This is a genomic window from Amycolatopsis sp. NPDC049688 (assembly GCF_040674975.1).
Classification (GTDB): Bacteria; Actinomycetota; Actinomycetes; order Mycobacteriales; family Pseudonocardiaceae; genus Amycolatopsis.
Genome location: NZ_JBFANY010000001.1, coordinates 1,069,954 through 1,127,624, shown reverse-complemented (window position 1 = coordinate 1,127,624; position 57,671 = coordinate 1,069,954). Strand labels below are relative to the sequence as shown.

Here is a 57,671-nt window from a genome sequence, read left to right as displayed (position 1 = left end):
CAACCTCGGGCTGGGCATCGCGTTCGGCCCGGCCGCCGGCGTGCTCCGGCCGCACCTCGCGGCCGCGAGCCCGCCGTCGGTGGCCGGCTGGGCCGCCCTCGACCCGGCGTGGGCGGTGCTCTCGACCGTCGCTCTGGTGGCCGCGCTGGCGGTCGGCGCGCTGCGGCCGTTCGCGGTCTCCGGCCTGCTCCTCGTCGCGGCCCTGCTCGTCCCCGGCGTGCCGGACACCGCCGTGCTCGCGCTGCTGCTGCCGCTCACGCCGCTGCTGTTCGCCGCGGTGGTCCAGACCGTGGCGCGGCCACGCGTCCCGGCGCACCGGGGGAACCGCGGACGCGGGCCCGGCACCGTGCTGACCACGGGTGTCCTCGTCGCCGTGGTCGCCGCCGGCTGGCTCTACGGCTACCCCGCCCTGCGGCCGTCCACCGACCGCGGCGGGCCGCTCGTCGACGCCCAGGACTGGTTGCGCGCCAACGCTTCCGGTGCCCGCGTGCTCGTCGACGACAGTGCATGGGCCGAATTCGCCAAGGCCGGCTGGCCGACCGGGATGCTCGTGCCGCCCGCCGCGTGCGCGGCGACCTGCCCGCCCGCCGACTGGGCCGTGTTCACCGCCGGCACCGCGGATCTCCGGAACCGCTACCCGGCCCTCGGCGCCGCGCTCGCCGACGCCGGCGTGACCGCCGTGTTCGGCACCGGCGACCGGGAGGTCACCGTTTCCCGGCTCGGCCTGCCGGCCGCCGACCCGGCCGCGCCGCCGGAGGCGTCCGCGCGCACCCACGCGGGCGAGGCGCTGGCGGCGTCGGCCCGGGTCAGCTGCGCCCCGGAGGCCGTCACCGTGCTGCGCGCGGGCCGCGTCGACCCGCGGCTGATCGCGACGATCGCCGCGCTGGCGGCCCTGCAGCCGGTCCGCGTCGCGGCGTTCCCCGCCGTTCCCGGCGAAGACCCCGCCGGGCAGCCCCGCCGCCGGGTGCTGCTGACCGGCGGCGAAGACGGCGCGGCCGCGTTCTACGCCGGCCAGCGCGATCTGTTCCGGCCGTCTTCGGTCACCCGGACCGCGGACGGCGTGCTCGTCACCTACCCGCTGTTCGCACCCCCGGGACTGCTGGTCCCGTTCTCCTCCCCCTGACGGTGAAAGGCCCTCCCATGCGCACTGTCCTCCTCAGACCCGGCGGGCTGGCCGCCGCCGCCCTCCTGGTCACCGCCCTGACCCCGATGCCCGCCGAGGCGGCGACCGCCCCCGGCCCGGGTGTCGGCTGGATCCGGGTCGGCCACCTCTCGCCGAAGGTGCCGCCGGTGGACATCTCCTTCGCCCCCTTCGGCCAGGCCGAGAAGGTCGTCATCCGCAAGGCCGGCTACGGCGCCGTCACGCCGTATTCGTCGCTCGGCCCCGGCAAGTACACGCTCTCGATGCGGCCCGCCGACGCCGCGCCGGGCACCCCGCCCGCGCTGTCGGCGACGATCGAGGTCGCCGAGCGCAGCGCCTACTCGCTGCTGGTCTTCACCAACGGCCCGGGCGGCACGCTGAAGGGCGACCTGGTCACCGACGACCTCACCCCGCCCGCCGCCGGGAAGGGCCGCGTGCGGGTCGTCGAGGGGTCGGCGGCGATCGCACCGGTCACCGTGGCGGGACCGCAGGGTGTCACGCTCGCCAAGGACGCGGCCTACGGCCAGACGTCGTCCTACGTGGACGTCCCGGAAGGACGGTGGCCGCTGCAGCTCAGCGGCGGCTCGGTCAAGGCGGCCGCCGACGTCGACGTCAAGGCCGGGTCGTCGACCACGGTGCTGGTCACCGAGAACGGCGGGACGCTGAAGGCGAACCCGATCTCCGACGGCGCGTCACTGCCCGAGCCGCCGAAGCTCGGCGTCGAGACCGGGGGCGGCGGCACCGCGCCCGCGCCGCCGCTGTGGCCGGTGTTCGCGGCGGCCGCCGGGCTGCTGGCCGCGCTGCTGGCGGGACGCCGGGCGGCTCGTGCGCGCTGACCTCGGCGCGCTGCTGGTCGTGGCCGTGCTGGCCGCGGGCTGCTCGGCGGCCCCGGCCCCGGCCGCGCCGCCACCCGCCGGGGCGCCGCCGTCCGCGCCGACGGCGGCGACCGGGCCGCAGCCGCTGCCCGCGGCGGCCGACGTCCGCCCGGTGCGGCTGCGCATTCCCGCGATCGGCGTCGACGCGGCCGGGCTCGTCCCGCTCGGCCTGGGTGCCGACCACCAGCTGGCGGCGCCGGCGCGGTTCGAGGACGTCGGCTGGTACGCCGCCGGCCCGGTGCCGGGCGACCCGGGTCCGGCGGTGATCGCCGCACACGTCGACTCCCGGTCCGGGCCGGCACCGTTCTTCCGGCTGCGCGACCTGCACGACGGCGACGAGGTGTTCGTCGCGCGTTCCGACGGCCTGCAGCTGCGGTTCGTCGTGGACGCCGTCCAGCGCTACCCGAAGGACGCCTTCCCGACCGGCGCGGTGTACGGGCCCGCGCCGGGCAGCGCGCTGCGGCTGATCACCTGCGGCGGCCGCTTCGACGCGGCGAAGCGTTCGTATCGCGACAACATCGTCGTCTACGCCTCGACGCGCTGGGGTTAGTACTCCTTGAGCAACCCGCGGCGCGCCAGCTCGGGCCGCACGCCGTCCCCGAACCAGTACGCCTCCTCCAGGTGCGGGTAGCCCGACAGCACGAACTCGCTCACGCCGACGCTGTGGTACTCCTCGATCAGGTCCGCGACCTCCTCGTGGCTGCCGACCAACGCCGTCCCGGCGCCGCCGCGGACCAGGCCGACCCCGGCCCAGAGGTTCGGGTGGATCTCCAGCCCGCGGACCCCGCCGTCGGTGCGGCCGCCGTGCAGCGCGACCATCCGCTGCTGCCCCACCGACTCGCTCGCGGCCAGCTGCGCCTGGGCCTTGGCGACCTGCTCCGGGCTCAGCGCGTCCAGCAGCTTCTGCGCCTCGGCCCAGGCTTCCTCCGAGGTGTCGCGCGAGATCGTGTGCAGCCGGACGCCGAACCGGACCGGCCGGTCGCCGGCGAGCTCGCGGACCCTGCCGATCTTCTCCGCCACCTGCGCGGGCGGCTCGCCCCAGGTCAGGTAGACGTCGGCGTGCCGCGCGGCGACCGGCAGCGCGGCCGGCGACGAGCCGCCGAAGTAGATCGGCGGCACCGGGTCCGGCGCGGCCAGGGTCGTCGCGCCTTCGACCCGCAGGTGCTCGCCCTCGAAGCTGAACGGTTCCCCGGACCAGACCCCGCGCACGACGGTCAGGAACTCGTCGGTGCGGGCGTACCGGGCGTCGTGGTCGTGCCAGTCGCCGAAGCGCCGCTGCTCGACCGCGTCGCCGCCGGTGACGATGTTGAGCAGCACCCGGCCGCCCGAGAGGCGCTGGAACGTCCCGGCCATCTGGGCCGCCAGCGTGGGCGAGATGACCCCGGGGCGGAAGGCGACCAGGAACTTCAGCCGGGTCGTCTCGCGGATCAGCGCCGCCGTGGTGAGCCACGCGTCCTCGCACCAGGTGCCCGTCGGCGTCAGGACGCCTTCGAAGCCCTGTCGCTCGGCTGCGCGGGCGACCTGGGCCAGGTAGTCCAGGTCGGGCTGTCGCTGGGCCGACGGGCCCGCGGACTTGTTGGCGTGGAAGCGTTCCACGATCGTGCGGCCGTCCCCGCTGGTGGGCAGGAACCAGTGCAGCCTGATGCTCATCCGTTGCTCCTCGCCTGGTCCAGGTCGGGACCGAACCGCCGGTCGACGAAGGCGGCGAAGTCCACCTTGCCCGGCAGAGTCTTCTCGTCGGTGAAGGCGTCCGCGAGCTGCTGTTCGGACGCCACGACTGCGTCGTCCAGCACGATCGGCAGGTCACGGCCCGCCTCGACGGCCTTGCGCGCGACTTCGAGCTTCAGCCCGGTCTCCTTGGCCCACGCCTGCGCCCATTCTTCGCGGTGCGTGTCGGCCCACTTCTGCGCCTTGACCACGCGGACGGCGAAGTCGCGCAGCGCGGAGTTCTTGCCGGGATCGCCGAGCGCGGCCGTGCTCGCGGTCAGGAACCCGAGGCCGTTCGACGCGCCGCGGCCGTCGGCCAGCACCCGCGCGTGCGCTTCGATCTGCGCCTGCGCGGTGTAGGGGTCCCAGATCGCCCAGGCGTCGATCGTGTGCTGGCTGAAGGCGGCGTACGCCTCGGACGGCTGCAGGAAGCTCAGCTTGACGTCCTTCGTGGACAGTCCGTTGTGGTGCAGCGTGTTCAGCAGCTGCCCGTGGGCGGAAGTGCCCTTCGCGACGCCGATCGTCTTGCCCTTCAGCGCGGCGACGTTCTGCAGCGGCGAGTCCGGCGGGACGAGGACGGCTTCGCGCTCGACGTTGCTGCGGGACACGCTGATGACCTTGATCTTCGCCTTCGCCGCGGCCGCGAAGATCGGCGGCGTGTTGCCGACGCGCCCGGCGTCGATCGCGCCGGCCGAGGCGGCTTCCAGCAGCGGCGGGCCCGACGTGAAGGTCGCCCAGTCGATCCTGTACGGCGTCCCCTGCAGCAGGTTCGCCGCGGTGAGCAGGGACTTCACCCCGCCCTTCTGGTCGCCGACCTTGAGCGTCACCTTCGCCAGGTCGGCCCCGCTCACCGCGGCCGGCACCGCGGCGGGCCCGTCGCCGGTCGCCGCGGCGCACGCGGACACGAGGAGGGCCGTCGCGGCCACGAGTATTCCCCTACGCCACTGCATCTTCGATCACTCCCAGGTCGGCCAGCACGCGGCGGCGGAGTTCGTCGTGGTCTTCGGTTTCGCGCGGCCGGTGGGCGGTCACGATCCGGCCGCCGTCGAGCACCAGGACCCGGTCGGCCAGCCGCAGGGCCTCGTCGACGTCGTGGGTCACCAGCAGCACGCCCGGCCGGTGCCGCCGCCAGAGGTCCAGCACCAGGCCGTGCATCGCGATCCGGGTCAGCGCGTCGAGGGCGCCGAACGGCTCGTCGAGCAGCAGGAGGTCGGGTTCGCGGACCAGCGCGCGGGCCAGCGACACGCGCTGGGCTTCGCCGCCGGACAGGGTGAGCGGCCAGTCGTCGGCGTGCTCGGCCAGGTGGACTTCGGCGAGCGCTTTCTCCGCCAGGGTGCGGTTGCGGGACTTCGTGACGCCGTCCTGGCGCAGGCCGAGGACGACGTTGCGCCAGACCTTCCGCCACGGCAGCAGCCGCGGCTGCTGGAACGCGACCGAAACGGTCCCGGTGACCTGCACGGTGCCTTCGACGTCGCCGTCGAGGCCGGCCAGGATGCGCAGGAGCGTCGACTTGCCGGAGCCGCTGCGGCCCAGCAGGGCGACGAACTCGCCGCGCTCGACGGTCAGGTCGAGTCCGTTCAGGACGGTCCGGTCGCCGAACCGCCGGGTGAGGCCGCGGACCTCGGCTACCGGGTTCGCCACCGCAGCACCTTCCGTTCCAGCAGCCGGACCAGCGCGTCGGTGACCAGGCCGAGCAGGGCGTACAGGACGAGCCCGACGACCACGACGTCGGTGCGCAGGAATTCGCGGGCGTTGTTGATGAGGTAGCCGACACCGGCGTCGGCGTTGACCGTCTCGCCGACGATCAGCGCGAGCCAGGCCAGGCCGAGGGACTGCCGCAGCCCGACGAGCGCCTGCGGCAGCGCGCCGGGCAGGACGACGTGCCAGAGCCGTTCCGCGCGGCTGAACCCGAGCGCGCGCGAGGCTTCGACGAGGGCCGGGTCGGCGCCGCGGATTCCGGAGTGGACGTTGAGGTAGAGCGGGAAGGCCACCCCGAGCGCGACCAGCACGATCTTCGTCTCTTCGCCGATGCCGAACCACAGGATGAACAGCGGGATCAGGCCGAGGAACGGCAGCGTGCGCAGCATCTGCACCGGCGGATCGACCAGCGCCTCGCCCCAGCGGGACAGCCCGGAGACGATGCCGAGCAGGATCCCGGCCACCGCGCCGAGCGCGAACCCGGCGCCGACCCGGCCGAGGGACACCGCGAACGCGGACCCGAGTTCGCCGCTGCGCGCGGATTCGATCCCCGCCTGCACGACCGTCCACGGTGCACTGAGCTTGTCGGGCGGCAGGACACCGGTGGTGCTGGCGAGCTGCCAGGCGGCGAGCAGCACCACCGGGCTGATCCAGCGTTCGAGAGCGAGGCGCCGCGCCCTGCGGCGTGGCCGGGCGGCGGCCGGCCGGGCGCGCGTGAGCACGCCCGTGGTGGAAATCGACACGGATTTCTCCCGGGGACGGGGTTTTCTTCGATGGCTCGGCCCCGACCTTCCGGTCCCCGGGAGGGGAAGTCAATCCGTGCCCACTCCGTGAACTCGCCGTGTTTCAGCGGGTGGAACGGGTTGGCTCAGCCGCCGAACATGACCTTCCATTCGTCGAGCGACCGCGGCCGGTAGACGAAGTTGGTGCGCTTGACGTCGGACAGCGCGGCCGACGGCTCGGCCGAGTACTGGTGCCCGGGGTAGACGACGGGGTCCCCGGGCAGCCCGGCGAGCGCCTGCAGGCTGCGGTAGATCTCTTCGGCGTCCCCACCCGGGAAATCGGTGCGGCCACAGCCTTCGAGGAACAGCGTGTCGCCCGAGACGAGCTTGTCCTCGACGAGGAAGCACTGGCTGCCGGGCGTGTGCCCGGGCGTGTGCAGCAGCCGGATCGGGACGGCCCCGACCTCGAGGACGTCATCGTGGTCGTGGGCGCGCAGGTCGGTACCGGACACCCCGGTGACCCGCCGGACCCATTCGGTCTCGGCCCCGTTGACGTGGATCGGCACCGGCGCGACCGCGAGCAGCTCGGCGATGCCGGGCAGCGAGAAGCCGAGCATCTCCCCGCCGACGTGGTCGGGGTGGTGGTGGGTCGCCAGCACACCGGTGAGCCGCATACCGTCCTGCGCGAGGACGTCCAGGAGGTCCTGCACCGCGTACGCCGGGTCGACGATGACGGCGTCCCCGGTCTCCCGGTCCCCGATGAGGTAGGCGAAGTTCACCATCTGCGTGGCGACGGGATCCCCGACGGCGAAGTCCCGCCCGGCGAGCAGCTGCCGGAAGTAGAGCCGATCAGTCATGCGGGACACCCTACGGGCGGCCGGCCGCCTGGGTGAGGACGATCCGGCCGAAGTCGGCGGGCGGGTCGCCGGCGACCGCGCCGACGACCACCCATCGACCGTTCCCGCACGCGCTGGACTTCGCGGCGGACCGGGAGCGCGCAGCTGACCCGCCGCGCCCGGGAGCCCGGTCACTGCGCCCCGGCGTCGAGCCGTCCGACGTGATCCTGGTCCTCAAGGCCAACGGCAGCCTTCACGCCGCTTCACCGGCGCCGCGTGTCGCGGCCTCCCGGCGCTTCGCCGCTCTCGCGATCCGGGGCCTGCAGGCCTGAGCTGGCCCATTGGCGGGCTGTTCCCTGGTGCAACGCGGCGTACGTGCGATCTCTGAGGACGTTCGCCTCGTGGTCGGACAGCGTCCGGTCCAGCGGCCGGAGCACCAGCCGGACCAGGAGGTTCTTCTGGTCGCGGCGGGCGCCGAGCCGTTCCACCGCCGGTGCGGGCAGGTCCGCGCACGGCGTCTCCTGGCGGATCTCGACCGACTCGACGACGTCGGCGTCGTCGCCGAGGGCCTCCCGGACGCGGTCCCCGAGGTCTTCGGCCCGGTCGTCGGCGGCGACGGCGATCGAGAGGTCGCGGCGCACCGGCGGCAGCGCCGAAACCGGCCGGTAGGGCGCGAGGTCGGTCATCTGCGCGGCGACGGCCGGCTCGGCCGAGCGCAGCAGGCGGATGTCGGGGATGCCCTTGCGCAGCATCAGCATCCGGTCGAGCCCCAGCCCGAGCGCGAGCCCGGACCACGTCTCGTCGAGCCCGGCCCGCTTCAGCACGGCGGGGTGGGCGAGCCCGCATTCGGCGACCTCGACCCAGCGGCCGTCGTGTTCGACGTCGAGCTGCGCACCGTCCACAGTGTACGGATGCCGCCGGGGGTCGAGCCGCCACCGCCGCCCGCGGACGAGCGCGGCGACCATGTCTTCGAGGTCACCCCGCGTTGTGGGGCGCCGGGTGATCCGCCAGAGGTCGAGCTGGTGCGGGGTGCCGCTGTGCAGCCGGTCGATGCTGTCCCGGCGGTAGACGAGGCCGGGGCAGACGAGCAGGACGTCGTCGGCCGGGTTGCCGGCGAGGCGGCGCAGCGCCGCGGGGACGAGGGCGGTGGAGTGGCTGCGCAGGACGTGGTCCTGGTCGACGTACCGGGTGTAGCGGGCGTCCCGGGTGACGTCGGCGGGGTGGTAGCCGAGGTGGTCGTAGTTGTCGGCGACGGTGACGACCCGCTCGCCGCGCCACCACCGGACGGTGGTCGGCCACAGGCGGGCGAGGGCATCGACGGCCTGTTCGACGACGAGCTGGACGGCATGCGGCCCGCCGGCGGGATCGGTGAGATCCCGGACGGCGAGGGCGTGGGCGAGCTGGGCGGGGGTGAGTGGTTCGGGCATGACGGGACCTCCGGATGAGCGGGCGGATTGCGGGGACGGCTCCCCCTGGCCCGGACGCCCGGCGAGGTCGGTTTCAGCTCGGCGGCGCTGTTTCGGGCAGCGCGGACGTGGCACCGGAACCCCGCTGGCACCCACGCGGGGCCAGGGGGCCGGTAAATCGGCGGTACTCCGCAACGACGGCCACGAATCCAGGGTAACGATGCTCGCCACCCTGTTTTCCCGGTCGATGCCGTCCCTTCACTCACCCACCTCCCCATCCGCCAGCTCCCGCAGCACATCCAGGTGCCCGACATGCCGCGCGGTCTCCTGCACGACATGCGCCACCACCCACCGCACGCTGAACTCCGACCGCCGCCGCGTCCGGTCGTCCGGTGTCAACCCTCGCAGCGCCTTCTCCGCCCGTGCCCACTCCGCCTTGTACGCCGCCACCACCGAGACCGGCGTGTCCTCCTCCCCCACGTCCCAGCTCGGGTCCGGGCTCCCCGCCCACAGCGAGGGCAGGTCCGCCCCGCCCGCCTCGATGCACAGCCACCAGCGCTCGACCGCCGTCAGGTGCTTCACCACGCCCAGTGCGCTCATCCGCGGGGACGCCGGCAGCAGCGTCGCCACCGCCTGCTCCCGCGGCAGCCCGGCCAGCTTGTTCACCGCCGTCGCCCTCAGGAACTGCAGGAACTCCAGTTGCAGGCGCAGCTCGTCGCCGGCCAGGGGCGCGGGCCAGCGGCGGTGCGTCTTCGAACTCGTGTTCGACATGGCCGCAACCTACCGCACCGGTCCGACAAAATCTCCGGCGAAATAGAGTGACGCCCATGTGGTGGGGACTGCTCTGCGCTCTCGGCGCGGCATGCGCGTACGGCGTGGCTTCGGTGATGCAGTCCGTCGCCGCGCGGGCCACGGACACCGGGGCCGCCGGGGTCGACCCGAAACTGCTGGTCCACGTGCTCGGCCAGTGGAAGTTCGTGCTGGGCCTCCTCCTCGACGTCCTCGGGTTCGTCGCGCAGATCGCCGCGCTGCACGTCCTGCCGCTGTTCGTCGTCCAGGCCGCCCTCGCCGCGAGCCTCGCCGTGACCGCCGTCGCCGCGCGGTTCCTCGGGGTGCGGCTCGGCCGCCGCGAGTGGGCGGCCGTCGGGGTCGTGTGCGCCGGGCTCGCGCTGCTGGGCGCCGCCGCCGAGAGCGAAGGGTCCGATCCGGTCGGGCTCGGGTTCCGGTTCACCCTGATCGGCGCGGTCGCCGTGCTGGGCGTGGCCGGGGTGGTCGCCGGGAAGGCGAGCCGCCGGATCCGGACGCCGGCGCTCGGGCTCGTCGCCGGGCTGTGCTTCGGCGTCGTCGCGATCGCCGGCCGGATCATCCCGAGTCTCGCACCGCTCGACCTGCTCACCGACCCCGCGACCTACACCGTCGCGGTCGCCGGCGGGCTGGCCATGCTGTTCTACGCGACGGCGCTGCAACGCGGGAGCGTCACCACCTCGACCGCGATGATGGTCCTCGGCGAAACGGTGTTCCCGTCACTGGTCGGCGTGCTGGTCCTCGGCGACCGCACCCGGCCGGGGTTCGCGGTCGTCGCCGTCGCCGGGTTCGCCCTCGCCGTCCTGGCCGCGCTCGCCCTGGCCCGGTTCGGCGAACCGGCAACGGAACCGCGGACTGAGACGAAGCCGACCGTGATTCCGTAACTTCTTTACTTAGACTAGCCTTACCTATCCCAGCTCTGGACAGGGAGGCGCGGGTGAGCACGACGGGACGGCAGGTCCTCCGCCGGTCGATCGCCGGGCAACGACGATCGGTGGCCCTGGCGGCGCTGCTGACCGCGGGCCACCAAGGCGGCGAAGCACTGGTGCCGGTGGTGATCGGCGTGGTCATCGACCAGGCCGTCGCGAACGGCTCGGTCAGCACGCTGCTCCTCTGGCTGGCGGTGCTGGGCGTCCTCTTCGCCGCGCTCTCGACCAGCTACCGCCTGGGGGCCCGCTTCGGCGAGCGCGCCGCCGAACGCGCCGCCCACGACCTGCGCCTCGACCTCGCGCGCCGGGTCCTGCACCCAGGCGGTGTCGCGGACTCCGGCACCCTGGCCGGCGAGCTGGTGAGCATCGCGACGTCGGACGCGAAGCGGGTCGGCACCGTCAACGGCGTGCTGCCGTTCGGCGTCGCCGGCCTGGCCGGGCTGCTGGTCAGCGCCGTCGCCCTGCTCACCATGTCGCTGCCGCTCGGCCTGCTCGTGCTGCTCGGCACGCCGCCGATGCTGTACCTGGCGCACCTGATCGGCAAACCGCTGGAGCGCCGCAGCGAAGCCGAGCAGGAACGCTCGGCGTTCGCCTCGGGCATCGCCACCGACCTCGTCGCCGGCCTGCGCGTGCTGAAGGGCATCGGCGCCGAACGCGCCGCCGTCGACCGCTACCGCCGGACCAGCCAGGACTCGCTGCGGGCGACGCTGCGCGCGGCCCGCGCCCAGGCCTGGCACAACGGCGCGCTGCTCGCCCTCACCGGCATCTTCATCGCCGTGGTCGCGCTGGTCGGCGGCAACCTCGCCGCGGCGGGCGACATCAGCGTCGGCGACCTGGTCGCCGCGGTCGGGCTCGCGCAGTACCTGATCACGCCGTTCTCGATCTTCTCGTGGGTCAACGGCGAACTCGCGCAGGGCCGGGCGTCGGCCGCGCGCATCGCCGACGTCCTCGACGCGCCGCCCGCCGTCGCCGCCGGGGACGCCACCCTGCCGTCCCCGGCGGCCGGGCACGTCAAGCTGTCCGCGCTGAGCCGCGGCGCCCTGCGTGACGTCGCTTTCGAGGCCCGCCCGGGTGAGCTGCTGGGGGTGGTCGCCACCGACCCGGCCGCCGCGACGGACCTGCTCGACTGCCTGGGCCGCGCCGCCGATCCCGCGGGCGGCTCGGTGTCGGTCGACGCGGTCGACCTGTCCACTGTGGACCCCGGCCGGGTCCGCGAGGTGGTGCTGGTCGCCGCGCACGACGCGGACCTCTTCGCCGGCACGGTCGCGGAGAACGTGACGGCCGGGCCGCTCGCCGCCGAGGCGATGGCCGCGGCCGCCGTCGACGAGGTGGCGAGCGCGCTGCCCGACGGCGCCGCGACCGCCGTCACCGAACGCGGCCGGTCGCTCTCGGGCGGGCAGCGCCAGCGGGTCGCCCTCGCGCGGGCGCTCGCCGCCGACGCGCCGGTGCTGGTGCTGCACGACCCGACGACCGCCGTCGACACGGTCACCGAGGCCCGGATCGCCGCCGGACTGGCCGAGCTGCGGCGCGGCCGCACCACGATCCTCGTCACCACCAGCCCGGCGCTGCTGGCCGCGGCCGACCGCGTCGTCCTGCTCGACGACGGGTGCGTCGCCGGCGAAGGCAGCCACGCCGAGCTGGCCGGCCGTCCCGACTACCGAGCGGCGGTACTGGCATGACCCGCGAACTCCTCCCGGTGGCCGGCGGCCGCCGGATCCGCGCCGTCGTCGGCGAACTCGCCGGACGGCAGAAGGGCCGCGCGGCGGCGGCGTTCACGACGCTCGTCGCGGCCACCGCGATCGGCCTGCTCACCGCGCCCCTGCTCGGCCGCGTCGTCGACCTGGTCGCCACGCGCCGGCCGGCGGCCGAGCTGGTGACGCCGGTGGTGGGCCTGGTGCTCGTGGCGGTCGCGCAGGCCGTCGCGACCGCGATCGGCGTGTCGCTGGTGGCGCGGCTGGGCGAGACGATCCTGGCCGAACTGCGCGAACGCTTCGTCGAACGCGCCCTCGGCCTGCCGCTGGAACAGCTCGAGCGCGCCGGGTCCGGCGACCTCACCGCCCGCGTGACGAACGACGTCTCGGTCGTCGCCGAGGGCGTCCGGTCGGCGCTGCCCGAGCTGGGCCGGTCGGTGCTGACGGTCGTCCTGACCTTCGGCGCGCTGGCCGTGCTCGACTGGCGGTTCCTGCCGGCCGCGCTGCTGGCCGTGCCGATCCAGCTGTGGACCGTGCGGTGGTACGTGCCGCGCGCGAAGCCGTTGTACGCGGCGCAGCGCGAGGCCGTCGGGGCGCAACAGCAGCAGCTGCTGGACACCGTCGGCGGCGCGAAGACGGTCCGGGCGTTCCGGCTCGCCGACACCCACCTGGCGCGGGTGCGCGAACGGTCCGGCGCCGCGGTTTCCCTTGCGCTGCGCGGGATCCGGCTGGTGACGCGGTTCTACGCGCGGCTGAACCTGGCGGAGTTCGTCGGGCTGTCGGCCGTACTGGCGACGGGGTTCCTGCTGGTCGGGACGGACGCGGTCACGGTCGGCGTCGCGACGGCGGCGGCGTTGTACTTCCACAGCCTGTTCGGGCCGATCACGACCGCGCTGTCGCTGGTCGACGACGCGCAGGCGGCCACGGCCAGCCTCGCGCGGCTGATCGGCGTCGCCGACCTGCCCGCCGAGGCGTCGCCCGCGCAGCCGGCCCGGCCGGTGGATTCGTCGGTGAAGACCGCGGGCCTCGGCTATTCCTATGTGGACGGTCACCCGGTGCTGCGGGACGTCGACCTCGGCGTCGCCCCCGGCGAGCGGGTGGCCCTGGTGGGCGCGAGCGGCGCCGGGAAGACGACGCTGGCCAAGCTGATCGCCGGGATCCACCGGCCGGCGACGGGTTCGGTCGCCGTCGGCGGCGTGTCACTGGACGAACTCGGGCCGGACGGCACGCGCCGGACGGTCGGGCTGATCAGCCAGGAGGTCCACGTCTTCGCGGGGCCGCTGGCCGAGGACCTGCGCCTGGCCCGCCCGTCGGCGTCCGACGCCGAACTGCGGGCCGCGCTGGCGAAGGTGGGGGCGCTGACCTGGGTCGGCTCGCTGCCGTCCGGGCTGGCCACGGTGGTCGGCGACGGCGGTCACCAGCTGACGGTGACGCAGGCGCAGCAGCTGGCCCTGGCCCGCCTGGTGCTGGCCGACCCGCCGATCGCGATCCTCGACGAGGCCACGGCCGAGGCAGGCAGCGCAGGTTCCCGCGTCCTGGAGTCCGCGGCCGCGGCGGCTCTCGAAGGCCGCACGGCGCTGGTGGTCGCCCACCGCCTGACCCAGGCGGCGGCGTCGGACCGCATCGTGGTCCTGGACGCGGGAGCGGTGGCCGAGACCGGAACCCACGACGACCTCGTCGCCGCGGGCGGCCGGTACGCCAAGCTGTGGGCAGCCTGGTCCGGCCAGCGCCCCTGACCCGTGTCGACCCCCCGATCACGCGAGTCGACCCCCCGATCACACGTGTCGTCCCCCTGATCACGCGAGTCGTCCCCCCAATCACACGTGTCGTCCCCCCGATCACGCGAGTCGTCCGTTCCGGTACACGGCGGTCGCGTGATCACAAGCGGAACTCGCGTGACGGGAAGGTCATCTCGCGTGATTGAGGGGGCATCTCGCGTGATTGGAGGGGCATCACGTGTGTCTGGAACGACGACACGCCGGGAGCCGCGGGCTCCCGGCGTGTCGGATGGGGGAAGGGTCAGGTGTCCATCGTGTCGGCCAGGGACTTGGGGCGCATGTCCGTCCAGTTCGCCTCCACGTGGTCCAGGCAGTCCTGGCGGGGGGCCGGGCCGAAGGTGACCGTCCAGCCGGCCGGGACCTCCACCTGCTCCGGCCACAGGCTGTGCTGGTTCTCGGCGTTGACCAGCACCAGGTACGTCCCGGCCGGGTCTTCGAACGGGTTGGTCATCGCGGGCCTCCTCAGGCGGTGATGTCCGTGCGGGCGCCCTTGACCAGCGCGGTCAGCTTCTGGATGACCGGCGTGGCGAGCAGGTGGTTGAAGCGCGGCTCGGCCGACCAGTCACCGAGCTGGTTCGCCTTGACCGCGGGCAGCTGGTTCCACGTCGGGAACTGTGTCATCTGGGCCCGCGGCAGCGCGTACGAGCGCGAGTCCGTCAGGATCAGGTCCGCCGGGTACTTGCCCGCCTGCTCCCAGGACAGCTGCTCCCAGTAGTCCTCGCTGCCGCCGCCGGAAACGATGTCCAGGCCGAGTTCGCGGTAGTAGGCGAGGTCGGCGAAGTACTCCGGCTTCGCGATGTACAGGCCGTCCTTGTCGCCGTAGAGCACCAGGACCTTCAGGCCGGCCTTCTCCTTCGCCGCCGCGCGCAGGTCCTCGGACGCCTTGTCGAAGTCCTCCTTGGCCTTCTTCATGGTTTCCGAGTTCGCGTCGCCGCCCAGGGCGACGGCCAGCTGCGCGTACCGCTCGATCACCTTGGGCAGGGTGACCTTGTACTCCGACAGCGCGACGACCGGCGCGATCTGCTGCACCTTGAGCCCGAGGTCGCCGGTGAGCACCCACATGTCCGTGGGCTTGGTGCCGGTCAGGCCGGTGACGACCAGGTCCGGCTTCAGCGCGGCGAACTTCTCCATGCTGAAGTCGTCCCAGGCGTTGCCGATCGAGGTGACGGCGTTCAGGTCGATGTTGCCGGCCTGGATCTCCTTGCCGCCGTCGGCGGTCTTCTGCGGGCCGAACACGCCGGCCGGGCGGACGCCGTAGTCCCACAGCGCCGCGGCCGAGCTGGCGTAGGCCACCACCCGCGCCGGACGCTGGTCGCGCGACGCCTTCTGGCCGCGGTCGTCGGTGAACTCCCACGGGCCGGACGCCCCGGCCGCCGGCTTGTCGCCGCCGCTGCCGCACGCGGTGAGGGCCGCGGCGGCGGCGACGCCACCCGCCCCGATCAGGAATCCACGCCGGCTGAGCCCGGCAGCGCCTTGGAACACGGACATGAGCACCTCTCGCAGACCAGTAACTTAGGCATACCTTATTTAGGTAAGGCTCTCAAAAGCAACTGTGTCACCGCCCACGGCCGGACAGCTGCGCCGCGGCGCCCGGCACCGGCTCGGCCGGGTCGTGTCCCAAGTGGACCTGCCGGTTGGCGGCGTCCACGTGCACCACCCGCGGCCGGTGCCCGGCGCGCTCGGATTCGGGCACCTGCGCGTAGGTGATGATGATGACGAGATCGCCCGGGTGCACGAGGTGCGCGGCCGCGCCGTTGACGCCGATGACGCCGGACCCCGGCTCGCCGGTGATGGCGTAGGTCTCCAGCCGGGCGCCGTTGGTGATGTCGACGACCTGGACCCGCTCCCCCTCGACGATGTCCGCGGCGGCCATCAGGTCGGCGTCGATGGTCAAGGAGCCGACGTAGTGCAGGTCGGCCTGGGTGACGGTGGCGCGGTGGATCTTGGCGTTCATCAGGGTGCGGTGCACGTCTGCTCCGTGTCTCGGGTCAGCACCGCGGCGAGGCCCGCCGCGGTGGGGGTGCGGAAGAACTCGGCGATGGGCAGCTCGGTCCCGAGCCGCTCGGTGATCCGGTTGCGCAGGACCACGAGCAGCATCGAATGGCCGCCGAGGGTGAACAGGTCGTCGTCGGCGCCGACGGCGGCGACGTCCAGAACCTCCGCGAAGATCTCGCAGAGAGCTTTTTCCAGGGGCGTTTCCGGCGCCCGGCCGCGAGCGGCGAACCCGGGTACCGGGAGGGCGGCCCGGTCGACCTTCCCGTTGGGCGTCACCGGGAACGCCGCCAGGGGCACGATCGCGGCGGGCACCATGTACTCCGGCAGCGACCGCGCGAGGAACTCCCGCAGCTCCACCGGATCGGCGGCCGCCGGAGCCGTGTACGCGACCAACCGCTCGTCCCGGACCACGACCAGGGCCTGCGTGACGTCGTCGTGCCGGGTCAGGGCCGTCTCGATCTCGCCCGGCTCGATCCGGAAGCCGCGGATCTTCACCTGGTCGTCGGTGCGGCCCAGGTACTCGAGCTGCCCGTCGGGCCGCCACCGCACCAGGTCGCCGGTGCGGTACATCCGCTCCCCCGGCTCGAACGGCGAGGCGACGAACCGCTCGGCGGTGAGCGCCGGCCGCCCGTGGTAGCCGCGGGCCAGCCCGGCGCCGGCCAGGTACAGCTCGCCCGGCACGCCGGCCGGGACCGGCGAAAGGCCGCCGTCGAGGACGTAGGCGCGCGTGTTGTGCACCGGACGCCCGACCACCGGCCGGCCGGCGTCGCCGAAGCGGCCGACCAGAGCGTCCACAGTGGCCTCGGTAGGGCCGTAGAGGTTGTACGCCTCCGTACCCGGCATCGACGACAGCGTTTCCCACAGCGTCTGCGACACGGCTTCCCCGCCGACGCCGACCACGCCGAGGGCGCACCGGCCGTCCGCGATCACCCCGGCCGCGGCCAGCTGCGCGAAGTGCGACGGCGTGAGCTCGAGGAAGTCGAGCGCGCGTTCGCGCACCACCGCCGCCAGCCGCGAAGGGTCGCGGCGGGTGTCGTCGTCGACGACGTGCACCTCGTGCCCGTCGAGCAGCCACAGCTGCGGCTGCCAGGACGCGTCGAAGAAGAACGCCCACGCGTGCCCGACCCGCAGCCGCCGTCCGCCCGCCGCGGCGACGGCCGGGCGGTACAGCGTCTCGCGGTGGCTGTGGAACAGGTTGACCAGCCCGGAGTGCGGGACGACCACGCCCTTCGGCTTGCCCGTCGAGCCGGACGTGTAAAGCACGTACGCCGGATTCGCGGGCGACGGCGGGATCAGCGCGGCGTCAGTGTCCACAATGTCCTCGACGAACAGCGCGCCGGGAACGGCCGAAGCCAGCGAACGGCTGGTGAGCACCAGCGCGGGCTCGGCATCGGCGAGGATGGCATTGATCCGGTCCGCCGGCTGGTCCGGGTCCACCGGCAGGTACGCCGCGCCCGCTTTGAACACGCCGAAGATCGCCTCGACGACCGCGGCCGACCGCGGCAGCACCAGCGCCACGACCTTCTCCGGACCCGCGCCCTGCGCCGCGAGCCACCGGGCGAGGCGGTCGGTCCGCGCGGCGAACTCCGCGAACGTGACGCTCGAGGAGGCGTCGCTCAGCGCGGTCGCGTCCGGGGTCGCCGCCACCTGGGCGGCCAGCCGGTCGACGACGGTCGGCGCCGGCAGCGTCAGTGGCGCTCCGGCACCCCAGTCGCGCAGGATCCGGTCCCGCTCGAAGTCATCGAGGACGTCGATCCGGCTCAGCGGCCGGTCCGGGTCCGCGACGACCGCCGCCAGTACCCGGACCAGGCGCTCGGTGAGGGCACGGGCCGTCGGCTCGTCGAAGAGGTCGAGGCTGTATTCGAGATCGCCGTCCATGCCCTCGGGCGTTTCGACCAGGTCGAAGGAGAGGTCGAACTTGGCCTGCCGCAGCCCGGTGTCCCGGTAGGCCGCGTCGAGCCCGAGCAGCCGTTCCGGCGCCGAACCCGAGTGGTAGACCGCGAGCATGACCTGGAACAGCGGATGCCGGGCCAGCGACCGGGGCGGGTTGAGCAGCTCGACGAGGTGCTCGAACGGCAGGTCCTGGTGGGCGTACGCGGCCAGGTCGGCCTCGCGGACGCGGGCCAGGAGCTGCCGGAACGTCGGGTCGCCGCCGGTGTCGGTCCGCAGGACGAGCGTGTTGACGAAGAACCCGGCGAGGTCTTCCAGCGCGTGGTCGGAGCGGCCGGCGACCGGCGTGCCGAGGGGGATGTCGGTGCCCGCGCCGAGCCGGGTCAGCAGCGTGGCGAGCGCCGCCTGCAGCACCATGAACGTGCTGGTGTCGCTGCGGTGGGCCAGCTCCCGCAGTCCTCGGTGGACGGAGGCGGGCACGGTGAACGGCACGGCGGCACCGCGGTTCGTCGACCGCGCCGGGCGTGGGCGGTCCCCTGGGAGCGCCAGCTCGTCGGGGAGCCCGGCCAGGGTGTCCCGCCAGAACGCCGCCTGGCGGCCGAGGAGGCTGTCCGGGTCGTCGGCGTGGCCGAACATCTCCCGTTGCCACAGCGTGTAGTCCGCGTACTGCACCGGCAACGGCGTCCATTGTGGACGCTCGCCCCGCAGCCGGGCGGCGTAGGCGATGTCGAGGTCCCGCTTCAGCGGCGGCAGCGACCAGCCGTCGCCCGCGATGTGGTGCACCAGCAGGACGAACACGTGCCGGTCCGGTCCGGCCGAGAGGAGCGTGGCCCGGATCGGGATTTCGGTGTCGAGGGTGAAGCAGTACGACGCTGCCGCGGCGACGCGCTCGTCGAGATCGGCCGCCGTCTCGGTGACCAGCACCGGGCCGGCTTGGGCGAGCACGACCTGCCGCGGGGTGCCGTGCTCCTCGACCAGGAGCGTCCGGAGGACTTCGTGCCGCGCCACCACGTCACCCAACGCGGCCCGCAGGGCATCGGTGTCGACCGGGCCGGTCAGTTCCCACGCCCAGGGGATGTTGTAGGTCGCAGACGGCCCGTCCAGGCGGTCGAGGAACCACAGCCGCTGCTGCGCGAACGACAGCGGCAGGACGTCGGGCCGCTCGGCCGGGATCAGCGCCGGGCGGCGGCCCCGGCCGGGGTCGAGGGCTTCGGCGAGCCGGGCCGGGGTCGGCGCGTCGAACACCGCCCGGATCGGGACTTCGACGCCGAGCAGCGCGCGGATCCGGCTGACCAGCCGCGTCGCCAGGAGCGAATGCCCGCCCAGGGCGAAGAACCCGTCGTCCGGGCCCACCGCCGGGACGCCGAGGACGTCGGCGAACAGTTCGCACAACGCCTGCTCGGCCGGGGTCCGCGCGGGACGGCCGGACGCGCGCACCTCCGGGTCCGGCAGGGCGGCGCGGTCGAGCTTGCCGTTGGCGTTCACCGGCAGCTCGGGCAGGACCACGATCGCCGACGGCACCAGGTGGTCCGGCAACTGCCCGGCCACCCGAGCCCGCAGCGCCACCGGATCACCCGATGGCGCCACGTACGCGATCAGCCGGTTGTCCCGGGCGATCACGGCCGCGCGCGCCACCGAGGCGTCCGTCGTCAGCACGGCCTCGACCTCACCGGGTTCGACGCGGAAGCCGCGGATCTTGATCTGCTGGTCGGCGCGGCCGAGGAACTCCAGGGCCCCGTCGGCGCGGCGGCGGACGAGGTCGCCGGTGCGGTACATCCGCTCCCCCGGCTCGAACGGCGAGGCGACGAACCGTTCCGCGGTGAGCGCCGGACGGCCGAGGTAGCCCCGCGCGACTCCGGCACCGGCGAGGTACAGCTCGCCGCGGACGCCCGGCGGCACCGGCCGCAACGCCGCGTCGAGGACGTGGGCGCGGGTGTTCGCGATCGGCCGCCCGATGGCCACCGGACCGCAGACCTGGGCCAGGCTGTCCCCCGCGACCTCCGAGCAGCCGTAGAGGTTCACCAGCTTCGCCGACGGCCACCGCCGGGCCACCTTCTCGGCGAGAGCGTCGGAAAGGGGTTCGCCGCTGGTGATCCAGGTGGTCACCGAGCCGAACGCGCCGGCCGGGGCGTCCTCGGCGAACGTGTCGAGAAGGCTCGGGACCACGGTGAGCACCTGGGCGCCGGTCTCGCGGACGAATTCGGCCAGCTTCAGGGGGTCGGTGGCCGTTGCGTCGTCGGCGAGGACCACCGGGTCTCCGGCGACGAGCCCGCCGAGAAGCTCGGTCGAGCCGTCGATGAACGTCAGCGCGCTCTTGGCCACGCGCACGCCTCGAGCGATCTCACGGCCCCAGTGCAGCCGGTTCGCCAAGGCGCGCTGGGTGCCCGCCACCGCCTTCGGGCGGCCCGTGGAACCGGACGTGAAGATCACGTACGCCGGGTGGTCCGGGCTGATCGACGGCCAGGTCGCTTCCGGGCCGGTGTCACCCGGCCGGACGAGCCGGTCCCCGAAGCCGTTCTCGGCGATGACCAGGTGCGGTGCCGCATCGGTGAGCATCAGCTCGATGCGGTCCGCCGGGTGGTTCAGGTCGAGGGGCAGGTAGGCGGCGCCGGTCTTGAGCACCGCCAGGAGCGCGACGACCAGGTCCACCGACCGCGGCAGCGCGACCGCCACCACCCGTTCCGGCCCCGCACCCCGCGCGAGCAGGGCCCGGGCCAGCACCGTGGCCCGCGCGTCCAGTTCGGCGTAGGTGATCCGTTCCGAGCCGAACAGCAAGGCGAGCGCGTCCGGGGTCCGGGCGACCTGGGCCGCGAACAGCCCGGCGGCCGTCTCCACCGGCAAGGAGGTCGCGGGAGCGGGCGCGAGCTGGTCGTGTTCGGCGGCGGTGAGCAGGTCGACGGCGCCGATGCGGGTGTCCGGGTCGGCGACGACGGCGGTCAGCAGCGTCCGCAGCCGCTCCAGGATCGTCTCGACGCTCGCGCGGTCGAAGACGTCGCTGTTGTACTCCGCCGTGCCGCGGATTCCGGCCTGGTGCCCGGGCCGCTCCCCGACGAAGAACGTCAGGTCGGCGCGGGCGGTGCCGGTGCGGACCGGTTCCTCCGCCACCGTGAGACCGGGCAGGGCGATGTCCGCGACGGCGTTGTTCTGCCAGGCGAGCATCGTCTGGAACAGCGGGTGGTGGGCCAGCGAGCGGACCGGGTTCAGGACTTCGACCAGGCGCTCGAACGGGACGTCCTGGTGGGCGTAGGCGTCGAGGCTGCGGTCCCGCACCCGGGCGACCAAGTCGCGGAACGACGGGTCGCCGCCGGTGTCCACGCGCAGGACCAGGGTGTTGACGAAGAACCCGACGAGGTCGTCGAGCGCGGCGTCGGTGCGGCCGGCGATGGACGTGCCGAGCGGGATGTCGGTGCCCGCGCCGAGGCGGGTGAGCACGGCGGTGAGCCCGGCGTGCACGACCATGAACACGCTGGCACCGCAGGCGCGGGCCAGCTCGATCAGTCCACTGTGGAGCTGGGCGTCCCAGCCGAAGGCGAACTGCTCACCGCGGTAGGACGCTTCCGCGGGGTGCGGCCGGTCCGTGGGCAGCTCGATCCGCTCCGGCAGGCCGGCGAGGGTTTCGCGCCAGTAGGCCAGCTGCGGTTCGATCACCGGCTCGCCGAGGACGTCCCGCTGCCACAGCGTGTAGTCCGCGTACTGCACCGGCAGCGGTGTCCACTGAGGAGATTCACCGGCTCGGCGGGCGGTGTAGGCCGTCGCCAGGTCCCGCCACAGCGGCGCGGTGGACCAGCCGTCGGAGGCGATGTGGTGGAACACGAGCACCAGGACGTGCTCGCGGCGGTTCAGGCGCAGCAGCGCCGCCCGCAGCGGGATCTCCGACTCCAGTTCGAAGACCGTGCCCGCCGCTTCGGACACCGCGTCGGCGAGCGTCGCCTCGGTGACCGTGCTGACCGGCAGCGGGATCGTGACGTCCTCGAGGACGAGCTGCCGGGCTTCCCCGTCGATCTCGGGGAACACCGTGCGCAGGGCCTCGTGGCGTCCGGCCACATCGGACAGTGCCGTGTGGAGCGCGCCGACGTCGAGGTCGCCGGTCAGCCGGACCGCCGTCGGCATGTTGTACGTCGCCGACGGGCCTTCCAGCCGGTGGAGGAACCACAGGCGCTGCTGGGCGAAGGACAGCGGCAGCACCTCCGGCCGCGGGTCGGCGCGCACGAGCGCGGGCCGGGCGGCTCCGGCGTCCGAGGTGGACAGCAGGGTGGCCAGCCCGGCCACGGTCGGCGTCTCGAACACCGACCGCACCTGCAGTTCGACGCCGAACACCGCGCGCAGCCGCGCGACCAGGCGGGTCGCCATCAGGGAATGCCCGCCGAGGGCGAAGAAGTCGTCGTCGACGCCGACCGAGGACGTGTCGAGGACCTCGGCGAACAGCCCGCAGAGGACCTCCTCGACCGGCGTCCGCGGGGCCCGGCCGGTGGCGGCCGCCTGCTTGTCCGGGCTCGGCAGGGCCCGGCGGTCCAGCTTGCCCGACGCCAGCAGCGGCAGCCGGTCGAGCACCACGAATGCCGACGGCACCATGTACTGCGGCAGCCGGTCGCGGACGTGCGCCCGCAACGCCGTGACCAGCGCGTTCGTGTCCCGCTGCCCCGCCGGGTGGTTGCCGAGGGCGTCGAGCGCGACGCGGGCCGGGCGGCCGCGGTGGATCCGCGTCGGCTCGCCGGTGGTGAACACGACCTCCACGGCGCCCTCGTCCGCGGTGAGGGTCGCGTACACGCGGTAACCGTGGCGCTCGCCGAGGTCGTGCAGGGTCTCCGGGTCCACGCCGTCCCGCTGCTCCAAAGAGGACAGTGCACGCTCGGCATCGCCCGCGGCCAGGGCGGCGACGGCGGCGAGTTCCCCGGACAGCCTGGCGTTGGGCACGCCGGTCACGCGCAGCCGGGCCGGGCGGCCGGCCAGCGCCGGTTCCAGCTCGTCCAGGGTGACGACCAGCTCTACGGGGGTGTCGGGCCGCGGGGCCTTCCGCAGCACGACGTCGTAGCGGTGCCGGGTCAGCTCGTTGTGGGCGTGGCCGCGCTTGACCCACAGGTCCACGTCGCCGAACCCGTCGAGATCCAGAGCTGCGAAGAAGTCAGGGTCGAGCACCAGCTCGCCTTCACGCGCGATCGCCTGGTCCACCGCGGCGACGTCCCGCCGGCCGTGGCGCAGCTCGGTCGCCGTCCGGAACGCCCGCAGCGTACGGAGGTTCCGGATGTCGCCGAGGAAGATCACGCCGCCCGGCCGGACGTGCGCCGCGGCCGTGCGGAGGACTTCGGCGAGGTAGCCGACGCTCGGGAAGTACTGGGCGACCGAGTTGACGATCACCGTGTCGAACTCCGGCAGTTCGCCCAGGTCGTGGGCGGGCCGCGCGGCCAGGTGGACCTTGCTCGCCAGCGGCGTCGCCGCGAGTTCCCGCCGCAGGTTGGCGATGGCCTTCTCGGACAGGTCGACGCCCCAGTACTCCTCGGCGTCCGGCGCGATCCGCGAAAGGATCAGGCCGCTGCCGACCCCGATCTCCAGCACCCGCTTCGGGCGCAGTGAACGGATCCGCTCGATCGTCGCCGCGTGCCACTCCCGCATCTCGTCGAGGGGGATCTCCGTGCCGTCGTAGCTGGAGTTCCAGCCGGTGAAGTTCTCCTCCAGCCCGCCGGACGCGGCTTCGGTGAAGACGTTCTCGTGCAGCTCCCGCCACTCGCCGACGTGGTCCAGTTCGGCGTCTTCGTCCCGCCCGGCCGAAGGCACGGCGTAGGCGATGAGCCGGCCGTCCTGGGCGACGACGACGGTCTGCCCGACGGCCGGGTGCTCGGCGAGCACGGACTCGATCTCGCCGAGCTCGATGCGGTAGCCGCGGATCTTGACCTGGTCGTCGGCCCGGCCGAGGAACACCAGCCGCCCGTCCGGCAGCCATTTCACGAGGTCACCGGTCCGGTAGAGGCGTCCGCCGGAGCCGAAGGGATCCGCCACGAACCGCTCCGCCGTCAACGCCGGCCGCCCGAGGTAGCCGCGCGCCAAGCCGGATCCGGCGAGGTACAGCTCCCCCACCACGCCGGGCGGGACCGGCCGCAGCCCGGCGTCGAGCACGTACGCCCGCGTGCCGGGGTCGGGGATGCCGATCGGGACGACGGTCGCGTCCGCCAGCTCGGCCGGGTCGCTTTCGCCGAGGGTCGAGTTGGTGGTCGCCTCGGTCGGGCCGTAGGCGTTGAACATCCGCCGCCCCGGCGCCCACCGCCGCACCAGCTCCGGCGACACCCGCTCGGTTCCGGCCAGCAGCACGCTGTCCCGCGGCAGGTCGAGCTCCGCCGGCATGGCGTCGAGCAGCGCCGGCGGGAGGATCATGAAGTTCACGCCGTGGGCGTGCGCGTACTCGGTCAGCGCCGGGCCCGCGACCCGCCGCTCGGCCGGGACCACGACCAGCCGCCCGCCCGAGAGCAGGCCGAGGCACAGGTCCCAGAAGGCGACGTCGAAACTCGGCGACGCGAACTGCAGCACCCGGCTGTGCGGGCCCACCCCGAACCGGGCGACCTGGGTGGCGACCAGTTTGGCGACGCCCGAGTGCTGCAGGACGACACCCTTCGGCCGGCCGGACGAGCCGGACGTGTAGATCAGGTACGCCGCGTTCTCCGGTGTGATCGTGACCTGCGGGTCCTCAGTGGACATCCGGGTGAGTGCGGTGTCCTCCAGGAGGACCCGGGGCAGGGCCGCGGGCAGCTTCGCCTCGATGTCCGCGGTCGTCACCACACACACCGGGCCTGCATCTTCGACCATGTAGGCGATCCGGTCGCCCGGGTAGTCGACGTCGATCGGGAGGTACGCGGCGCCGGCCTTGAGCACCGCCAGCTCGGCGACGATCATGCCGGCCGAGCGCGGCACGGCCAGCGCGACCACCCGCTCCGGCCCGGCACCGCGGTCGAGCAGCAGGTGCGCGAGGCGGTTGGCGCGGGCGTTCACCTCGGCGTAGGTCAGCTCGACGTCCTCGAACACCAGCGCCACCGCGTCGGGGGCCTCGGCGACGCGGCGGGCGAACATCCCGGGGAACGTCTCGGTGCCGGCCGGTTCGGGGGAACCGGCCCATTCGGTGAGCACCCGCTCGCGCTCGTCCCCGGCGAGGAGGTCCAGGGCACCGACCGGGCGGTCGGGCTCGGCCAGGGCCGCGCGCAGCAGGACTTCGAGGCGGCGCAGGACCGCGTCCGCGCCGGCGTGGTCGAAGACGTCGGCGTTGAACTCCAGCACGCCGTCGATCCCCGCGTCCCGTTCGGTCAGCGAGATCGACAGGTCGAACTTCGACGTCCCGGTGGTCACCGGAACCTCGGTGACGGCCAGGCCGGGCAGGCTCACCTCGGCGCGGGCGTTGTTCTGGCCGGCAAGCATGACCTGGAACAGCGGGTGGTACGACAGCGACCGGGCGGGGTTGAGCACCTCGACCAGGCGCTCGAACGGGACGTCCTGGTGGGCGTAGGCGTCGAGGTTGCGCTCGCGGACCCGGGCGAGGAGCTCGCGGAACGTCGGTTCGCCGCCGGTGTCCACGCGCAGGACCAGCGTGTTGACGAAGAAGCCGACGAGGTCGTCCAGCGCCGGGTCGGTGCGGCCGGCGATGGGCGAGCCGATCGGGACGTCGGTGCCCGCGCCCAGCCGGGTGAGCAGGGCGGCGAGAGCTGCGTGCACGACCATGAACACGCTCGCGCCGCTCTCCCGGGCCAGCCCGGCGAGCGCCTGGTGAAGGCCGGCGTCCCAGGTGAACGTGTGCAGTTCGCCGCGGAACGTCGCGGTCGCGGGGTGCGGCCGGTCCAGGGGCAGCTCGATCCGGTCCGGCAGCCCGTCGAGGGTGTCCCGCCAGTAGGCGAGCTGCGCGTTCAGCACGCTGTCCGGGTCGTCCTCCCGGCCGAGCAGATCCTGTTGCCACAGCGTGTAGTCCGCGTACTGCACCGGCAGCGGCGTCCACTGTGGAGCCCCACCGGCGCGGCGGGCGGCGTAGGCCGTGGCGATGTCCCGCCACAGCGGGGCCATCGACCAGCCGTCGGAGGCGATGTGGTGGAAGACCAGCGCGAAGACGTGCTCCCGGGCACCCAGCCGCAGCAGCTCGGCGCGCACCGGCGCGTGCTCTTCCAGGTCGAACGGGCCGCGGACCAGCCCGGTCAGGGCGTCGTCGAGATCGACGACCTCGCGCACCGGAAGGTCGACTCGGCCGGGCGGGAGGATGTCCTGGCAGGGCACGCCGTCGCGCTGCGGGAACCGGGTGCGGAGGGCCTCGTGCCGAGTGACCACATCGGACAGTGCGGTCCGCAGCGCCTCGATGTCGAGATCGCCTTCGAGCCGCATGACCAGGGGCACGTTGTAGGTGGCCGACGGCCCTTCGAGGTGGTGCAGGAACCACAGCCGCTGCTGGGCGCCGGACAGCGGGACCGGGTCCGGCCGCCGCGTGGCGGCCAGGGGCGGCCGCGCGGTCCCGCGGGCGGTGGCGAGCACCCCGGCCAGGCCCGCCGGAGTCGGCGTCTCGAAGACCGACCGCACCTCCAGCTCGGCGTGCAGCGCCGTGCGGACGCGGGCGATCAGCCGGGTGGCCAGCAGCGAATGGCCGCCGAGGGCGAAGAAGCTGTCGTCCGGGCCGACCCGCGACAGGCCGAGGACGTCGGCGAACAGCTCGCACAGCTGCCGTTCGACCGGGGTGCGCGGCTCGCGGTCCGAGACCGGCGCCGCGGGGCCGGGGGCCGGCAGCGCGCGGTGGTCGAGCTTGCCGTTGGCCGTCACCGGCAGCGCGTCGAGCACGACGATCGCCGACGGGACCATGTGCTCGGGCAGCCGTTCGGCGGCGAGGGCGCGCAGGTCCGCCGGCAGGGCGGTGCTCCGGCGCGAGCGCCGCGGGTTGCCGGTGTAGGCCAGGACGTCCTCCGGGCCGGGCCGGAACGCCCCGGCGGCGTCGCCGCCGGTGAACAGGACGTCCACCGAGCCGTCGCCGGCCGCGGACCAGGTGACGACCGCCCCCAGCACGTACCAGTCCTCGGGATCCACGCCTTCGGTGAGCCGGCCGTTCGGGACGCCCTCGACGCGCAGGCCGTCGCGAAGCCGCGCGACCACATCGTCTACAGTGGACACATCGGTGCCCCAGGTCAGCGTCTCGGCCGGGACCGGCTCGGCGGTACCGGGACGCAGGACCACGTCGTAGCGGTACTGGGTGAGCTCGTTGACCGCCCGGCCGCGCTTGACCCGGATGTCCGCGGCGACCCCGTCGAGCCCGGCGAAGAACTCCGGGGCGACGAGCAGTTCCTTCTCCCGCAGGAGCCGCTGTTCGACGTCGCCGCCGCGCGCCTGCGCCACGGCGGTGTGGAAGGCCCGCACCTGGCGCAGGTCCCGGACGTCCCCGACGAACAGCGAGCCGCCCGGCGCCAGGAGGTCCAGAGCCTTCCGCACGACGTCCAGGAGGTAGGTCCCGCTCGGGAAGTACTGGATGACGGAGTTGAGGACGATCGTGTCGAAGAACCCCGCCGGCAGGCCGGTGAAGTCGGCGGCGTCGCCGGTCCGCAGCTCGACGCGTCCGGCGAGGGCCGGATCGGCCGCGACCCGCGCGCCGAGCGAGGCGATCACCTCGGCGGAGAAGTCCGTGCCCCAGTACGCCTCGCAGTCCGGGGCGAGCTCGGTCAGCAGCAGGCCGCTGCCGACGCCGATCTCCAGGACCCGCTTCGGCCGAAGAGAACGGATCCGGGTGACGATGGCGTCGCGCCACTCGCGCATCTCGTCGCGCGGGATCGGCTCGCCGGTGTAGCTGGAGTTCCAGCCGGCGAACTCGTCGTCGTCGCCGGAGTACATCGAGTCGTACAACTCGCGCCACTCGCCGACCTGCTCGGTCTCCTCCTCGGCCGAGCCGGTGGTGCCGGCGGGGACGACGTACCCGACCAGGCGGACGTCACCGGGCCGGTCTTCGCGGGCGACGACCACCGCGTGGGCGACGTCGTCGTGCGCGGACAGCGTCGCAGCGATCTCGCCGGGCTCGACGCGGAAGCCGCGGATCTTGATCTGCTCGTCGCCGCGGCCGAGGAACTCGAGGACGCCGTCGGGGCGGAAGCGGGCCAGGTCGCCGGTGCGGTACATCCGGGAGCCGGGCGCGCCGAAGGGGTCGGCGACGAACCGCTCGGCGGTCAGCCCGGCGCGGCCGAGGTAGCCGCGGGCGAGCTGGACCCCGGCGAGGTACAGCTCGCCGGGGGTGCCCGGCGGCACCGGCCGGAGGGCGGCGTCGAGCACGTAGGTCCGCGTGTTCCAGACCGGACGTCCGATCGGGACGGAGATGTCCTCAGGGGACGTCTGCCACGACGTGACGTCCACCGACGCCTCGGTCGGGCCGTAGAGGTTGTGCAGCTCGGCGTCGAGGACTTCGCCGAACCGCGTGACGGCGTCGAGGGGCAGGGCTTCGCCGCTGCACAGCACCCGGCGCAGGCTCGTGCACTCCCCCGCCGCCGGTTCCTGGAGGAAGACCTGGAGCATCGACGGGACGAAGTGGACGGTCGTGATCCCGCGGCCGCGGATCAGCCGGGCGAGGTAGGCGGGGTCCTTGTGCCCGTCCGGCCGGGCGAGCACCTCGGTGGCTCCGGTGATCAGCGGCCAGAGGAACTCCCACACCGACACGTCGAAGCTGGACGGCGTCTTCTGCAGCACGCGGTCGTCGCCGGTGAGGCCGTACTCGGCCTGCATCCAGAGCAGCCGGTTGACGATCCCGGCGTGCGGGACGACGACCCCCTTCGGCCGGCCGGTCGACCCGGACGTGTAGATGACGTAGGCCGGGTTCTCCGGCCGGAGCACGACTTCCACGGGTTCATCGGAGATACCGGCGAGGGTGGCCGGGTCGTCGAGCAGCAGCGCGCCCGGGACGGCGGTGTCCGCGACGGCCAGCACCAGCGCCGGGTCGGCGTCTTCGAGCATGAAGGCGATGCGGTCGGCCGGGTAGCCGGGGTCGAGCGGCAGGTAGGCCGCGCCCGTCTTGAGGACGGCGACGATCGCGGTGACCAGGTGCGCCGAGCGGGGCAGGGCCAGCGCGACCACCCGCTCGGGCCCGGCCCCGCGCGCGGCCAGGACCCGGGCCAGGCGGTTGGAGACGGCGTCGAGTTCGGCGTAGGTGAGTTCTTCGTCCTCGAAGACCAGGGCCGGGTGGTCCGGCGTCCGGGCGACCTGGGCGGCGAACAACTCCGGCACGGTGACCGGGGGAATCTCCTCGGCGAGCCCTGACCAGGTCTTTTCGAGGCCGTCCCGCTCGGCCGCGGTGAGCACGTCGAGGGTGCCGAGGCGGCGGTCCGGGGCCGCGACGACCTGCCGGAGCAGGGTTTCCAGGCGGTCGAGGAGGCCGGTGACGGTGGCCCGGTCGAACACCTCGGCGTTGAACTCCGCCTGGCCGTGCAGGCCGTCGGCCCGCTCGGTGAAGGAGAACCAGAGGTCGAACTTGGCCGTGCCGGTGCCGACGGGCTGTTCGGTGACGGTCAGGCCGGGCAGCTCGACGCCGGTGCCGGGGGTGTTCTGCCAGGCGAGCATGGTCTGGAACAGCGGGTGGTGCGCCAGTGACCGCGCCGGGTTGAGTGCCTCGACGAGCCGTTCGAACGGGACGTCCTGGTGGGCGTAGGCGTCGAGGCTGCGCTCGCGCACCCGGGCCACGAGGTTGCGGAACGACGGGTCGCCGCCGGCGTCGACGCGCAGGACCAGCGTGTTGACGAAGAAGCCGACGAGGTCGTCCAGGGCCGGGTCGGTGCGGCCGGCGATCGGGGTGCCGATCGGGATGTCGGTGCCCGCGCCGAGCCGGGACAGCAGCGCGGTCAGGCCCGCGTGCACGACCATGAACGGGCTGGCGCCGCAGGCACGCGCGAGGTCGGTGAGCCCGGCCTGGAGCCCGGCGTCCCAGGAGAAGGTGAAGAACCCGCCGCGGTAGGCCGACACCGCGGGGTGCGGACGGTCGAGCGGGAGCGGGATCCGGTCGGGCAGGCCGTCGAGGGTGTCCCGCCAGTAGCCGAGCTGCGCTGATTCCTCGGTGGCCAGGAGTTCGCGTTGCCAGAGTGTGTAGTCCGCGTACTGCACCGGCAACGGCGTCCACTGTGGAGCGTCACCGCGCCGGCGGGCGCGGTAGGCCGTGGCGATGTCCCGCCACAGCGGGGACAGCGACCAGCCGTCGGCGGCGATGTGGTGCACGACCAGCACCAGCACGTGCCGCCGCGGGCCGGCGGCAAGCAGTTCCGCGCGCACCGGCACCCCGGCCCCGAGGTCGAACACCCCGCGGACGAGCGCGTCCACCTCGGAGTCCACATCGGACACCGCACGGACGGCGAGCTGCACCGTTCCTTCGGGCAGGACCTGCTGGTGCGGGACCCCGTCGACGACCGGGAAGACGGTCCGCAGGGCTTCGTGCCGCAGCAGGACGTCGTTGAGCGCCGCACGCAGGGCGTCGACGTCCAGCTCGCCGGCCAGCCGCATGACGAGCGGCACGTTGTAGGTCGCCGAGCCGCCTTCCAGGCCGTGCAGGAACCACAGCCGCTGCTGTGCGAACGACAGCGGCAGGCGCTCGGGCCGCTGTCCGGCGCGCCCGAGCGGACGCCGTCCGGTGCCGGTGACGGCGCCGGCCAGGACGTCCGCGAGCGCGGCCGGGGTCGGCGCGTCGAACACCGCCCGCACCGGCACCTCGGCGCCGACGGCCGCGCGGATGCGCTGGATCAGCCGCGTGGCCAGCAGCGAATGCCCGCCGAGGGCGAAGAAGTCGTCGTCCGGCCCGGCCTGCGGGACCCCGAGGACGTCGGCGAACATCTCGCACAGCAGCTGCTCGACGGGGTGGCGCGGCGCGCGGCCGGGGCCGGCGGTGAACCGCTCGGGGCTCGGCAGGGCCTTGCGGTCGAGCTTGCCGGAGGCGAGCACCGGGAGCTTGTCCAGGACGACGAACGCCGACGGCACCATGTATCGCGGCAGCCGGTCCCCCACGTACGCGCGCAGCGACGTCACGAGGGCCCCGGTTTCCCGCCGGGCGGCGGGGTTGTTGGCGTACGAGCCGGGCGTGCCGGCCGGCCGCACCGGGCGGTAGGCCGGGCCGTCTTCGCCCCTCGTGAAGACGGCTTCGAGCCCTTCGGCCGCCAAGGTGACGGCGACGCGGTAGCCGGCCCGCTCGCCGAGCCGGTACAGCTCTTCCGGATCGACGCCGTCCCGGCGGCCGAGGGCGGCCAGGGCCGCTTCGGCGTCGCCGGTGTCCAGGGCGCGGACCGCGGCCAGCTCGCCGGCCAGCCGTGCGTCCGGGATGCCGGTGACGCGCAGCCGCTCCGGCGTCTCGGCGGCCAGGAACCGGGCCACCGCCCCGAGTTCGCCGAACGCGACGACCTGCTCTTCGGCCGGTTCGGGCCGGGGCGCCTTCCGCAGCACGACGTCGTAGCGGTGCCGGGTCAGCTCGTTGTGCGCGGTGCCGCGTTTCACCCACAGGTCGACGTCGTCGAAGCCGTCCAGTTCGCGGGCCAGCGCCGGGAAGAAGTCCGGGTCGAGCACCAGCTCGCCTTCGCGGGCGATCGCCTGGTCGACCGCGGCGACGTCGGTGCGGCCGCGGTGCAGCTCGACCGCGGTCCGGAACGCCCGCAGCGAACGCAGGTTGCGGACGTCGCCCAGGAAGATCGTCCCGCCCGGGGTCAGCAGGCCCGCGGCGGTCTTGACGACCTCGGCGAGGTAGTCCGCGCTCGGGAAGTACTGGGCGACGGAGTTGATGATCACCGTGTCGAATTCCGGCAGCTCGCCCAGGTCGTGGGCGGGCCGGGCGGCCAGGTGGACCCGGTTCGCGAAGGGCATCGCGGCGACCTCGCGCCGGACGTTCTCGATGGCGCTCTCGGAAAGGTCGACACCCCAGTAGGCTTCGGCGTCCGGGGCGATCCGCGAGAGGATCAGCCCGCTGCCGACCCCGATTTCCAGCACCCGCTTCGGCTGCAGAGAACGGATCCGCTCGATCGTCGCCGCGTGCCACTCCCGCATCTCGGCGAGGGGAATCTCCGAGCCGTCGTAGCTGGAGTTCCAGCCCGCGAAGTTCTCCTCGATGCCGTGGGAGCCGGCGAGCATCTCCTCGTGGACGTCGTGCCATTCGTCGACGTGGCCCTGCTCGGCGACCTGATCGCGGTCGGGCACCGGCACGGCGTAGGCGATCAGCTGCCCGTCCCGGGCGACGACGACCGCTTGGCCGACGCGCGGGTGTTCGGCCAGCACGGACTCGATCTCGCCGAGCTCGATGCGGTAGCCGCGGACCTTGACCTGGTCGTCGGCCCGGCCCAGGAACACCAGGCGCCCGTCCGGCAGCCACTTGACCAGGTCACCGGTCCGGTAAAGCCGTCCGCCCGAACCGAAGGGATCCGCCACGAACCGCTCCGCCGTCAACCCCGGACGCCCGAGGTACCCGCGCGCCAAGCCCGATCCGGCCAGGTACAGCTCCCCCACCACCCCGGCCGGGACCGGCGCGAGGTGCGCGTCCAGGACGTAGGCCCGGGTGCCGGGATCCGGGACGCCGATCGGCACGGCCGAGCCCGGCGCGATCTGCGGGTCGCAGAGGCCGAGCGTCGAGTTGGTCGTGGCCTCGGTCGGGCCGTAGGCGTTGAACATCCGCCGCCCCGGCGCCCACCGCCGCACCAGTTCCGGCGACACCCGCTCGGTTCCCGCGAGGAGCACGCTGTCCCGCGGCAGATCGCAGTCTTCGGGGAACTCGGCGAGCAGAGCGGGCGGCAGGATCATGAAGTCGACGCCGTGAGCGTGCGCGTAGTCCGCCAGCTCGGGGCCGGGCACCCGGCGCTCGGCCGGGACGACCACCAGCCGGCCGCCGGAGAGCAGGCCCAGGCACAGGTCCCAGAAAGCGACATCGAAACTCGGCGACGCGAACTGCAGCACCCGGCTGTGCGGCCCCACCCCGAACCGCTCGGACTGCGTCGCGACGAGCTTCGCGACCCCCGCGTGTGAGACCACGACGCCCTTGGGCCGTCCCGTGGAACCGGAGGTGTAGATGACGTAGGCGGCGTTGGCCGGGACGATCGCGGCGGCCGGGTCCGTCGCCGGGACGTCGTCCATGTCGACCTCGTCCAGCAGCAGGATGTCGCCGTCGAAGCGGTCGGCGAGTTCGCCGGTGGTCACCACGCACGCCGGGCGCGCGTCGGACACCATGAAGGCGATGCGTTCGGCCGGGTAGTCCTGGTCCAGCGGCAGGTAGGCGGCGCCGGCCTTGAGCACCGCGAGCTCGGCCACGATCATGTCGATCGAGCGCGGCACGGCGAGCGCGACGACCTGCTCGGGCCCGGCACCGCGGCCGATCAGGACGTGGGCGAGCCGGTTGGCGCGCGCGTCCAGTTGGGCGTAGGTCAGCTCCTCGTCTTCGAAGACGAGCGCGACGGCGTCCGGGTTCTCGCGCACGCGGGCCGCGAACAGCTCCGGGAACGTGACCGGCGGGGTGGTGAGATCCGTGTCGTTCCAGCCGTCCAGGATCTCCTGCCGCTCCGGCGCGGTCAGCAGGGTGAGCCGGTCGACCGGCCACTGTGGACGCTCGGTCGCCTCGGCGATCAGCTGCCCCAGGTGGCCGAGCATGCGGTCCACAGTGGACTCGTCGAAAACGTCGGCGCGGTAGCGCAGCCCGTCCGCGGTCAGGTTCAGGTCCAGCGGAAGGTCCGTTCCGGCACGGAAGCCGACGTTGACGAGCAACGCTCCCCCACGACCGGGCTCGGGGTCCAGTTCGGCGATCAGGTCCGCGAACGGTACCTCGTGCGCCAGCGCTTCCTCGCGCGCCTCGCGCACCCGGGCCACGACGTCGGCGAACCCGGGCGAGCCGCCCAGGTCCACCCGCAGCGGCACCAGCGAGCCGATCCCCAGCTGGACGTCGGCGGTTCCCGCATAGCGGGACAACAGCACGGTGAACGCCGCCAGCAGGGTCAGCTCGTCGGCCTCGGGCACCGGCCGGGCGAGCAGCACCGGGACGGCGGGCTCGGCCGGGTACGGCCGGTCGATCGGCAGCGGCAGCTCCTTGGGTGCCGAGGCGAGGCGGTCACGCCAGAAACCGAGCCCCGACACCTGCTGCACAGCGTCACCGTTACTCACCGGTAGACCAGCCTCCCGCTGCTCACGGCGCCCCGACCGGGGCGCTGACTTAGGTGACCCTAACAAACGGATGGTGAGGATGCACTCCTGTACCATCGGTTAGCCTTACCTAAAATCAGTACCAGTCGGAGGTGCGGTGCGAACAGACCCCGGAGGGATCGCTCTCAAGCGACGCCCGCCACACACGGGCCGCGCACTGGGGCTCGTGGCCGCCCTCGGTGTCCTCGTTTTCCTGTGCCTGCTGAGCGTTTGGCTGGGATCCAAGGAGATTTCGTTCGGCGCCGTCTGGCAGGTGCTCTGGCACGACGACGGTTCGGCCGACGCCGTGATCATCCACAGTGTCCGGATCCCCCGGACCCTCCTGGCGGTGCTGGTCGGCGCCGCACTGGGCCTGGCCGGCACGCTCATGCAGGCGCTGACCCGCAACCCCCTGGCGGACCCCGGCCTGCTCGGGATCAGCGCCGGCGCCGCGTTCGCCATCGTCTTCTCGATCACCGTGCTCGGTGTCGGTTCCCTTTACGGCTACATCTGGTTCGCCTTCGCCGGCGCGCTCGCCGCGACCGCGGTCGTCTACTTCCTCGGCACCCGCGGCCGCTCCGGCTCCAGCCCGGTCAAGCTCGCGCTCGCCGGCGGCGCCGTCACGGCCCTGCTCGGATCGTTCACCAGCGCGATGGTGCTGTCGGATCCGGTGGCGCTCAACCGCTTCCGGTTCTGGTCGGCCGGTTCGCTCGCCGGCGTCGACAGCGGTTCCCTGCTGCGGGTGCTGCCGTTCCTGCTCGCCGGCGTGGTGCTGGCGATCGCGAGCGGGCCCGCGCTGAACAGCCTCGCGCTCGGCGACGACGTCGCGGTCGCGCTCGGACGGCGGCTCGGCCCGCTGCGGCTGCGCGGCGCCCTGGCCGTCACGCTGCTGACCGGCGCTTCCGTCGCGGTCGCCGGGCCGATCGTGTTCCTCGGCCTGATCGTCCCGCACGCCGTGCGGTTCGTCATCGGCCCCGACCACCGCTGGCTGCTGCCCTACACCGCGGTCCTCGCGCCGTGCCTGCTGCTGGCCGCCGACATCCTCGGCCGCGTCATGGCGCGGCCCGGCGAGGTCCGCGCCGGCGTGATCGTCGCCTTCCTCGGCGCCCCCTTCTTCATCTGGCTGGTCCGCCGCCGCAAGCTGGTGGAGTCCTGATGAGCCTGCTGCAGGTGCGCCGCGGCCACGTCACCTTCCGCCTCGCGAAACCCGCGGTGTCCGGCCGGGTCCGGCTCCGGCCGGTGGCCGTCTCGCTGGTGCTGGCCGTGCTGGCGTTCGCGTTGTTCTGCTGGGGCATGACGATCGGCGACGTCCCGCTGAGCGTGTCCGACGTCCTGTCCGCGGTGTTCGGCGGCGGCGACAGCGGCACCGGCTACATCGTGCAGGAGCTGCGGCTGCCGCGGGCGCTCACCGGGTTGCTGGCCGGGCTCGCGTTCGGCACGTCCGGCGCGGTGTTCCAGACCATCACGCGCAACCCCCTCGCGAGCCCGGACATGATCGGCATCAACGCGGGCGCGGCCACCGCCGTCGTCGCCGGGATCTCCTTCGGCTTCGGCGGCGGCCTCGGCACCACGACTCTCGGGCTCCTGGGCGGATTGCTGACCGGCGTGCTCGTGTACGTCCTCGCGTGGCGGCGCGGCACCACCGGCTACCGGATCATCCTGGTCGGCATCGGCATCTTCGCGATGTGCACCAGCCTGACCGACTACCTGCTCAGCCGCGCGCAGATCACCGAGGCCCAGGCGTCGATCGGCTGGCTCGTCGGCAACCTGGCCAACCGCGGCTGGGAACACGTCGTCCCGCTGGCGGGCGCCCTGGCGGTGCTCCTGCCGCTCGTGCTGGCCCTGTCCCGGTGGATGCGCACCCTGCAGCTCGGCGACGACGTGGCGGCCGGGCTCGGCACGCCGGTGCAACCGGTGCGGCTCGGCCTGCTGCTGTCCGGCGCCGGGCTGGTCGCGTTCGCGACGGCGTCCGCGGGCCCGGTCTCGTTCGTCGCGCTGACCGCACCCCAGATCGCGCAACGCCTGGCGCGCCAGGCTTCCCCGCCGCTGACGGCGTCCGCGCTCACCGGCGCCGTGGTGGTGCTGGGCAGCGACGTCCTGGCCCGTTCCCTCACCGCGTCCCCGCTGCCGGTCGGCATCGTGACCGGCGCGCTCGGCGCCCCGCTGCTGCTCTGGCTGCTGGCCAGGGCCAACCGATCCGGCTCCGGAGGCTGAGAAGATGACACCGTCCCTGCGCGTGCAGGACCTGCGCGTCGCCTACGACGACCGGGTCGTCATCGACGGCCTCGACCTCGACATCCCGCCCGGGAAGATCACCGCGATCGTCGGGGCGAACGCGTGCGGGAAGTCGACGCTGCTGCGCACGCTGGCCCGGCTGCTGACGCCGAAGGCGGGCGGGGTGTACCTCGACGGCCGCTCGATCCACGACCTGCCGACCCGCCAGGTCGCCCGGCAGCTGGGCATCCTCCCGCAGTCCCCGGTGGCGCCGGAGGGCATGACGGTGGCCGATCTCGTCGGCCGCGGCCGCGCCCCGCACCAGAGCTGGTGGCGCCAGTGGTCCACATCGGACGAAGACGCGGTCCGCGCGGCCCTGGAGGCGACGTCGATGACCGATCTGGCCGACCGCCCGGTGGACGAGCTCTCCGGCGGCCAGCGGCAGCGCGCGTGGATCGCGATGGCCGTCGCCCAGGGCACGCCGGTGCTGCTGCTCGACGAGCCGACGACGTACCTGGACCTGGCGCACCAGATCGACGTGCTGGACCTGGTCGTCGACCTGAACCGCGGCGAAGGCCGGACGGTGGTGATGGTGCTGCACGACCTCCCGCAGGCGTGCCGCTACGCCGACCACGTGATCGCGATGAAGGCGGGCCGCGTGGTGGCGTCGGGCGAGCCGGCGTCGGTGATCACCGAGGAACTGGTCGACGAGGTCTTCGACGTCCGCTGCCAGGTGACCCCGGACCCGGTGAGCGGGACGCCGATGGTGATCCCGATCAGCCGCCACCACCCGGCACCGGTGCACCAGGGCTGATTCTCCGGCAAGCTGGACGCATGTATGCGCTGCCCGAAAAGACCATCGGCGCCGAGCGTGAGCTGCTCGAAGCCATGCTCGACCGCAACCGGCTCGCCCTGGTGGAGAACGCGCGGGGCCTGTCGGAAGCCGACGCCCGGCGGCGGCTGGTGCCGTCCCTGACCACCCCGATCGGCATCGTCAAGCACGCGGCGGTCGCCGAGCGCCGCTGGTTCCAGTGGCTGGTGGCCGGCCTCGACGCGGCAGAAATCGACGGCCCGTCGACCCCCGGCGACGCGAGTTTCGCGGTCGGCGACGACGAGACGGTGGCCGACGTGATCGCCGAGTACGAGCGGGCGAGCGCCCGCTCCCGCGAGATCGCGGCGGGTCACTCGCTCGACGACCGGTGGACCCACCCGGTGGTCGGCGAAGTCAGCCTGCGGTTCATCTACCTGTTCCTGATCGAGGAGTTCGCCCGGCACACCGGCCACAGCGACATCCTGCGGGAACAGCTCACCGCGGGCTGACGGCCTGCCCCGGCGGTCCACAGAGGACCGCCGGGGCGCCGGCGGTCAGCACGCGCTGACCGCGTATTCCCCGGCCGACTCGCCCACCACCCGGCGGTCCACAACGGACGCCAGGATCTCCCCCACCCGCACCGCGGTGTTCGACAGCAGCGACGACGTGATGCCGTGCGTGTGCTCGGTGCCGCCCTGCAGGTAGATCCCGCCGCGCACCGGCGCCTCGGTCACCAGCCGGTAGTCCCGCGACACGCGCAGGCGGCCGGACTCGTCGCGCAGGCACGCCCGGCCCAGTTCGCCGAGCAGCGGCGTCGGGTCCGCGGGCCGGTAGCCCGTCGCGTAGACGACCGCGTCGGCCTCCAGCACCGTCTGTGAGCCGGTGGTCAACGACTCGACCGTCACCGTTCCGGCGTCAGTCACCTCGGCCGGGCGTGAGACGTTGAACAGCCGCAGCCGTTCCACTCCCAGGACCTTCTCGCGGTAGACCCGCCGGTACAGCTCGTCGATCAGGTCGAGGTCGACGGCCGAGTAGTTCGTCGCGCCGTGGTAGCGCATCAGGCGGTCCTTCACCGGCTCGCCCGCGCGGTAGAACTGGTCGACCGCCTCGGGGTCGAAGATCCGGTTCGCGAACGAGCTGTCGTCGGCCGGGCTGTAGCCGTAGCGCGCGAACACCGCGCACACCTCGGCGCGGGGGAACTCGTCGTGCAGCAACGCGGCGACCTCGGCGGCGCTCTGGCCGGCCCCGACCACGACGAACCGCTTCGGGTCGGCGGCGCGCAGGGCGTCCACGCGGAACAGCAGCTCGCTGTTGTGCCAGATCCGCGGCCCGGCGGTGACGCCATCGGGCAGCTGCGGCCGCAGCCCGGTGCCCATCACGAGGTTCCGCGCGCGCAGCGTCGAACCGTCCGAAGCCCGGACGTCGAAGTACGCGACCTCGGAGCCGTCGTACACCGGCGTCACGGAGACGACCTCGGTGCCGTACGAGACGACGTCGTCGACCTTCGCGGCCGCCCACTCGAAGTAGTCGTGGAACTCCACGCGCAGCGGGAAGAGGTTCTTGTGGTTGATGAAGTCGACGAGCCGGCCCGCCGCGTGCAGGTAGTTGAGGAAGCTGAACTCGCTGGTCGGGTTCCGCATGGTGACCAGGTCCTTCAGGAACGACACCTGCATCGTCGCGGTGTCGATCAGCATCCCGCGGTGCCAGCCGAACCGGGGCTGCCGCTCGAGGAAGTGCGCGGTCACCGGCTCCCCGGGACCGGCGTTGTGCTCGGCGAGGGCGATCGCGAGCGCAAGGTTCGACGGCCCGAAGCCCACGCCGACGATGTCGTAGATCGGGACCTCTGCAGTCATGTTGCTCCCTCGCGCGCTCCGGTACGGTTCAGGGAACCCTAACCTAACTTAGGCGAGCCTCGCCTAGTACGTTCGTGGTGATGTTCGTCCCCCGACCATGAAAGGCACTCTCGAATGCGCGTGGCGATGTTCGGCTACCAGACCTGGGGGCACCGGACCCTCCGGGCGCTCATCGACGCCGGCCACGAGGTCGCCCTCGTGGTCACCCACCCGAAGAGCGACCACGCGTACGAGCGGATCTGGGCCGACTCGGTCGCCGACCTCGCTTCCGCGCACGGGATCCGCGTGCTGCTGCGCAACCGCCCGGACGACGCCGAGCTGCTCGCCGAGCTCAAGGCGGCGGACCTCGACCTGATCGTGGCGAACAACTGGCGGACCTGGCTGCCGCCGGAGATCTTCGAGCTGCCGCGCCGCGGCACCCTGAACATCCACGACTCGCTGCTGCCGGCCTACGCGGGCTTCTCGCCGCTGATCTGGGCCATGATCAACGGCGAGCCGGAAGTCGGCGTCACCGCCCACATGATGGACGGCGAACTCGACGCCGGCGACATCGTGCTGCAGCGCGCGATCCCGGTCGGCCCGGCCGACACCACGACCGACCTGTTCCACCGCACCATCGACCTCATCGCGCCGATCACCGCCGAAGCCATCTCGCTGATCGAGACCGGCTACACGCCGGTGCCGCAGGACCGGTCCACGGCCAGCTTCTTCCACAAGCGCGCCAAGCGGGACAGCCTGATCGACTGGACGCTGCCGCCCGCGGACCTCGAGCGGTTCGTGCGCGCCCTGTCGGACCCGTACCCGAACGCGTTCACCTACCACCGGGGCCAGGAGCTGCGGATCCTGAAGGCGTCGGTGTCGCAGGGGAACTACGGCGGCACGCCCGGCCGGATCTTCATCCGCGAAGGCGACGGCGTGGTGATCGTCGCCGGGCCGGACGCGCGCCGCGGGCAGTCCCCCGGCCTGCTGGTCGAGCGCGTCCGGACCGCCGACGGGACCGACCTGCCCGCGGCCGAGTACTTCAAGACGATGGGCGGCTATTTGTGCAGTGGCACGAAGTGCCTCCATTGAGGGTGGTGGCGGGGGCATGGATGGACTCAGCGACCGCCCGTGACCGCCTCGGCGTCCTTGCCCCGCGCCGGCACGACCGCGTGCTGGTCGGCGGCGCCGGGCAGGGTGCGGACGATCGTGTCCTGCGCCCAGCGTTCGCTGAACCCGGCGAGGAATGCGAGCCCGGCGAAGAAGAACGTGACCTTTTCCGCCGAAGCGGGCACCGCGATCGGCAGGAATCCGGCGCTGACCAGAACGAACATCGCCGCGCCGAACACGGCGCCGATGATCAGCCGGAAGAACCCGGACAGAAAGGCCACCAACCGGCCCTGGGCGAGGCCGACACTCAATTTCTGCCGGTCCGCCGTGCGGATCATGACGCTCAGGATCGCCCCGATGGCACCCGAAGCCAGGCAGGTGATCAGCGTGGCGCCGGTTTCCGCCTTCATCGGCACGGATTTCAGGGCGATCACGCCGGCGACAGCCAGGACGAAACCCGCGGCGAGACCACCGAGATAGCGGGCGAGCGCGCGGTCCAAAGCGACGTCACGCGCGTTCTGCTCGATCTGGCGGAGCTCCTTCTGGGCCGACGCGGCCGCGGCCTGCACGCGCTCGGTCCGGTCCGGTGAATCCACCATCGCGTCGAGCACGCCCAGGAGGACGGCGGCCGTGGCGTGGATGCCGCGCACCAGGATTTCCTGCGGCTTCCCCTCCAGCAGGACCGAGTACTTCCGCTCGACCCGGCGAGCCGACCGGAAGACGTCGTCGACCTCCGGCGTGCTCTGGCGCGCGTCGTAATACAGCCGCATCCTGAGGACGTGCCGCTCCGCGTCGCTGTCCGCCACGGTCTGCTCCTTGGCGGCGACGAGCAGGATCGCCGCCCGGAAATTGAGCGCGTAATACTCCTCCAGGATCTTTCCCGGACTCTCGTAGGCCCTTCGCATCGCCGCGAAATCCGGCCGCCCGGCCTGCTTGGCCTTGATGAGATCGGGCAGGCAAGGGCAGTCGCCCTCGAACACCACCGGTTCCGGCTGCCCATTCCGCAAACTGTTGTCGACCACCACGGCGATCTCCCCTCGTTGACGACGGCGTCGCCGCCACGTCGCCACCCCTCGAATCCATCCGATCTCACTTATTGTTACGGCAACCACCTGATTGCACCAATGTCGATTCCCGAGAACCACTCGAACGGCCGCGCACGCGTCACGTTCGGGCAGTGACCGATGAACGGGACATCCCTTGGCTCCGGCCGCGCGGGTGAGCAGGATGTCCCGCATGGCCGGGATCAGCTTCCTCGACGAGCACCGCACCTGGGTCCTGACCGGGGAAACCAGCACCTACGCGCTGCGGCTGGACGAGGAGGACTGCCCGGTCCACCTCTACTGGGGGCCGGCGCTGCCCGCGACCGCCGTTGTCGAGCTGATCGGGAAGACACTCCCCTGGTGGGACGGCTTCAACGACCCCAACGAGGGCCTCGGCGAACTCGCCGCCGACAGCGGCACGCGGTACTGGACACCCGCGCTGCAGGTGCGGTTCGCCGACGGGACACGCGGCCTCGAATGGCGGTACACCGGCCACGAGATCACCGCCGGGCACCTCGCCCTGCGCTTCGCGGACCGGCACTACCCGCTGCGGATCACCCTGCACTACCGGCTGCGCGGCGACGTCCTCGAACGCTGGACCGAGCTGACCGCGGACACCGGCGTCGAGGTCGTCCGCGCCGACTCGGCCACCTGGGCCCTGCCGGTCTTCGAGGACTACCGGCTGAGCCACGTCACCGGCCGCTGGGCTGCGGAAACCCAGCTGCAGCGGCAGTTCGCGCCGTACGGCGAAACCGTCTTCGCCAGCCGTCGCGGGATCACCGGTCACCACGCCAACCCGTGGGTGATGGTGGACGACGGCACGGCCACCGAACGGCACGGCGAGGTCTACGGTGTCGCGCTGGCCTGGAGCGGGTCGTGGCGGCTGACCACCACCCGCGCCTCGACCGGCCGCCTGACGGTGAGCGGCGGCTTCGGCCAGGACGGCGTCGTCCACCGAATCGGGCCCGGCCGCCCGCTGACCACACCGGTGGCCGCCGGGCTCTACACCGACGGCGGGTTCGGCGCCGCGAGCCGCGCGTGGCACGCCTACGTCCGGGCGCACGTCCTGCCGCACCCGGGCGAACTGCGCCCGGTGCTCTACAACTCGTGGGAGGCCACCGGGTTCGACGTCACCGAAGCCGGCCAGCTCGCCCTCGCCGGGCGGGCGGCCGCGCTCGGGGTCGAGCTGTTCGTCATGGACGACGGCTGGTTCGGCGCCCGCACCGGCGACCACGCCGGCCTCGGCGACTGGCACGTCAACCGCTCCCGGTTCCCGGACGGCCTGAAACCGCTGGTCGACGCCGTGCACGGGCTCGGCATGCAGTTCGGCATCTGGGTCGAGCCCGAGATGGTCAACCCCGACAGCGACCTCTACCGCGCGCACCCGGACTGGGTGCTGCACCACCCGCACCGGCGCCGGTCGGAGCTGCGGCGGCAGCTGGTGCTCAACTTCGCGCGCCCGGACGTCGCCGCGTGGGCGCACGAATGGCTCGACCGGCTCGTCGGCGAGCACGGCGTCGACTTCCTCAAGTGGGACATGAACCGCCCCTTCAGCGAAGCGGGCTGGCCCGGCGAAGACGACCAGGACCGGTTGTGGGTCGGCCACACCCGCGCGGTGTACGCCCTGCTCGACCGGCTGCGCGCGGACCACCCGGGCCTGCGCGTGGAGTCGTGCGCCGGCGGCGGCGGGCGGATCGACCTCGGCGTGCTCGCCCGCACCGACCAGGTCTGGACCTCCGACAACACCGACACGCTCGACCGGCTGCGGATCCAGCACGGCTACGGCCAGCTCTACCCGGCCCGCGCGATGTCGGCGTGGGTCACCGACAACCCGAACTTCGTGACGGCGCGGTCGGTTCCGCTGCGGTTCCGGTTCCACGTCGCGATGGCCGGCGTGCTCGGCCTCGGCGGCGACATCGTGCACTGGCCCGCCGAAGATCTCGCACTCGCCCGGGATCTCGTCGCGCTGTACAAGGACATCCGGCCGGTGGTGCAGCACGGCGCGCTGTACCGGCTGCGGCCGCCCGTCGACGACGGCGTCACCGCCGTCCAGTACGTGCACGGCGATCGGGCGGTCGTCTTCGCCTACCGGCAGGCCGCGCACTTCAACGCGCCGGGGCGGCCGCTGCGGCTCGGCGGGCTCGACCCGGCCGCGCGGTACCTCGACCCGGATTCCGGCCGGACGCACAGCGGGGCCGTCCTGCTCGCCCACGGGCTCGCCGTCGACCTGCCCGCCGGCGACTTCGCCAGCGCCGTCGTCCAGCTTGAACGCGTAAAGATCTGATCTATCTCGCGTTTTGATGCGGTTTCGTCGCCGCCGATGCTTGACATCGTCGAATACATCCGATCAAATGCGTCATACATCACATATGGTGGGTCGAGGAAGGTGGCTGGACATGAGAAGGTCCCTGGCGCTGGGAGCAGCGGCGCTCCTCGCGGTGAGCGCGTGCTCGGTCGGGTCGAACACCGGCGGCAGCGGCGGCGACGCGGAGATCACCTTCCTGACGTTCGAAACCCCGAACCTCACCCCCGCCTACTGGGACGCCGCCATTAAGCGCGTCACGGACAAGAACCCGGGGATCAAGGTCAAGAAGCTCGTCGCGCCGACCGCCGACGGGCGGACGTCGTACGCGAAGCAGCTCCTGCAGTCGGGGCAGTTCCCGGACGTGATGATCGCCGTCGACTCGGCCGGCTTCGCCGAGGCGGGCAACCTGTACGCGTGGACCCCGGACGAACTGAAGGACTTCCAGTTCCCGCAGGCCAACCCGGTCAACGGCAAGTACTACCAGCTGCCGGCCAACACCCAGACGATCCCGCCGATCTACTACAACAAGAAGATGTTCGCCGACGCGGGCATCGCGGCGCCGCCGAAGACCTGGGACGAACTGGTCACCGACGCCGGCAAGCTCAAGGACAAGAGCCTTTCGCCGTTCACGATCGGCGGCGGCAAGGACGGCTTCCCGTCGTCGATGATCCTCTCCGGCCTGGTCAGCACCGAGGTGTACAACACGATGCCGGACTGGCTGACCCAGCGGCGGCAGGGCAAGGTGAAGTTCGCCGATCCCGCTTTCCAGCACGCGTTTTCCAAGCTCGCCGACCTCGCAGCGAAGGGGTACGTGGACAAGACGAGCGTGTCCCGCGACTACGCGGCGACCGAGCAGGCGTTCCTCGACGGCCAGAGCGCGATGTACCCGATGGGCAACTGGTTCTCCGCCAACGCCGACTCGAAGAAGCACGACTTCGAGGTGGGCGTGTTCAACTTCCCCACCGAGGACGGCAAACTGGTCGTCCCGGCCTACACCGGCGGCGGCATGATCGTCAACGCCAAGGCCAAGAACCTCGACGCGGCCAGGAAGTTCGCGCTCGGTTTCCAGCTCGACAAGGACCAGCTGGACGCCTCGGTGAAGGCGGACGGCCTGTTCCCGGCGATCAAGGGCTACACGCCGCCGTCCGACGTCGGGGCGACGTTCAAGGCCGGCTACGACCTGTACACGCAGGCCGTGCAGCAGAACGCCGTGGTGCACGCGTTCCGGTGGGAGACCGCGGACGACGGGCTGCTGCCCGGTATGAAGGACAAGGTCGACCAGGCCGCCCAGGACGTCATCACCGGCCGCAAGTCCGTGGCCGACGCGTGCGCGTTCCTGGACACCGAGTGGGCGAAAGCGGGCTGACGTCCTTGACCGCCGTCGTCTCCCCGCCTGCCCCGCCCCGCCCGGCCGTCCGGCACCGCCGCCGACGCCGTCCGGTCCTGCCGCGCCTGGCCCACTTCGCGTCGTTCGGCGCGCCGGGTGTGCTGGTGTACCTGTGTTTCGTGATGGCGCCGATCCTGATCAGCTTCGGGTACAGCCTGACGAACTACAACCCGTTCAACCCGCCGGTGAGGTTCGTCGGTCTGGACAACTACCGGCTGTTGTTCACCGACGAGCAGTTCCTCACTGCGTTGAAGGTCACCACGATCCTGACCCTGGTCGTGGTGGTCGTCCCGAACGTCCTGGGGCTCGGGGTGGCGTTGCTGCTGGACCGGAAAGGCTGGCTGTACAACGCTTTGCGGAGCGTGTTCTTCACCCCGGTGATCCTCAGTTCGGTGGTGGTGTCGATCGTCTGGTCGCGCCTGCTCGACGACCGGGGGCCGCTGAACAGCCTGCTGCGCGCGCTGGGCGTGTCCCATCCACCGGGATGGCTGTCCGATCCGGACATCGCGCTGTACTCGGTCGCGTCGATCGTGTGCTGGCAGATGCTCGGGTTCTGCGTGGTGGTGTACCTGGCCGGGCTCCAGGGCGTGCCCGCCGAACTGCTGGAGGCCGCGGAGATCGACGGCGCGGGGCCCCTGCGCCGGTTCCGCGCGGTGACGTGGCCGCTGCTGGCGCCGTCGCTGACGATCAACACGGTGGTGCTGCTGATTTCGGCGTTCAAGACCTACGACTACGTCAAGGTGATCACCAACGGCGGCCCGGGTTCCGGTGCCACGGCGACGATCGCGTTCGACGTCCTGCAGACGGGCTTCGACTCGAACCACGTCGGCTACGCCTCGGCGATGGCCGTGCTGATGCTGGTGATCGTCGCGGTCGTGACGACGATCGTGTTGAACTTCCTGCGCCGCCGGGAGGTGGACCTGTGACCCGTTCCTGGGTTCGGCCGGGGGTTGCGCTGGTGGTCAGTGCGGTGTTCTTCGTGCCGCTGTACCTGGTGCTGGCCAACGTGTTCAAGGAAGGTTCCCTGATCGCGAAGGAGCCTGCGTCGCTGCCGGTGCCGCCGACGCTGTCGAACATCCACGCGGTGCTGACCCGCCCGGACGGGTTGTTCTGGGTCAGCCTGACGAACAGCATCGTGGTGACGGTGCTGTCGATCCTGGTCCTCACGGTGCTGTCGGCCATGCTGGGCCATTACCTGGCCCGGTCGGGGAAGCGGTGGACGAAGGTCCTGACGTTGGTCCTCCTGGCCGGGCTGATGATCCCGCCGCAGGTGATCCTGATCCCGATCACGGACGTCCTCCGGGTGACGCACCTGATGGCGACGCTGCAGGGGCTGATCCTGTTCAACGTCGGGTATTACGTGCCGTTCGGGGTGTTCGTGTTCACGGGGTTCATCCGCGGGGTCCCGGTGGAACTGGAGGAGGCGGCGCTGCTCGACGGCGCAAGCCGGATGCAGGTGTTCTGGCGAGTGGTGTTCCCCTTGCTACGCCCGGCGACGGCCTCGGTGCTGATCTTCCTGGGCGTGTGGATCTGGAACGACTTCATCGACCCGCTGATCATCCTGGGCCCCAGCCAGGGAACGACGATCACGACGGGGATTTACCGGTCCATCGGGCAGTACCAGGCGGATCTCGGAAGCGTGTTCGCGTTGATGTTCCTGGCGACGCTGCCGGTGTTGATCTTTTACCTGGCGCTGCAGAAGCAGTTCGTGAAGGGCCTGACGGGAGGGGCAACCAAGGGTTGAGCAGTGCTCTCGCCCGAGAGCACTGCTCACCGGAGCCCGCGACCACCGCTCACCGTCAAGAGCACCGCTCTCCCGCCGAGCCACGCAATCGCTCCGATCCCAGAGCACTGCTCATACACCGAGGCCTGGCGGCGACACCGCGGCCCAGCACCGAGAGCACCGCTCCGATCTGACGGCGAGCATCGCTCAACACCGAGAGCACTGCTCCCCGGAGCCCGCAACCACCGCTCCTCGTCAAGAGCACTGCTTACCGGAGCCCGCGACCACCGCTCACCGTCAAGAGCACCGCTCCCGCCCGACCGCGAGCCCCGCTCCCACCCCAAGAGCACTGCTCACGCACCACGCCCACCACGCACCAAGTCGAGAGCACCGCTCACCCGCGCTCGCCGCCAGCGCCCACCGTCGAGAGCGCCGCTCCTACACGTCCGCGAGCGACGCTCCAAACCAAGAGCACCGCTCACGTGCGCCTCCGAGCACCGCTCAGAACCGAGAGCACCGCTCATGCGGCCCGACGAACACTGCTCGCAACCGAGAGCACCGCTCACGCGCGGCCGGGAGCGTCGCCCCACACCGAGAGCACTGCTCACACGGCCGAGCGAGCGCCGCTCACGACCGAGAGCACCGCTCACACCGCCGACAAGCCGAACCCGCAGCCCGTCAAAGCTCGCGGACCTTCCCCCCGTCAACCTCCAGCCGACGCGTCACCTGCACCGCATCAAGCATCCGGCGATCATGTGTCACCAGCAGCAACGTCCCCGGATACTTCTCCAGCGCCGCCTCAAGCTGCTCGATCGCCGGCAGGTCCAAGTGGTTCGTCGGCTCATCCAGCACAAGCAAATTCACCCCACGAGCCTGCAGCAAAGCCAAAGCCGCCCGAGTCCGCTCCCCCGGCGAGAGCGTCGCCGCCGAGCGCAGCACATGCGCCGCCTTCAGGCCGAACTTCGCCAGCAGCGTCCGCACCTCCGCGTCGGCCAACTCCGGCACCTCCCGCGCGAACGCCGAAGCAAGCGGAACATCGTCGAGGAACAGCCGCCGGGCCTGGTCGACCTCCCCGACCACCACCCCCGGCCCGAGCGCGGACGACCCCGAAGCAAGCTCGACCCGGCCCAGCAAAGCCGCCAGGAGCGTCGACTTCCCCGACCCGTTCGCCCCCGTGATGGCAACCTTGTCCGCCCAGTCGATCTGCAGGTCGACCGGCCCCAGCGTGAACCCGCCCCGGCGCACCACCGCGCCCCGCAGGGTCGCGACCACCGCGCCCGCCCGCGGCGCCGCGGCGATCTCCATCCGCAGCTCCCACTCCTTGCGCGGCTCCTCGACCACCTCCAGCCGCTCGATCATCCGGTCGGTCTGCCGCGCCTTCGACGCCTGCTTCTCGGTGGCCTCGCTGCGAAACTTACGCGCCGCCTTGTCGTTGTCGGGCTGCTTCCGGCGGGCGTTCTTGACGCCCTTTTCCATCCACGCCCGCTGCATCCGCCCGCGCGCCTCCAGCGACGCCTTCGTGTCGGCGTACTCCTCGTAGTCCTCGCGCGCGTGCCGGCGCGCGACCTCGCGCTCCTCGAGGTAGGACTCGTACCCGCCGCCGAAGACGTTCACCTGCTGCTGCACCAGGTCCAGCTCGACGACGCGGTCCACCGTCCGCGCCAGGAACTCGCGGTCGTGGCTGACGAGCACCGTCGCCGCCCGCAGGCCGGACACGAACCGCTCCAGGCGGGCCAGCCCGTCCAGGTCGAGGTCGTTGGTCGGCTCGTCGAGCAGGAAGACGTCGTAGCGGCTCAACAGCAGCGACGCGAGCCCCGCCCGCGCCGCCTGGCCGCCGGACAGCGACGTCATCGGCTGCTCGAGATCCACGGAAAGACCCAGGTCAGCGGCCACTTCGGCAGCTCGGTCGTCGAGGTCGGCGCCGCCGAGGGCGAGCCACCGGTCCAGGGCCGCCGCGTACTCGTCGTCCGCGCCCGCCGCGCCGTCGGTGAGCGCCGAAGTCGCCGCGTCGAGCTCCGCTTGGGCCGCCGTGACGCCGGTGCGGCGCGCCAGGAAGGCCCGCACCGACTCGCCCTCCCGGCGCTCCGGCTCCTGCGGCAGGTGCCCGACGGTCGCCGACGGCGGGTTCAGCCGGATCTCGCCGCTGTCCGGTTTCGCGAGTCCGGCCAGCGTCCGCAGGAGCGTCGACTTGCCGGCGCCGTTGACGCCGACCAGGCCGACGACGTCCCCGGGCGCCACGACGAGGTCCAGGCCGGAGAAGAGGATGCGGTCACCGTGGCCCGCGGCCAGGTCCTTCGCGACGAGTGTTGCGCTCATGAGGTAGCCGAGTCTACGACCCCGCGGCGAACTGTCAGATCAAGGTCAAAACCACCGGCTGTGTGTGTCCCGTGGCGCTTTGATCACTCACTGTGGGTACCCTGTTCGGTTGTCAGTGCCGCAGCACAGTGAGGTCGGTGAACAGCATGGGCGAGCCCGCTCCCCCGGTCACCCTCGGCCGCAGGCCGAAGCCGAGGGAAGGCCGGTCGTCCGCGCCACGGCCCACCGTGAGCCGCCGCCGGGAGGTCAGCCACGCCAGCGCGCGGTCGCTGCTGATGACGGTGCTCGGCGAGTACGCGCTGCCGCGGGACAAGCCGGTCTGGACGTCGATGCTCGTCGAGGTGCTGGGCATCCTCGACATCGAGGAGAAGTCGGCGCGGCAGGCGCTGGCCCGCTCGGCCGCCGAAGGCTGGGTGGTCTCCGAACGCGTCGGGCGCCGCGTGCGCTGGTCGCTGACCCCGCCGGGGCGCCGGCTGCTGACCGAGGGCGCCGACCGGATCTACGCGTTCGGCCGCGAGGAACGCCGCTGGAACGGGCAGTGGCTGATGCTGATCGTGTCGGTCCCGGAGGCCAAGCGCGACCTGCGGCACCGGCTGCGCACGCGGCTGACCTGGGCGGGCTTCGGCTCGCCGGTGGCCGGCGTGTGGGTCAGCCCGGACCTGTCGCGCCAGCGGGAGGCCCAGCAGATCGTCAGCGAGCTGGGCCTCGACGCGCAGGCGATGTCGTTCACCGCCGCGTACGGCGAGGTCGGCGAGCAGGAGTCCATGGTCGCCCGGTCCTGGGACCTGACCGAGCTGAAGGACCGCTACGAGGACTTCATCGACCGGTTCACCGGCCTGCACCCGACCGGGGGCCGGGCGGTGCTGCGGGCGCAGACCGAGCTGGTCCACGAGTGGCGGCGGTTCCCGTTCCTCGACCCGCAGCTGCCCGCCGAGCTCCTGCCGGCGAAGTGGAGCGGGACGAAGGCGGCGGAACTGTTCCATCACAAACACGTCGACTGGCGCCCCGAGGCCCAGCAGTATTGGGACGACATCGTCGAAGCCGAAGAAGCAGGGTGAACATGACTCAGCAGGTCCGCCTCGATCGTGACGGCGGGCTCGCCGTCCTGACCGTCGACGCTCCGCCGTTGAACCTCTACACGGCTTCGCTGCAGTCCTCGCTCGCCGCGGCGATCGGCGAGCTGGAAGCCGAACCGGCGCGGGCGCTGCTGATCCGCGCCGAAGGCAAGATCGTCAGCGGTGGCGTCGACGTCTCGCTGTTCGACGCCCAGGGCTCGCCCGCCGAGGCGAAGGTGCTGTTCGATGACATGCTGGCGGTGCCGGACCGGATCGCCGCGCTGCCGTTCCCGACCGTCTTCGCGGCGCACGGCCTGTGCCTGACCTGGGCGTTCGAGGTCGCGGTGGCCTGCGACATCATCCTCGCCGCTTCGCGCGCGAAGTTCGGGCTGGTCGAGAAGGTCGTCGGGCTGACGCCGACCATGGGCGGCACGCAGCGGCTCGCCGCCCGGGCCGGCGTCGGGCGCGCCAAGGAGTTCGTCATGACCGGCGACACCTACGACGCCGCCACGCTCGAGCGCTGGAACGTCGTCAACCGCGTGCTGCCGGACGAGGGCTTCGACGACGCGGCCCGGGCCTTCACCCGGCGGCTGGCCGAGGGGCCGACCCGCGCCCACGCCGCGACCAAGCGCGTCCTCGACCACTTCTCCGCCGGCGGTGTCCCCGAAGCGAACGCCCACATCACGACGATCGCGGCCGAGCTCTTCGAAACCGAAGATCTCCGCCACGCCGTGAAGTCGTTCCTGTCCGACGGGCCGGGGAAAGCGACGTTCTCGGGACGTTAACAGTCCGTTCGGACAGCGGTTTCCGCCGTTCGGGCGTGCGCGGTTCTCTCCGGCCCGGGTTACATTCGATGTGGTCTAGACCACATCGTCCCCGCCTCGTGCCGCTTGGAGAACCGCCATGAGACGCACTCCCGCACGACTACGCTCCGCGCTCGCCGCCTTGCTGCTCGCAGCCGGCGGCACCGCGGCGCTCGCGCCACCCGCCGCTGCCGCTGGTTCGCTGACCGCCACCCTGGCGATGAGCGGCACCACCGGCACGTACACCGTCGCCAACACCGGCACCGCGTCGGTCGGCAACTGGGCCATCACGTTCACCCTGCCCGCCGGCGTCACCGCGTCGACCGGCGAAAACGGCACCGTGACGCAGGACGGCACCCAGGTCACGCTGACCCCCGCCTACTACATCGCGACCCTGGCGCCGGGCCGCACGACCTACCCCTACAGTCCGACGTTCCGGCTCAGCGCGGCCGCGACCCCGGCGCAATGCCGCGTCGACAACGCCAACTGCGACGGTTCACCGGACACGCCGCCGGGCGCGCCGGCGAACCTCCGCCTGGTCGCGAAGACGACCAAGACGGTCGCTTTGGCCTGGAACGCGTCGACCGCCGGTTCGCTGCCGGTGACCGGGTACGACGTCTACCAGGGTTCAGCCCTCGCGACGTCGGTGACCGGGACGAGCGCCACGATTTCCGGGCTGACACCGGGTACCGCGTACTCCTTCACGGTGAAGGCCAAGGACGCCAAGGGGAACACGTCCCCGGCGAGCGGCGCGCTGGCCATCACGACCAACAACCCGGCCGACGACACGCAGCCGCCGTCGGCGCCGGCCGGCCTGCGCTCGACGGCCGCGGACTCCGGCAGTGTGTCCCTGGCGTGGACCGCGTCGACCGACAACACCGGTGTCGTCGGCTACGACGTCTATCGCGGGTCCACTTTGGCCACGACGGTGACGACGACGTCCGCCGTGGTGACCGGGCTGGCACCGTCCACTTCGTACACCTTCACGGTCCGGGCTCGCGACGGCTACGACAACGTGTCGGCGCCGAGCGCGGCCGTCACCGCGAAGACCGGCGACATCGTCTCGGGCTACGCGAAAGTCGGGTACTTCGTGCAGTGGGGCATCTACGGGCGCCAGTACTTCGTCAAGAACCTCGAGACTTCGGGCGCGGCGGCGAAGCTGACGCACCTGCTGTACGCGTTCGAAAACATCGACCCAGTGAACCTCACCTGCCTTTCCGGCGTTACGAAGGGCACCACGGCCAATCCGCAGGACCCGAACCAGGGTGACGGCGCCGGGGACGCCGAGGCCGACTACTCGCGGCCGTTCTCGGCGGCGCAGTCGGTCGACGGCGTGGCCGACACGGGCTGGGAGCCGTTGCGCGGCAACTTCAACCAGCTCAAGAAGCTCAAGGCGAAGCACCCGAACCTGAAGGTGCTGGTGTCGCTGGGCGGCTGGACGTATTCGAAGTACTTCTCGGACGTCGCCGCCACGGACGCGTCGCGCAAGAAGTTCGTCGCGTCCTGTGTGGACACCTGGCTGAACGGCAACATCGCGTCGTACGGCGGCGCGGGCGGCCCGGGCACGGCGGCGGGCATCTTCGACGGCATCGACATCGACTGGGAATGGCCGGCGAGCGGCGACGGGCACCCGGGCAACCACTGGAGCCCGAACGACAAGGCGAACCTGACCGCGCTGCTGGCCGAGTTCCGCACGCAGATGGACGCCTACGGCGCGACGACCGGCAAGCGGTACCAGCTGCACGCGTTCACGCCGGCGGACCCGGCCAAGGTCGCGTCGGGCTGGGACCTGTCGAAAGTCTTCAGCTACCTGGACGTGGCGAACGTGCAGGGGTACGACTTCCACGGTTCGGGCAGCGACAACTCGTGGGAGCCGAACCGCACCGGCCACCAGGGCAACCTGTACGCCGACGCGGACGACCCGTACAACTTCCACTTCAGTGCGGAAAGCGCGATCAATGCGTACACGAACGCGGGCGTCGACCCGCGGCGGCTGACGCTCGGCCTCGCGTTCTACGGCCGCGGCTGGCAGGGCGTGGCCGACGGCGGGAAGAGCGGCGAATGGCAGTCGGCGACCGGCGCGGCGCCGGGCCAGTTCGCCGAGGAAGCGGGCACCCGCGGGTACGCGAACCTGCTGGCGAGCGTGCCGAACTGCACGGTCCACCACGACACGGCCGCGGTGGCGACGTCGTGCTACACGGGCAACGGCGGCCAGTGGTGGACGTTCGACGACGCCTGGTCGATCGGGCTGAAGACGACGTGGCTGAAGTCGCGCGGCCTGCTCGGCGTGATGGCGTGGGAGATGTCGGGCGACACCGGCGCGTTGATGAACGCGGTGAGTGCCGGACTCGGCTGACAGTTCGTTCAGCCCGCTGAACCTTTTTGTTCAGCGGGCTGAACGCGTTTCTTACTCTTGACCAACCATGGTCTGGACCATGACACTGGGCCGGCCTACCCGAAGACACCGTCGTCTCGAGGAGCGCCATGTCCCGCTTGGTCTTGGTGTTGGTCTCACTGTTGCTGGGGCTGCTGCCCGCCACCCCGGCCACGGCCGCCCCGGCGACGTTCACCCACCCGGGCGTGCTGGTCAGCCGTCCGCAGCTGGACTTCGTCAAAGCCAAGGTGAAGGCGGGCACCCAGCCCTGGAAGGCGGCGTACGACCAGGCTCTGGCCAGCCCGTACGCTTCCCTTTCCCGGACCCCGAAACCCCGCGCCGTAGTCGAATGCGGCTCGTATTCGAACCCCAACTACGGCTGCACGGACGAGCGCGAAGACGCCATCGCGGCGTATACGGACGCGCTGATCTGGTACATCTCGGGCGACACGCGGTACGCCCAGAAAGCGATTTCCCTGATGGACGCGTGGTCGGCGGTGATCACAAGCCACACGAACAGCAACGCACCCCTCCAGACGGGCTGGGCCGGATCATCGTGGCCCCGCGCGGCGGAGATCATCAAGTACACGTATTCGAGCTGGCCGAATTCGGGCCGGTTCGCGACGATGCTGCGCAATGTCTACCTGAGCAAGGTGATCAACGGCAGCAACAGCAACGGAAACTGGGAACTGTCCATGATGGAGGCGGCGGTCGAGATCTCGGTGTTCCTGGAGGACAGGACAAGTTACGACAAGGCGGTAACCCGCTACCGCAACCGCGTGGCGGCTTACGTCTACCTGTCCACCGACGGTTCCCTGCCGAAGACGGTGCCCGGCAGCGGCCTCTCTTCCCGCGCGGAAATCGTGAACTACTGGCAGGGCCAATCGACATTTGTGGACGGCCTGACCCAGGAGACCTGCCGCGACTTCACCCACACGGGCTACGGCATAGCGGCGATAGCGGACGTGGCGGAGACGCTCCACATCCAGGGCGAGGACGTGTACGGGACGGACGTGGGCACACGCCTGCGCCAGGCCCTGGGCTTCCAGTCGAAGTACCAGCTGGGCGCAGCGGCGCCGTCATGGCTGTGCGGCGGCCACCTGAACCTCGGCTTGGGCCCGGTGACGGAGGTGGGGTTCAACGCGTTGAGCACCCGCATGGGCATCACGATGACGAACACCCAGACGTTGACGGACCGCCAGCGCCCGGCAGGCTCGAACGGCCTGTTCGTGGCATGGCAGACCCTGACCCACGCGGCGAACCCGGCTTGATCGTCTCCCTGGCCTGTTTCCGCAGTTCAGGGGGACTGGGGACCCTGGTTGCGAGGGGGTTCGGCGGGCACGCTAAAGTACTTCCACGCACTCAGGGAGTGCGGGTCCGGGCTGTGGCGCAGTTTGGTAGCGCACTTGACTGGGGGTCAAGGGGTCGCAGGTTCAAATCCTGTCAGCCCGACCGGATCAGCCACGTTCACGCAGGTGGACGTGGCTTTTTTCATGTCCAGGCATGGCTCAGCCCCGGGGCTGCCCACATTCTGCCCACACGCCCCGGGGCTGCTCATCAGGCCGCCATGCCAGCGAGTGCTTCCGTGCGTCGGCTGTCCAGCGCGTCCGAAACCTCGTCCAGGCGATCCGGCCACAGGTGACCGTAGATGTTCAGCGTGACGGAGGCGTCGGCTTGCCCGAGCTGGAGCTGAACGACCTTCACGTCGGCGCCGGCCGCGATGGCCATCGAGGCGGCCGTGTGCCTGAGCTTGTGCGGCGTGAGCCCGACGACACCGAGATCGGCAGCCTTGACGGCCGGGTTGAACTCGCGCATCCGCCAGTTGTTCGCCCGAAGTGACTGCCCGCGGGCGGTGGTGAACACCAGCTCGTCAGGCTGCCGCCCCGTGACCAGCGGGCGCAGCACGTCAACGAGGAACGCCGGGAACGATATGGTCCGCATCTTGCCGGTCTTCGGCAGACCCTCGTGCTGCACTCCCCCGACCTCGTAGAACGTCACCGCAACGCGAATCCGTCGCTTCACCAGGTCAACCCGACCGACACGCAGAGCAGCAGCCTCACCCCATCGAAGGCCGGTATAGGCCAGGAGCAGGATCAACGCGCGGTTGACCGCGGACGCAGCGGTGGGTTGGTCGTACTTCGTCCTCAGCTCCGCTGCCGCATTGGCCAGCGTCTCCACCTGCTCGTAGGTCAGGTACACATGCTCCGCTTCGGGCCGCACCGGCAGCTTCACCTTGCGAGCCGGGTTCGTGGGGATCCGCCCCGGAACGCACCACTCCAAGACCATCGCCAGCACGCGGTACGCATGACGCGCCTGGGACGGCCCCAGCCCGCTCCCACCCTTGTCCTTCGGCTTGAGCAAGGCCGCCACCCAGACCGAGATGTCCTCGTGGTTGAGTGCGTGCAGAGGCACACTCCCCCAGCGTGGAATGACGTGGTTGTCCAGCAGACCGCGGTACTTCCACCAGGTGGACTGGCGAAGGTCATGTCGGCTGTCGAGCCACTTGTCGGCGATTTCCGCGAGCGCGACTTTGGACGATGCGGGGTCCACGTACGACCGCCGGCGGAGAGAGTCCTCAAGCTCCGCCCGGCGCGCGTCAGCCTTGTCCTTGTTCGCCGCGACCTCGGAACGAAGTGCGCCCGTCAAGTCGTAGTAGCGGACCTCCCATCGTGCCGGTGGTTGCCGACCCGCGGCCTTGGCCTTCGCCACAGCCGAACGATGAGCCGCCTTTTTCGTTCGGTCGTACACCCACGCCCGCGCCATCAGCAGGCCGCCTGTCCGTCGACCCAGGCGTCCACATCGGTCGGCCGGTAGCGGACGTACTTGCCGACACGGAACCCGGCGGGTCCTTTGCCGGTCTTGCGCCACTGGTAGAGCGTGTTGACGGGAACCTGGAGGTAGGCGGACAGGTCTTTGATGCTGAGTAGACGGTCACTCATGGCAGTTTTCCTTGCTGTATTTGTGTTTGCGGTCGTCGCGGATGCGTTCGGCGATGCCGGCGGCGAGTTCGCGTTCGGCGTCGTCGCGGTAGCCTGCGCCGTCGAAGCGCCAGTCGTTAACCACGGCGATCGAGTCGGCCTGCTCGGTGAGGCCGAGCCGTTCGAGCGTTTCGGCCAGGCGGAAGGCCCGCCGATCCCCGCGGATGGCCTTGAACGTGGTCGAGTAGGCGAGCGATTTGGTGAGGAAGTGGCCGCGGAAGGCGAGCATGTGTGCCCACCGGCGCAGCTTCAGCTCCTCGTAGGCCGGGAGGTCTCCGAGGTCCCAGGCGGTTTGGATGATGCGGCGGTGGTGTTCGGTGACCTTCAGGTGGTCGATGTCAAGCTGGGACCGGATGGGCCGGTCGGCGGCTTCGCTTTTGCCGGTCCCCTTGGTGGCGTACTTGGCGATGTATGCGGCGAGGCGGGCTTCGGAGATCTGACCGTTCTCGTCTTCCAGCTCAGCCGATCCGGCGGGCTCGATCCGGCGGACGTCGACCTGCGTGCCCCAGGTGAGCGGCAACTCGGTGCCGTCCGGGTACGCGGCGCGGACAAGGACGGCCCCAGCAGCGGCGTAGACCGCGTCTTCGAGCAGGTCCGGTGTCGCCCACCCGGGAGCCGGTGAGGTGGCGCCGTCGGGGCCGTCGAGACGCACCACGGCGTGGAAGTGCACGAGGCCGCGGCGCTGGTATTCGGCGACCTTGCCGTAGGAGAGCCGGGCCTGTTCGGCGAACTCGCGGGCCTTGAGCCCGGCCCGTTTGGCGATCTCCCGCCGCAGCCGCATCGTGAACCGCTGCCACAGCACGCCGGCGTGGGCCTGCCAGAGCACCGACCCGACGTAGTCGTACGTCTCAGGATCGAGCGGGGCGCCGACGCGGGTGTCGTCGTCGTGGTGGTAATCCCCGCACCCACACGGCCGCCGCTTCCCCGATTTGGTGATGTGGGCGGTGTGGACGGGCCCGAATGAGGGGGCGGTGAGGGTGACGAACGCGCGCGGCCGGTCGCTGACCGTGGTGGGGATGCCTTTGTGGCCGCCGGTGAGGCCGGCGCGGATGAGGTGGAAGGCGTCGGCGGCGTAACGGTCGGAGCAGGCCGGGCAGACCCCGGAGCGGCGGTTGCCGCACGGGGCGAAGATGTCGCCGCCGTGGTGGTGCAGGACGCGGCCGGTGGTGGCGTCCTGGAGCTGGTGCGCCCCGAACAGGCGGATGGGTCGGGCGCAGCCGTTGACGGCGCGGACCTTGTTGCGCCAGTCCTGGTAGTCACGGGCTTGGACCCGGGCGGTGAGGCGGTCGTCCAACGTCAGCATGTCGGAGCCTTTCGGTCGGGCGGGCACGAAGAAGGCGCGGGAGCCGGGCCAGGAAGCCGGGGCTCCCGCGCCGTCGCGGGGGCGTGCGTGGTGGGTCAGCCGGTGGTGAGCTCGCGCAGGATCTGCACGGCCAGCGGTTCGGGGACGCGCACGACGCGGCGGATCTCTTCGATGGTCAGCTCCCGGCCCTCGCTGCGGGCGGCTTCGGCCGCGGTGTGGATCCGGCTGGTCAGCTCCGCGGGGAGCTTGAGCCGGGGCCGGCCCGCGTCGACGGCTGTCGGCGGCCGGCCGGGTTCGGTCCCGATGTCCGCACGGTCGGCGGTGACGGTGACCGGCGCGGGATCCGGACCGGACTCCAGCGCCGGGTCCGGGGCACGGCGCATGAGCAGCTTCACCACCACGAGGAACCCGAGTGCCGGCATCGCGGCCACGAGCCACCCGGCCGGGGTGGGTTCGGCGAGGGCGACCTGCGCGGCCATCTGCACCCCGAACCCGGCCACCAGCACGGCCACCGGGAAGGTGAGCTTGCGGGTTCCGCCGGCGCGGTGGTCGCGTTGGATCTCGAACCCGGCCACGATGACGATGCCCTCGATGACCACGGCGTCGGCCCAGGCGATCCAGCCGAGCTGTCCGTGGTGGACAGCCCAGTCGTGGGTGTGGGTGAACCCGGCCGCCGCGCCGATCGTGCCGAGAACCACGGCGACCAGGACCCGAATCGTGTCCACCAGCCGACGAGTCCGGTTCGTACTGTCCGCAGTGGACATGGTGTTCTCCTTTCAGAGCGGGGTGAGGTTGGACCAGCGCTGCAGCTTGTCGCGGCCGCGTCGGGTCAGGCGGA

39 protein-coding genes and 1 tRNA gene (2 of these 40 only partly in view) are annotated in these 57,671 nt (G+C 72.1%); 20 read left to right on the top strand and 20 right to left on the bottom strand.

Going from position 1 to position 57,671, the window contains the following annotated elements; all coding sequences use genetic code 11:
- The 3 genes in view from AB0J55_RS04725 to AB0J55_RS04715 are tightly spaced (at most 17 nt apart) and all read left to right on the top strand, a layout consistent with a single transcriptional unit that may run on beyond the window.
- Positions 1-1,123, top strand: the 3' portion of a protein-coding gene (locus tag AB0J55_RS04725) for a glycosyl transferase (RefSeq protein WP_364242784.1). It extends 701 nt beyond the left edge of the window; only the last 1,123 of its 1,824 coding nucleotides appear in the window; the start codon falls outside the window, past its left edge; the stop codon is at positions 1,121-1,123.
- A gap of 17 nt (positions 1,124-1,140) precedes the next feature.
- On the top strand, positions 1,141-1,977 hold the full coding sequence (locus AB0J55_RS04720; protein WP_364242781.1) for a DUF4397 domain-containing protein: 837 nt from the start codon (positions 1,141-1,143) through the stop codon (positions 1,975-1,977).
- The gene (locus AB0J55_RS04715; protein ID WP_364242778.1) at positions 1,967-2,566 is read left to right on the top strand and encodes a class F sortase; all 600 of its coding nucleotides are present in this window, start codon (positions 1,967-1,969) and stop codon (positions 2,564-2,566) included. Before AB0J55_RS04720 ends, AB0J55_RS04715 begins: the two co-directional genes overlap by 11 nt.
- Here AB0J55_RS04715 and AB0J55_RS04710 read toward each other — a convergent pair.
- The 8 genes from AB0J55_RS04710 to AB0J55_RS04675 all read right to left on the bottom strand — a co-directional run bounded on the left by AB0J55_RS04710 (position 2,563) and on the right by AB0J55_RS04675 (position 9,156).
- Entirely contained in the window at positions 2,563-3,666 is a 1,104-nt protein-coding gene (locus tag AB0J55_RS04710) for an LLM class flavin-dependent oxidoreductase (protein ID WP_364242775.1), read from the bottom strand. The genes AB0J55_RS04715 and AB0J55_RS04710 overlap by 4 nt on opposite strands.
- Entirely contained in the window at positions 3,663-4,673 is a 1,011-nt protein-coding gene (locus AB0J55_RS04705) for an ABC transporter substrate-binding protein (RefSeq protein ID WP_364242773.1), read from the bottom strand. Before AB0J55_RS04705 ends, AB0J55_RS04710 begins: the two co-directional genes overlap by 4 nt.
- The gene (locus AB0J55_RS04700; protein WP_364242770.1) at positions 4,660-5,364 is read right to left on the bottom strand and encodes an ABC transporter ATP-binding protein; all 705 of its coding nucleotides are present in this window, start codon (positions 5,362-5,364) and stop codon (positions 4,660-4,662) included. Before AB0J55_RS04700 ends, AB0J55_RS04705 begins: the two co-directional genes overlap by 14 nt.
- Positions 5,349-6,164 (bottom strand): ABC transporter permease, encoded by an 816-nt coding sequence (locus AB0J55_RS04695; RefSeq protein WP_364242767.1) that lies wholly within the window; start codon positions 6,162-6,164, stop codon positions 5,349-5,351. Before AB0J55_RS04695 ends, AB0J55_RS04700 begins: the two co-directional genes overlap by 16 nt.
- Positions 6,165-6,289: 125 nt before the next feature.
- Entirely contained in the window at positions 6,290-7,000 is a 711-nt protein-coding gene (locus AB0J55_RS04690) for an MBL fold metallo-hydrolase (protein ID WP_364242764.1), read from the bottom strand.
- A gap of 10 nt (positions 7,001-7,010) precedes the next feature.
- Positions 7,011-7,217, bottom strand: a complete 207-nt coding sequence (locus AB0J55_RS04685; protein ID WP_364242761.1) for a hypothetical protein — start codon at positions 7,215-7,217, stop codon at positions 7,011-7,013.
- Positions 7,218-7,242: 25 nt separating this feature from the next.
- A complete protein-coding gene (locus AB0J55_RS04680; protein WP_364242758.1) occupies positions 7,243-8,406 on the bottom strand; it encodes a hypothetical protein in 1,164 nt (387 codons plus the stop codon).
- A 237-nt stretch (positions 8,407-8,643) separates the two neighbouring features.
- Positions 8,644-9,156 carry a DinB family protein gene (locus AB0J55_RS04675; protein WP_364242755.1) on the bottom strand — a complete coding sequence of 171 codons (513 nt, stop codon included), beginning with the start codon at positions 9,154-9,156 and terminating at the stop codon, positions 8,644-8,646.
- A gap of 56 nt (positions 9,157-9,212) precedes the next feature.
- Here AB0J55_RS04675 and AB0J55_RS04670 point away from each other — a divergent pair, with 56 nt between their 5' ends.
- Genes AB0J55_RS04670 through AB0J55_RS04660 form a run of 3 tightly spaced genes read left to right on the top strand, consistent with a single transcriptional unit; the run spans position 9,213 to position 13,545 of the window.
- Positions 9,213-10,073 carry a hypothetical protein gene (locus tag AB0J55_RS04670; protein WP_364242752.1) on the top strand — a complete coding sequence of 287 codons (861 nt, stop codon included), beginning with the start codon at positions 9,213-9,215 and terminating at the stop codon, positions 10,071-10,073.
- A 53-nt stretch (positions 10,074-10,126) separates the two neighbouring features.
- Positions 10,127-11,797 carry an ABC transporter ATP-binding protein gene (locus tag AB0J55_RS04665; protein WP_364242749.1) on the top strand — a complete coding sequence of 557 codons (1,671 nt, stop codon included), beginning with the start codon at positions 10,127-10,129 and terminating at the stop codon, positions 11,795-11,797.
- On the top strand, positions 11,794-13,545 hold the full coding sequence (locus tag AB0J55_RS04660) for an ABC transporter ATP-binding protein (RefSeq protein ID WP_364242746.1): 1,752 nt from the start codon (positions 11,794-11,796) through the stop codon (positions 13,543-13,545). Before AB0J55_RS04665 ends, AB0J55_RS04660 begins: the two co-directional genes overlap by 4 nt.
- A gap of 283 nt (positions 13,546-13,828) precedes the next feature.
- Here the strand turns inward: AB0J55_RS04660 and AB0J55_RS04655 are convergent, their stop codons facing one another.
- The 4 genes from AB0J55_RS04655 to AB0J55_RS04640 form a co-directional block, all read right to left on the bottom strand.
- On the bottom strand, positions 13,829-14,038 hold the full coding sequence (locus AB0J55_RS04655) for an MbtH family protein (RefSeq protein ID WP_364242743.1): 210 nt from the start codon (positions 14,036-14,038) through the stop codon (positions 13,829-13,831).
- An 11-nt stretch (positions 14,039-14,049) separates the two neighbouring features.
- A complete protein-coding gene (locus AB0J55_RS04650; protein WP_364242740.1) occupies positions 14,050-15,075 on the bottom strand; it encodes an ABC transporter substrate-binding protein in 1,026 nt (341 codons plus the stop codon).
- Positions 15,076-15,142: 67 nt separating this feature from the next.
- A complete protein-coding gene (gene panD / locus AB0J55_RS04645; RefSeq protein WP_364242737.1) occupies positions 15,143-15,556 on the bottom strand; it encodes an aspartate 1-decarboxylase in 414 nt (137 codons plus the stop codon).
- A complete protein-coding gene (locus tag AB0J55_RS04640) occupies positions 15,541-33,543 on the bottom strand; it encodes an amino acid adenylation domain-containing protein (protein WP_364242735.1) in 18,003 nt (6,000 codons plus the stop codon). Before AB0J55_RS04640 ends, panD begins: the two co-directional genes overlap by 16 nt.
- 154 nt (positions 33,544-33,697) lie before the next feature.
- Here AB0J55_RS04640 and AB0J55_RS04635 point away from each other — a divergent pair, with 154 nt between their 5' ends.
- The 4 genes from AB0J55_RS04635 to AB0J55_RS04620 are packed head-to-tail and all read left to right on the top strand — an operon-like array spanning position 33,698 to position 37,113.
- Positions 33,698-34,735 carry an iron chelate uptake ABC transporter family permease subunit gene (locus tag AB0J55_RS04635; protein ID WP_364242732.1) on the top strand — a complete coding sequence of 346 codons (1,038 nt, stop codon included), beginning with the start codon at positions 33,698-33,700 and terminating at the stop codon, positions 34,733-34,735.
- Entirely contained in the window at positions 34,735-35,793 is a 1,059-nt protein-coding gene (locus tag AB0J55_RS04630) for an iron chelate uptake ABC transporter family permease subunit (protein WP_364242730.1), read from the top strand. The genes AB0J55_RS04635 and AB0J55_RS04630 overlap by 1 nt, the downstream gene beginning before the upstream one ends.
- A gap of 4 nt (positions 35,794-35,797) precedes the next feature.
- Positions 35,798-36,607 carry an ABC transporter ATP-binding protein gene (locus tag AB0J55_RS04625; RefSeq protein ID WP_364242728.1) on the top strand — a complete coding sequence of 270 codons (810 nt, stop codon included), beginning with the start codon at positions 35,798-35,800 and terminating at the stop codon, positions 36,605-36,607.
- Positions 36,608-36,627: 20 nt separating this feature from the next.
- The gene (locus AB0J55_RS04620; RefSeq protein WP_364242725.1) at positions 36,628-37,113 is read left to right on the top strand and encodes a DinB family protein; all 486 of its coding nucleotides are present in this window, start codon (positions 36,628-36,630) and stop codon (positions 37,111-37,113) included.
- Positions 37,114-37,158: 45 nt separating this feature from the next.
- Here the strand turns inward: AB0J55_RS04620 and AB0J55_RS04615 are convergent, their stop codons facing one another.
- On the bottom strand, positions 37,159-38,457 hold the full coding sequence (locus AB0J55_RS04615) for a lysine N(6)-hydroxylase/L-ornithine N(5)-oxygenase family protein (protein WP_364242723.1): 1,299 nt from the start codon (positions 38,455-38,457) through the stop codon (positions 37,159-37,161).
- 114 nt (positions 38,458-38,571) lie between these two features.
- Between AB0J55_RS04615 and AB0J55_RS04610 the strand changes: the two genes are divergently transcribed.
- Complete coding sequence (locus AB0J55_RS04610; RefSeq protein ID WP_364242720.1) at positions 38,572-39,528, top strand: methionyl-tRNA formyltransferase; 957 nt, start codon at positions 38,572-38,574, stop codon at positions 39,526-39,528.
- Between the two features lie 26 nt (positions 39,529-39,554).
- Here AB0J55_RS04610 and AB0J55_RS04605 read toward each other — a convergent pair whose 3' ends face one another.
- The gene (locus tag AB0J55_RS04605) at positions 39,555-40,784 is read right to left on the bottom strand and encodes a hypothetical protein (protein ID WP_364242717.1); all 1,230 of its coding nucleotides are present in this window, start codon (positions 40,782-40,784) and stop codon (positions 39,555-39,557) included.
- On the opposite strand from AB0J55_RS04605, the gene AB0J55_RS04600 reads away from it, so the two are divergent.
- The 4 genes from AB0J55_RS04600 (at position 40,783) to AB0J55_RS04585 (ending at position 46,025) form a co-directional block, all read left to right on the top strand.
- The gene (locus AB0J55_RS04600) at positions 40,783-42,873 is read left to right on the top strand and encodes an alpha-galactosidase (protein WP_364242714.1); all 2,091 of its coding nucleotides are present in this window, start codon (positions 40,783-40,785) and stop codon (positions 42,871-42,873) included. The two genes, AB0J55_RS04605 and AB0J55_RS04600, sit on opposite strands and share 2 nt — an antisense overlap.
- Before the next feature lie 112 nt (positions 42,874-42,985).
- Positions 42,986-44,260, top strand: coding sequence for an extracellular solute-binding protein (locus tag AB0J55_RS04595; protein WP_364242711.1), 1,275 nt, complete (start codon positions 42,986-42,988; stop codon positions 44,258-44,260).
- Positions 44,242-45,207 carry a sugar ABC transporter permease gene (locus AB0J55_RS04590; protein ID WP_364242708.1) on the top strand — a complete coding sequence of 322 codons (966 nt, stop codon included), beginning with the start codon at positions 44,242-44,244 and terminating at the stop codon, positions 45,205-45,207. The genes AB0J55_RS04595 and AB0J55_RS04590 overlap by 19 nt, the downstream gene beginning before the upstream one ends.
- Positions 45,204-46,025: a carbohydrate ABC transporter permease gene (locus tag AB0J55_RS04585; protein WP_364242705.1), complete on the top strand. Its 822-nt coding sequence runs from the start codon at positions 45,204-45,206 to the stop codon at positions 46,023-46,025. The genes AB0J55_RS04590 and AB0J55_RS04585 overlap by 4 nt, the downstream gene beginning before the upstream one ends.
- Positions 46,026-46,682: 657 nt before the next feature.
- Here the strand turns inward: AB0J55_RS04585 and AB0J55_RS04580 are convergent.
- Positions 46,683-48,320 (bottom strand): ABC-F family ATP-binding cassette domain-containing protein, encoded by a 1,638-nt coding sequence (locus tag AB0J55_RS04580; RefSeq protein ID WP_364242702.1) that lies wholly within the window; start codon positions 48,318-48,320, stop codon positions 46,683-46,685.
- A gap of 146 nt (positions 48,321-48,466) precedes the next feature.
- On the opposite strand from AB0J55_RS04580, the gene AB0J55_RS04575 reads away from it, so the two are divergent.
- The 5 genes from AB0J55_RS04575 (at position 48,467) to AB0J55_RS04555 (ending at position 54,004) form a co-directional block, all read left to right on the top strand.
- Positions 48,467-49,378 carry a PaaX family transcriptional regulator C-terminal domain-containing protein gene (locus AB0J55_RS04575; protein WP_364243415.1) on the top strand — a complete coding sequence of 304 codons (912 nt, stop codon included), beginning with the start codon at positions 48,467-48,469 and terminating at the stop codon, positions 49,376-49,378.
- 2 nt (positions 49,379-49,380) lie between these two features.
- Positions 49,381-50,160, top strand: coding sequence for an enoyl-CoA hydratase/isomerase family protein (locus AB0J55_RS04570; protein ID WP_364242700.1), 780 nt, complete (start codon positions 49,381-49,383; stop codon positions 50,158-50,160).
- Between the two features lie 118 nt (positions 50,161-50,278).
- Positions 50,279-52,534: a glycosyl hydrolase family 18 protein gene (locus AB0J55_RS04565; RefSeq protein WP_364242697.1), complete on the top strand. Its 2,256-nt coding sequence runs from the start codon at positions 50,279-50,281 to the stop codon at positions 52,532-52,534.
- A 128-nt stretch (positions 52,535-52,662) separates the two neighbouring features.
- Complete coding sequence (locus AB0J55_RS04560) at positions 52,663-53,823, top strand: alginate lyase family protein (RefSeq protein ID WP_364242694.1); 1,161 nt, start codon at positions 52,663-52,665, stop codon at positions 53,821-53,823.
- Between the two features lie 107 nt (positions 53,824-53,930).
- Positions 53,931-54,004 (top strand) — tRNA-Pro (locus AB0J55_RS04555).
- Between the two features lie 105 nt (positions 54,005-54,109).
- Here the strand turns inward: AB0J55_RS04555 and AB0J55_RS04550 are convergent.
- The 5 genes from AB0J55_RS04550 to AB0J55_RS04530 all read right to left on the bottom strand — a co-directional run.
- Positions 54,110-55,261 (bottom strand): tyrosine-type recombinase/integrase, encoded by a 1,152-nt coding sequence (locus AB0J55_RS04550; protein WP_364242691.1) that lies wholly within the window; start codon positions 55,259-55,261, stop codon positions 54,110-54,112.
- A 53-nt stretch (positions 55,262-55,314) separates the two neighbouring features.
- Positions 55,315-55,491: a helix-turn-helix domain-containing protein gene (locus AB0J55_RS04545; RefSeq protein WP_364242689.1), complete on the bottom strand. Its 177-nt coding sequence runs from the start codon at positions 55,489-55,491 to the stop codon at positions 55,315-55,317.
- The gene (locus AB0J55_RS04540; protein WP_364242687.1) at positions 55,484-56,833 is read right to left on the bottom strand and encodes a replication initiator; all 1,350 of its coding nucleotides are present in this window, start codon (positions 56,831-56,833) and stop codon (positions 55,484-55,486) included. The genes AB0J55_RS04545 and AB0J55_RS04540 overlap by 8 nt, the downstream gene beginning before the upstream one ends.
- A gap of 95 nt (positions 56,834-56,928) precedes the next feature.
- Positions 56,929-57,597: a DUF2637 domain-containing protein gene (locus AB0J55_RS04535; protein ID WP_364242684.1), complete on the bottom strand. Its 669-nt coding sequence runs from the start codon at positions 57,595-57,597 to the stop codon at positions 56,929-56,931.
- A gap of 12 nt (positions 57,598-57,609) precedes the next feature.
- A protein-coding gene (locus AB0J55_RS04530; RefSeq protein WP_364242681.1) for a hypothetical protein crosses the window boundary here: on the bottom strand, positions 57,610-57,671 show its 3' portion. The gene runs 352 nt beyond the window's last position; 62 of the gene's 414 nt are visible here — the last part of the coding sequence; its start codon lies beyond the right edge, outside the window; it ends in the stop codon at positions 57,610-57,612.

Coding starts and splice junctions, on each gene's coding strand:
- AB0J55_RS04565 (WP_364242697.1), top strand. CDS start 50,279: ATGAGACGCACTCCCGCACGACTACGCTCCGCGCTCGCCGCCTTGCTG.
- AB0J55_RS04670 (WP_364242752.1), top strand. CDS start 9,213: ATGTGGTGGGGACTGCTCTGCGCTCTCGGCGCGGCATGCGCGTACGGC.
- AB0J55_RS04535 (WP_364242684.1), bottom strand. CDS start 57,597: ATGTCCACTGCGGACAGTACGAACCGGACTCGTCGGCTGGTGGACACG.
- AB0J55_RS04610 (WP_364242720.1), top strand. CDS start 38,572: ATGCGCGTGGCGATGTTCGGCTACCAGACCTGGGGGCACCGGACCCTC.
- AB0J55_RS04650 (WP_364242740.1), bottom strand. CDS start 15,075: ATGTCCGTGTTCCAAGGCGCTGCCGGGCTCAGCCGGCGTGGATTCCTG.
- AB0J55_RS04690 (WP_364242764.1), bottom strand. CDS start 7,000: ATGACTGATCGGCTCTACTTCCGGCAGCTGCTCGCCGGGCGGGACTTC.
- AB0J55_RS04705 (WP_364242773.1), bottom strand. CDS start 4,673: ATGCAGTGGCGTAGGGGAATACTCGTGGCCGCGACGGCCCTCCTCGTG.
- AB0J55_RS04620 (WP_364242725.1), top strand. CDS start 36,628: ATGTATGCGCTGCCCGAAAAGACCATCGGCGCCGAGCGTGAGCTGCTC.
- AB0J55_RS04605 (WP_364242717.1), bottom strand. CDS start 40,784: ATGCGGGACATCCTGCTCACCCGCGCGGCCGGAGCCAAGGGATGTCCC.
- AB0J55_RS04675 (WP_364242755.1), bottom strand. CDS start 9,156: ATGTCGAACACGAGTTCGAAGACGCACCGCCGCTGGCCCGCGCCCCTG.
- AB0J55_RS04600 (WP_364242714.1), top strand. CDS start 40,783: ATGGCCGGGATCAGCTTCCTCGACGAGCACCGCACCTGGGTCCTGACC.
- AB0J55_RS04660 (WP_364242746.1), top strand. CDS start 11,794: ATGACCCGCGAACTCCTCCCGGTGGCCGGCGGCCGCCGGATCCGCGCC.
- AB0J55_RS04615 (WP_364242723.1), bottom strand. CDS start 38,457: ATGACTGCAGAGGTCCCGATCTACGACATCGTCGGCGTGGGCTTCGGG.
- AB0J55_RS04710 (WP_364242775.1), bottom strand. CDS start 3,666: ATGAGCATCAGGCTGCACTGGTTCCTGCCCACCAGCGGGGACGGCCGC.
- AB0J55_RS04655 (WP_364242743.1), bottom strand. CDS start 14,038: ATGACCAACCCGTTCGAAGACCCGGCCGGGACGTACCTGGTGCTGGTC.
- AB0J55_RS04540 (WP_364242687.1), bottom strand. CDS start 56,833: ATGCTGACGTTGGACGACCGCCTCACCGCCCGGGTCCAAGCCCGTGAC.
- AB0J55_RS04625 (WP_364242728.1), top strand. CDS start 35,798: ATGACACCGTCCCTGCGCGTGCAGGACCTGCGCGTCGCCTACGACGAC.
- AB0J55_RS04720 (WP_364242781.1), top strand. CDS start 1,141: ATGCGCACTGTCCTCCTCAGACCCGGCGGGCTGGCCGCCGCCGCCCTC.
- AB0J55_RS04680 (WP_364242758.1), bottom strand. CDS start 8,406: ATGCCCGAACCACTCACCCCCGCCCAGCTCGCCCACGCCCTCGCCGTC.
- AB0J55_RS04575 (WP_364243415.1), top strand. CDS start 48,467: ATGGGCGAGCCCGCTCCCCCGGTCACCCTCGGCCGCAGGCCGAAGCCG.
- AB0J55_RS04545 (WP_364242689.1), bottom strand. CDS start 55,491: ATGAGTGACCGTCTACTCAGCATCAAAGACCTGTCCGCCTACCTCCAG.
- AB0J55_RS04570 (WP_364242700.1), top strand. CDS start 49,381: ATGACTCAGCAGGTCCGCCTCGATCGTGACGGCGGGCTCGCCGTCCTG.
- AB0J55_RS04595 (WP_364242711.1), top strand. CDS start 42,986: ATGAGAAGGTCCCTGGCGCTGGGAGCAGCGGCGCTCCTCGCGGTGAGC.
- AB0J55_RS04630 (WP_364242730.1), top strand. CDS start 34,735: ATGAGCCTGCTGCAGGTGCGCCGCGGCCACGTCACCTTCCGCCTCGCG.
- AB0J55_RS04560 (WP_364242694.1), top strand. CDS start 52,663: ATGTCCCGCTTGGTCTTGGTGTTGGTCTCACTGTTGCTGGGGCTGCTG.
- AB0J55_RS04580 (WP_364242702.1), bottom strand. CDS start 48,320: ATGAGCGCAACACTCGTCGCGAAGGACCTGGCCGCGGGCCACGGTGAC.